The sequence below is a fragment of the Nocardia sp. NPDC004278 genome, assembly GCF_053602975.1.
Genome location: NZ_JBSGEQ010000050.1, coordinates 1 through 50,331, shown reverse-complemented (window position 1 = coordinate 50,331; position 50,331 = coordinate 1). Strand labels below are relative to the sequence as shown.

The window sequence follows — 50,331 nt, the reverse complement described above, 5'->3', positions numbered from 1 at the left end:
CACGCGAGCTCTCGCTCCATTCGAGATGCGGCAAGGGTTCCCGGAGCGAGATATGTGGGACACGTGGCGGATTCGGGATGGCGGAGAAGGAGCCGGGTTCTACGTCCGACCGGGTCATGAGGACGATCCTCGGCTGATTCACGACGGCCCCAACCAATTCGGCATCGTGCTGCCCCCCAAGCGAGGCGAGTGCGCGGGCGGCCCGAAGTCCTTGCTGAATGTCGCGGTGCACAACCTGTCATGGCCTGATGTACTCACCCTGGACGGTTGGTGGGTCGAGTCGAGCGGCCTTTGCCGACATAAGGATTGGGGCGAGACCACGTCCCGTGAGGACCAACGCGACTGCCCGATACTACCGGGCGGCATCGAAAACTACCTGGAGACACTGCCCGACGACACAGTGCTTGTTCGGGTCTGTTGCCACGGCTAGCAACACCCTCTCTTGCCGCCTATCGAGCGAGCCCGGCGGCCGTCAGGCTGCCGTGGCTGGGCTCTTTGCTGAACAACACCTGTAGTGATCTGCCAGATTCGCCGTGAAGGCCACTGAGCTGCGAATACTCTCCCCGAAATGCATTCCGCTGGCCGGAGGATCCCCAGAGAAGTGACGTTGCGCCAATGGGTGCCGTCAGGCCGCCCGATCCAAATGAATTGCAAACCCGACAAACCCGCCGCTAAACAGTTCATGCGGCCGAATATGAACGGTCGGCCACATTTTATCCACTCCGGCACCGTTTTCGACGACAATAGGATCGTTGCGAGTCGATTCCATGGCGTGTGCTCCGGTGGAGCCGTAAGGTTGCTCCAGAAGACCTATATCTGTTGGCCGTGTGTTCTGTCTGCTGCTACTCACTAGGGAGAACTGCGATGGATTATGATGATGCGCTTGGCTCGGTATGGTATGAGACCGAAGTGGACGGCTGGCAGGGCAAATGGACCCGCATAGCCGGTACAAACGAGTTCAACGCCGAATTCACCCATCCGTCGGGACAGCACATTGGAGGCCGACTGAGTATTAGAGTGGACGGCCGCACAGTTCGTATCCATCGGGAGAACCCTGGAACATGGGGGACTTGCGAGTATCTGGGGACTCTGTCGCCCGATCTCAAGACGGTCAGCGGCAATTACCACTGCACTGACCAAAACAACCAGCCGACCCCGACCTATGCCTGGAGTGCTCGTATCGAGTAGTGCCCTGCACCGTCGAGCGTGATGGTTGACGGAGAGATCCGCCGACGGGACAGCTGACGATCATCGCGTCATTCACCGTCAGGAGCGTTCGCTCCAAGGAATCCGGCGGTAAAGCACGAGTTGATGAATCGACCGAAGAGTGGAGGACGTCATGGCCATGCTGGAAATGCAACGCCGCAGACCTGCGGCACTCCGCACCCCAATACGAGGCAATACGACCATGGGTGTGTGCGGAACGAACTGCCCGGAGTGCGGATTACCGTGCCTAGCCATGGTGGCGCACCCACAAGGCCAGCACGCCTGCGCCAACGGACACTCCTGGTAGTACCAACGGTGTGAGAACGAGGCATCTCTGCACCGTCGTCGATTCGGGAGCGTCGGCGCTCAAGCGGGAGACCGCGCGTTGGCTGGGTCAGCTGTTCGGGCTGACCCAGCACAAGGGGCCTTCGTCTCCGGTGCCACCATGTCGAATTTCGTCGGATTGGCAACGACCCGTAGGTGGTTGGGCGAGCGCATGGGGATTTCAGCGGCGCAGGCCGGTGTCGGCGCGCTCGGGCCGACATACGTTTCCCGCGGCCCATCACCGCGGCGAACGCCTCACCACCAGCAGTCTCCCCTCGCACCAATCCGCCTCAACGTCGTCTGCTTCACCCTCACGCCCCACCACCGAACGCGTGCAAGCACTCACCCGCGCCATCACGGAAAGCGGCGAAACCTTCCTCACCCCAACCATTTACGACGGAAAACCCACATTACGCGCCGCCTTCAGCAACTAGCGCACCACCGACTGGTCCTCAACGCCTGGTCGGATATCGCGTCGCCTAGTTTTTCCTCGAGACCGGACCTGCGCAGTTCGTGGGCCAGCCGCGCGAGGAATGTGCTCTTACCGGTGGAATGTGTGCCGACCACCGCCACGGTGACCGGCCGCTCGATAGCGCTCACCGCAACCGCCTTTCGGTTCCGGTGTCGGCAGAAACTCCGGCAGGCCCGCCGCCTCGGCCACCGCGGGCCAGTCCAAGCCGCCGTCCTAGATCAGCGCGCACAACAATTGCCAGGCCGCCCATGTGTCGTACCCGGCGCGGTGGTAGCCCTGTCCGTCGCGTCGGTGTCGAACTGCCCCCGCTCGATGCCAGCACATAGGACTCCAAGGCGGCGTTGCGGATTCGCGGCTCGAGCGCTTCAAGGAGTGCCTTGCGCCTGACGCCCTCTGAGTAGGGTTCCGGCAGGCCGTGAGCGTGGTCAGCGGTGTTGCCGATGAAAGAAGAGTGAGACCATTTGCTCGAACGGCGTCAGCACTCGTACTCATGGCAGGTCATTTCGCGGATTCCTCTCGCCGGAATGAGCCGCGCATCCGCTGATACGTCCGCCTGATTCGCTCAGTAGCCCGTGATCGCCCGGCGCGGCGCGGCGGCTCGACGATGGTCAGACCGCGGCGCGAGCGCGGTGATCGGCCCGCCGAACCGACTGGTGCCAGTGCCTGTCCTGCAGTCCTGCTGGACCTCGGCGTCAATTCAGGTAGCGGATTCAGCCGATCGATCCGACTGGAACTACCGACCCCTATCGCCCCCTATCGGCAGTCATGTGCAACGGCTACAACTCGCGTGCAGCATCGTCCGGCGGGACTCGGCACGCATATCCTGATCTGCGTGATCGACCGATGGCCAACGGCGGCCAAGACTTTCGCATACATCGGGCAACCCGGCAGCGGCGGCCGACGGCCGAAATTCGGCCGTGCGATCGGTGGCAGGGTGATCGGGCATGAAGACGATCCTGATTACCGGAGCCACCTCGGGCATCGGTCTCGAGGCCGCGCAACAGCTTGCGGCAGGGGGCGATCGGCTGGTGTTGGTCGGCCGGAATCCGCAGAAGCTCGCTGACAGTGCGGAATTGGTGCGGGCCGCGGGGGCAGGGGCGGTCGACACCTTGGAATGCGATATCGCATCGCAGTCGTCGGTGCGCCAGCTCGCCAAGGCCATCGAGGCCGCCTACGACCGGATCGATGTGCTGGCCAATAATGCGGGCGGCTATCACCAGACGCGCAACGAAACCGCGGACGGTATCGAGGCGACCCTCGCAACCAACCATCTCGGCGGCTTTCTGCTCACCGAACTGCTCACCGATCTGCTGATCCGCAGCGCTCCGGCGCGCATTCTGTTCACCTCGTCGGTAATGCATTACGGCGCAACGCTCGACTTCGACGATCTCGGATTCCGCACGGGCTATTCGGGCGAAAAGGCCTACAGCCGATCCAAACTGGCCAATGTTCTCTATACCCGTGCGCTGGCACGCCGTTTCGACGGCACCGGGGTGACGGTTAATGCCTTTCACCCCGGTGCGGTGTCGACCGGCATCTGGAATTCACTACCGTGGTTCGGACAACCGGTGGTCTCACTCGCCAAACGCATGTTCTTCATCTCCGCGGCAGAGGGTGCCGCTGCGCTCACCTACCTGGCGACGGATCCGAGTGTCGCCGAGGTCACCGGAGCCTATTTCCGCAAGACCCGCGAGCGCGAACCGTCGCGCCTGGCCCGCGACGACCGGATCGGGCAGCGATTGTGCGCGGTGAGCGCGTCTTTGGTCGGGCTGCCCGGGTAGCAACCACGCAATCTACGACAGCGCCGTCGAACTCCTGGCAACACAAGGAAATACCCGCGACACAGAAAGCAGGGGTAATGCTGCGCACGCGTTTCGAGTCCATCGGCTCGTACACACCATCCACCGTCCGCTCCACCGAGGAGATCATCTCCGGACTGACCGTCCCCAGATCCCTTGACCTGGAACGGATTACCGGCATCAAGAATCGGCGGGTCTACGATTCCAGCGACGAGGGCTACGAATCCTCCTTCGATCTGGCCCTGCGCGCCATCGAAGACTGCCTGGCGCATTCCGATTACACGGCCGCGGATATCGACGTCGTCATCTCGGCCTCCATTACCCGTACCCGTGGCAAGGAAATCTTCTGCTACGCACCGTCATTCGCGGTCATGCTCGGCAAGGAGATCGGCACGGCCAATGCTCGCCATTTCGATGTCTCGAATGCCTGCGCGGGCATGATGACCGGCGTGCTGGTGCTGGATCGGATGATCAAGGCCGGTGTGGTGCGCAACGGGCTGGTGGTCAGCGGCGAACAGATCACCCCGATCGCCGAGACCGCGGCCCGCGAGATAAGCAAGCCCTACGATCCGCAATTCGCGGCGCTGACCGTCGGCGATGCCGCGGTCGCGGTGGTACTCGACGATCGCGGCGACGATGACGACGAGATCCACTACGTCGAGCTGATGACCTCCGCCGACGGCGCCGAACACTGCATCGGCATGCCGAGCGACCGATCCTCGGGAATCGCGCTCTACACCGATAACCGCGCCATGCAGAACGAGGGCCGCTACCTCCAGGGCATCAGCCGCATCGCCACTTTCCTGGAGGAGACCGGACGCAACTGGGCGGGCGAGAAATACGACTACTGGATCCACCACCAATTCAGCGCACCCGCCATCGAATACATCGCGCACCTGACCGAACGGCACTTCGGCACCCCCATGCCGCAATCGCTCAATGTGCTGCACGAATTCGGCAATACCGCGTCGACCTCGCATTTCGTCGTCCTACATGAATATCTCGCGCAACAGAAGATTCCCAAGGGGTCCAAGGTGCTGATGATTCCGGAGGCCTCCGGCATCGTCTCCGGACATCTCGCCGCGACCATCTCCCGTCTGGAGGCCTGAACCATGCCGACCACCATTCTCGCGGCCGCCATCAATGCCGATCTCGACACCGGCAGCTACTTCGAACTCGCGGCCCGCGCGGCCACCGCCTGCCTGGAACAGGCGGGCATCGGTGCCGACCAGGTCGGACTGCTGATCAACGCCGGGGTCTTCCGTGATCAGAACATCTCCGAACCCGCGGTATCGGCGCTCATCCAGAAGCGCGTCGGCATCGGCCTCGAATACGCCCCCGGTCGAGTGCCCGCCTTCTCCTTCGATCTGATGAACGGCGCGAGCGGACTGCTGCACGCGATCGCCACCGCTGACTGCTTCCTGACCACCGGCGAAGTCGAGTACGCGCTGCTCGTGGCCGGGGATACCCACCCGTCGACCGAACGTCATGTCGACGGATTCCCCTACAGCACCAGCGGTGCCGCGATTCTGCTCGGAAGCTCCGGCCCCGCAGGCGGATTCGGCGCGCTGCACGGCACCGACACCGCAGGCCCGGCCGCACCGACCGCTTGGGTGGCGATGAGCGAGGCGGGTGCGAGCGGTCGACGGGCCATGAGCACCCAGCGCGGTAATGATGACCCGGTCGAGTTGGCCGCCATCGTCGTGCGCGATTGCCTCACGGCCGAAGGGCTCGATGCCGCCGATATCGCCGCGGGGCGCACCATTCTGCTCGCACCCACCTGGACCCTCGCCTTCCGTACTCGGCTGGCCGACGCACTCGGCTTCACACCGAAGTCGATCGTCGGAGTCGATCCTTCCGTGGACAATCCGTATTCCGCGGCTCCGGTGCACGCGTATCTGTGCGCGCGCAATAGGGGCGTACTCGCCGGGGCACGCACGGTGCTGTTCGTGGCCGCCGACGACACCTCGGCCGCCTGCCTCGCCTACCACCAGCACGCTCTGACACTCGTCGGGAGTTGATGACACGAAAAGCATTGAAACAACTCATATTACGAAGCAATAACCCGTTGTAGTGACAGGATCGGACCGGCGAATTACCCTGGCTTCACCGGCTGGATCTTCGGGCGCGTCGCCGCGCCCTTCCCGCTGCGACGATGCCGCATCCTCAGCGCACCCGAGCTGCTCGTTTTCGATGGCGCTCTCCCACAGTCGGGCACACCACCTCGACGAAGGGCTCCGAGTATGCGTCAGCCTGTCCTACCGCACCGCGCACCCCTGGTGCAGCGCGAGCCTCTTTCCCATCGTGAGCACTGGGCCGATTTCGCCAAATCCCGGGTCGGTCAGGCCATGGCCGTGCTCGGGACCGCGAGCACGGTCGGCTTGGTCGCCGAACTGCTCGATGCCGATGCGGACGCGGTTGCGGCGGTGCTCCAGCAGCTCACCGACACCACGGGGGCGCGCTTCGAGCATCCAGGGTTCGGCGAGCGGATCCTGCGCAGCACCCCCGGGGAGGTCCGGCAGAAGTTGCACAGCCGGGCCGCGCAACTTCTGCACCACCGTGGTTTTCCGGCGTGCACCATTGCCGACCACCTGGTCGAGGCCGGTGCCGCCGGATACCCGTGGGCGGTCGAGGTACTGCTGGGCGCCGCCGAGGACGCGATGATCAATGATCAGATCGATCTGGCCGTCGATCGGCTGGAATTGGCCTATCGCGCCTCCCGCGACGCGGGCGAGCGTGCCTCGATCGCGATTCGGCTCGTCTGTCTCGAATGGCGGATCAACCCATCGACCCGCTCGCGCCAGTTCACCCGGTTGAAGGCGGCGCTGCGCGCGGGCCGGGTGCCACACCGCGAATTGCCCGCCGCCATCATGTATTTGCTCTGGCACGGGCAGGCGCAGCAGGCCGATCACGCACTCGGCCAGCTGCACAGCGACAATCCCGACGAGGCGGCCCCCGAGATCGACTTCCTGCGCGCCTGGCTGCGGTACTCCTATCCCCCACATGTGCCACGCCATCCGCGATTGTTCGCGGCTCCCGCGCGGCCGCCGCGGATGCGCACCGATCAGCACTCGCCGCATCGGCACGGCGCCGATCTGCTGTCCGGCCTGTTCACCCATCCAGTCGCCGAAATCGCCACGCTCGCACAGCGTTTGCTCACCAGCCACCGCCTCACCTCGACCACCATCGAGACCCTGGTCGCTGCGGTGCACTGCCTCATCTACAGCAATCGGCTCGACACCGCGGCGGCCTGGTGCGGATCACTGCTGGCCGAGGCCGAAGCCCGCCGCGCACCGACCTGGCAATCGATCTTCGCTGGCCTGCGCGCGGAAACCATGTTGCGCAAGGGCAATATTCGCGACGCGACCGCCGATGCTGCGCTCGCCCTCAATTACGTACCGGCCGAACACCTCGGCCTCTGGATCGGCACGCCGATCGCCGCGATGGTGCATGCGCTGACCGCATCCGGCCGCCATACCGAGGCCGCGGCACAGCTTAAAAGACCCTTGCCACGAACCATTTTCGACGCACGCTTCGGCCTGCCGTATCTGCACGCACAAGGCCATCATCACCTCGCCGTCGGACGGCCCGACGAGGCGCTGCGCAGTTTCCGCCGCTGCGGCTATCTCATGGACCGATGGAATATGGACTTCCCATGGCTGGTGCCGTGGCGCAATGACATTGCCGCCGCCCATCTCGCACTCGGCGAGCATCGTCAGGCGCGCGAGTTCGCGACCAGACATCTGGAGCTGCTCGGCGCCGCCGATCGGCACCGCTCCGGTGGTGTCTCGCTGCGGCTGCTCGCCGCCACCGCCGATCGCCATCAGGGCTTCCGATTACTTCGCGAGTCCGCCGCCATCGCCCGTACCGGCGGGGACGACCTCGAATTGGCCACGGTCCTCGGCGAACTCGGCCGGGCGCATCGCGCCGTCGGCGATCACGACCGATCCCGCGCGCTGCTGCGCGATGCCGCGCGCATTGCCGAAGCCTGCGGCGCCGAGGTGCTGCTGCGCGATCTGCTCGACGGCAAACCGCAAACGGCCACGCAACCGACCCAACCCATGCCCGCACTCGCCCCGATCCCGGGTGGGCTCGCGACCCTGAGCCCTGCCGAGCGCCGCGTCGCGGAGCTGGCCGCCCGCGGCAAGGCCAATCGCCAGATCGCCGCCAAACTCGCCATCACGACCAGCACCGTCGAACAACACCTCACCCGTGTCTACCGAAAACTCGGTGTCGCCCGACGCGGCGAGCTGTCCTTCGTCCTCCCGACCGGCCGCGCCGGATCGACCGACAACGTAGTTTCAGACACTGGCTAGCATTCCTATTCACAGCATCTAGGCCAGCGCATATGAGGATCTAGGCGCGGTTCACCGATTGATTGGCAATCTGCGAGCTACATTCATTTCGCTCATCCGAGTTCTGGACATACGCTGGACGAAGGGAGTGAGTGGGTCGCCATGGTAACCAACCAAGGATCGCCGACCAGTGGCGAAGCATTGGTCGAACTGGATGTCTTCCCGCCGGAACAACACCACCGCTGGACGGTACTGCTGCGGCTGCTGTTGGCCATACCGCAGCTGATCGCGTTGTGGGTGCTGAGCATCGCCGCATTCGTGGTGGTGGTCTGCGGATGGTTCGGTGCGTTGGCGCTCGGCCGGTTGCCGGACTGGTGCGGAGAGTTCCTGCGCGGGTATTTCGGCTACACCGTGCGGGTGTACGGCTACCTGATGCTGCTGGTCGACGACTATCCGCCCTTCGCATGGACCGCACCGGATTATCCGGTCCGCCTGCTCTTCCCGGCACCGACGCCGTTGAACCGAGCGGCGGTGTTCTTCCGGATCATCCTCGCCGTGCCGATTCTGGTGCTGTCGAACTGGTTCAGCACCGGCTGGGTCATCGTCTCGTTCATTCTGTGGCTGATCGTCCTGATCACCGGGCGGATGCCCGCTGCGGTCTTCGAGGCCACCTCGGCGGTGCTGCGCATCGAAATGCGGGTGTCGACCTATGTGTATCTGCTGACGCCCGCCTATCTGAAGGGCATATTCGGCGATAAGGCCGCGGCTCCGGCTGCCATACCCCCCGGTGCGCCACTGACCGAACCGACACCGCCGATGACCCAACCGGCACCGCCATCCCGGACCCGCCCGCTGCTGGTATCCGGCGGTGGCCGCACCTTGCTGATCGTCATGCTCATCCTCGGCATCTTCGGCAGCGGCTTCCAGACCAGGACGAACTGGGGCAACGAGGACAATGACACCGATTCGATCTCCAGCTCACAGCTCGCCGCCCAGGTCGCCATCGACTTCATCGACTACACCGGGCATGCGCCCAAGCACGTGAGCTGTCCCAATGCCGTGGACGCCGAGATCGGCGCGACCGAGGTCTGCGCGATCACCGATGACGGCGACCAGTACCGGGCCCGGGTCACCGTCGACGCGATCACCGACGGGGCCGCGCACTTCCGCACCGATATCGAGCAGCTGCACTGAAAAGCTGAGCCTGCCTGCGCGCCCGGGCCCGGCGCTTGCCCTCGTGCATGGCCTGGACCCGGGCCACCGGAATGGAGTGGCGCTCGGCGCAGCCAGCCGGGCCGGACTCGCAGCGAGTCTGTGATCACGTAGTAACCACGGCCGGCCGCCGGGGACCTGGTCCGGCTCGTCGGTGATCCGAAGGCTCGAATACTCGGGCCGCCCGATCCGGCTACTACCAGGCAACCCGCGCCGTGTACCCGACGCAAAGGCCCCGGTCAGCACCCACGATGCGACGTCCAATCGACAACGACGGTCGGGGGATCCCGTCGCGGGTGCGCTGGTCGGCGGTCAGCCCGATCTGGTCAACCAGGTGTCGAGCTTCAGATCGTAGTCGGGGGCAGCGCGCAGGCTCCGCCCCGTTGTCCGGGTCAGCCACCCGAGCTCGAGGAATCGGTCGGTGAGCGCCGCGGGCAGTGCCCCGGCCAGATGGGGTCGCCGCTGCGTCCAGTCCACGCAGATCCGCGCGAACACCCGCCGAGTGCTGTTCAATGCCCGCAGATCAATTCCCAACGTGCCAACCAGCCGCCGCCCGACCGGCGTGAGCTGGTGGTCTCGGTCATCGACCAACCGCAGGGCGTCAGCGGCCACCAAACGGTCGCGTAGCTCGACTCCGCGCCGACCGGCGAGATGGTCGTAGCAGGTTCTGGCCTCGGTGAGAGTCTTGGCAGCACGATCGGTGCGCAGCGAACGTACCGGTGTCGCCGGGGCCAACTGTGCCAGGGCTTCGATTACGGCGGCGACCTGCGGTCCGGCCAGCTCATGGTAACGGTGCCTGCCCTGCGTGCGCACCACCACCAGACCCCCCTCGACCAACCGTCGCAAATGAGCGGTCGCAGTCGCCGGCTGCACTCCGGCACGGCGAGCAAGCTCACCCGCCGGCAGTGCATGCCCCTCGGCCAGCGCGGCGAGAATGGCGACTCGGGTCTGATCGCCGATCAGCGCTGCCACCGGCGCGAGATCGCGATCGAGCATCCGCTGTTCGTCCGGTTCACTCGTCACGCCGCCACCGTGCCACAACCACGATTAGTTCCCGACCAAAATGTTGCCGACCTACCGTCGCACCGTCACAATCACCACCACAGAAGGGGCCGGATGGCCATGACCGAGTCGACGACGACCGACGAGCAGATCGAGCACATAGTCACCGCCTGGGATGAGGCGCTGGGCGCCAAGGACCTCGATGCCGCAATGGCGCTTTATCAGCCCGACGCGACGCTGGAAAGTCCATTGGTCCGCCATCTTCTGGGCACCGAGGAGGGGGTGGTTCGCGGCCGAGACAACCTGCGGCAATTCGTAGACAAGGTGTTCGCTCACCAACCCGCTGAACGACGCCGGTACCGCGTCGGCTTCCTGACCGACGGAGGCCGACTCACCTGGGAGTACCCCCGCGAGTCCCCGGACGGTGACCAAATGGACATCGTTGAGGTGATGGAGATCCAGGACGGACTCATCGCCCACCACCGCGTCTACTGGGGCTGGATGAGCGTCGGAATGCTCACCCAGGGACGACACTCGAAGTAGTCGGACATGAGCGGCGAGGTCGTGGGTGCCGAAGGCGAAATTCTGTGGCGCCCACGACCAGCATCCAACGCACCGGCGAGGCACGCACCACCGGACTCGTCCTCCACCTCGCTCCCCTGGACGCCACGAATGCCCGCTGACCCGACCACACCTCCCCAACAGCGGGTGGTCGCAGACACCTTCGCCGAAAGCGGCTGAAACTGTGGCGCCGTGACCCGCTGTGCCGCAATGGGTTCCATGGATCGGATGACGACGTTCAACGTGGAGTTCAGCTCCGCTACGCACCCGATGGCGATGGAACGACCGGGTCGTCGCTGAGCGTCACGATGGCCAGCGCGGCATCCCGGATGCCGAACATGCGGGCGGCAGCGTCGTCGACGTCGCGACCGGCGGAGGAAACGCGGGGCTAATCGCAGGTTGGCGAAGGCGGAGAGGCCGACGGCGGCGCACGACCGTCAACGCCACTAGGCCCGGATCGCAGAACGAATCACGCTGCTGGACAACGCCGGTGGGAAATCATGGAGCTGATGCTTGCGTGTCGATTGAACATGTGTTTAACATATTGAACATGCGTTTAACGGAGCAGCCGTACCGGAAGGATCCGCCCGCGGATCTGAGCACTCGGGCCCGTATCCGGGATGCCGCGATCGTCGTATTCGGCGAGGAGGGGTTCGGGGTCGGTGTTCGAGCGATCGCGAAGGCGGCGGGTGTGTCACCCGGGTTGGTGAATCATCACTTCGGGTCCAAGGATGGCCTTCGAGCGGTGTGCGACGAGCATGTTCGTTCGCTCATCCGGACAGCGAAGACAGAGTACGTGCAGGATCCTTCGCCGAATGCAACGCTGCGAGCGCTCACGGAGATCGAGGAGTACGCGCCGCTCATTGCCTACCTGATGCGGACCTTTCAGGCGGGCGGTGCCCTGCTGGTGACGTGGTTCGAGCAGATGGCGACCGACGTCGAGGCGTATCTGGCGGTCGGCATCGAGGCTGGGACCTTGCGCTCACCAACGGATCTCAAGGCGACGGCCCGCTATCTGGCGACCCAGAACGGCGGTGGGTTCTTCTTCTTCCTGCAGCTGTACGCGGCTAGGCACGACGGGGAGCTCGATTATCGAAAGGCGCTACGCGAGTACGCCGAGCAGATGATGCTGCCAGCGATCGAGATGAGCACGCACGGTCTGTTCACCGATTCGACGGTGCTCGATGCCCTGCTCGCCGAACGGTGATCCCAAATTCTCATAGGCAAATATTGATCCTCAATCTCTCAAGGAGATTCGATGTCATCGGCAATTGTCGTCCGCGACCTGCGCAAGCATTTCGGACAGGTACACGCTCTCGACGGTCTCGACCTCGAGGTCGTCGAGGGGGAAGTGCACGGCTTCCTTGGTCCCAACGGGGCGGGCAAGTCGACCACCATCCGTATTCTGCTGGGTATTCTGGCCCGCACCTCGGGCGAGGTGCATGTGCTCGGCCGTGATCCATGGGCCGACGCGGTTGGTCTGCACAGCGAGATCGCTTATGTTCCGGGTGATGTCACGCTGTGGCCGTCGCTGTCCGGCGGTGAGACGATCGATCTGCTGGCCCGCATGCGCGGCGGCCTGGATTCCGATCGGCGCGCGGAGTTGATCGAGCGGTTCGAGCTGGATCCGCGAAAGAAGGCCCGCACCTATTCCAAGGGCAACCGGCAGAAGGTCGCCCTGGTGTCGGCGTTTTCCTCGAATGCGAATCTGCTGATGCTCGACGAGCCCACCTCGGGGCTGGATCCGTTGATGGAAAAGGTTTTCGGGGAATGTGTCCAGGAGGCCACTGATCGCGGGGTGACGGTGCTGCTGTCCAGCCATATCCTGTCCGAAGTCGAGGCGCTGTGTGACCGCGTCACCATCATTCGCGCCGGCGCGACCGTGGAGAGCGGCACGCTCGCGGCGATGCGGCATCTGAGCCGCACCTCGATCACGGCCGAAATGATCGGTGATCCGGGCGATCTCGGCCGGATCCCGGGAGTCGAGGACATCAGCGTCGACGACCACACGCTGCACTGCCAGGTCGACAGCGAACATCTGGGTGAGTTGATCCGGGTCCTCGGTGATGCCGGTGTGCGCAGCCTGGTCAGCCAGCCGCCGACGCTGGAAGAGCTTTTCCTGCGCCACTATTCGCTCGACGGGCACGGCGCTGGCAGTAATGATTCGGGCCGCCACTACGTGGAGGCATCGAAATGACAACCGCGACTGCCGCGCGCCCGCACTACGGATTTGCCGAATCCGCTCGCGGCGCCTCAAATTTCACCGGAACCCTGCAACTGCTGCGGCTGTATCTGCGCCGCGACCGCATCGTGCTGCCGCTGTGGGTGCTGCTGCTGTCGGCCCCACTGGGCAGCGTCTACGTCAAGAGTATCGAGAAGCTGATCAACACCCCGGCCGATCTGGCCGACTTCGCGAACTCGATCCTGTCCAGCCCGGCGCAGTTGGCCATGTACGGGCCGATCTACAACACCACGCTCGGTGCGGCGGGAGTGTGGAAGGCCGGGCCATTTCACGCGCTCATCGCGATCGCCACGATTCTCACCGTTATCCGCCACACTCGCGCCGAGGAGGAGACCGGACGAGGGGAACTGCTCGCCTCGACCCAGGTCGGGCGGTTCGCGAGCCTTACTGCCGCGCTGACGGTCGCGTGCGGAGGTGCGCTTGCCGCCGGGCTGATCGGTGCTGCCAGCATCAAGGGCGCCGGGGTGCCCGGCAGTGGTGCCCTCGCGTTCGGGCTCGCCGAGGCCGGCTCGGGCATCGTGTTCGCCGCCGTCGCTGCGGTGGCCGCGCAGCTCAGCGCCGGTGCCAGGACCGCGCGCGGAATCGCCTTCGCCGTACTCGCGGGAACGTATACGCTGCGCGCGATCGGTGACGCCCGCGCCGGTGACGGCCCCACAAATGTGCTCACCTGGCTGTCACCGCAGGGCTGGTCGCTGCAGGTGCGGCCGTTCGCCGGCGATCACTGGTGGATTCTGCTGCTGCACGCGGCGACCACGGCAGTGCTGATCGTCGCAGCCTATCTGCTGTTGTCGCGGCGCGATCTCGGGGCGGGGCTGATCGCCGAGCGGTCCGGTGCACCCGCGGCGGGTCCCGCGCTGGCTGGACCGCTCGGGCTGGCCTGGCGGATGCAGCGTGGCACGCTGGCGGCTTGGTGCGTAGGGCTGAGTTTGTACGCGCTGATGTTCGGCAGCGTGATCAATGGCATCGGAGACGAGCTGGGTTCCAATCAGACCATGCGCGACATCATCGCCCGGATGGGCGGCTCGCAGGTGCTCGAGGATTCGATGGTCACCATGGCGTACACCATGCTCGGCCTCGCGGCGGCCGCGTACTCGATTTCGGCTACGCTGCGCTTGTATTCGGAAGAAACCGCCGATCGCGCCGAGGCCGTGCTCACCGGCGCGATCGGCCGGATCCGCTGGGCCGCTTCACATCTGGTATTCGCGCTCGGGGGACCGGTAGTGCTGCTGTTGGTTTCGGGTTGCGTCGGTGGCCTCGCCTACGGCTTGGCGGCCCACGATGTCGGCGGCAAGCTCCCGCGAGTGCTCGGGGCGGCGATGGTGCAGCTTCCGGCTATCTGGCTGTTCGCCGCAGCGACCGTGCTGCTGTTCGGGCTGCTGCCCCGGTGGACACCAGTGGCGTGGGGCGTCTTCACCGGCGGGCTCGCCCTGTTCCTGCTCGGATCCATCTCCGGTATCCCGCAATGGGTGCTGGACCTCGACCCGTACAGCCACCTGCCGAAGCTGCCCGCGGCATCATTCACCGCCACCCCGGTGGTGATCCTCGTGGCGATCGCGGCAGCGGCTATCACGGTGGGGCTTGTCGGCTTCCGTCGCCGCGACCTGCGCTGAGTTGTATCCCCGGGTGTGCCCTTGGCGGGTTGGTCTCCAGGGGCACACTCCACCGGAGACAAATGCCATCCCGATCGGATGGTCAGCGATGTGGTCATATGCGATGGAAGTTTGCGGAGGCCGCAGCACGGTATGCGGCTTCGCCCTCGATCAGCACAAGGCGCACTTGGCGGATCGAGCAGCTGCACTGAAAAGCTAAGTCTGCCTGCGCGCCCGGGCCCGGCGCTTGCCCTCGTGCATGGCCTGGACCCGGGCCACCGGAATGGTGTGGCCCTCGGCGATGAGATCGGCGGGCAAGGCCTGTGGCGCGGGCATCGCCCGTGTCCACGGGTCGTGCTCGCCCAGGAGTTTCGGTGCGGTACGCACGGTGAAATCGCCCGGGCTGATCTCGGCGAGCTGGGCCCATTCGACGGGGAATGACACCGGTACCCCGGGACGCACGCGTGGGCTGTAGGCGGCGACAACGGTCGCCCCGCCCGCACGCGTCGAATCCAGGAAGACCTTGCCCGCGCGGTCCTCGCGGATGAATGCGGTGGTAGCCAGGGCCGGGTCGATGCGTTCGGCCCTGGCCGCGATCGCCCGGGTGGCAGCGGCGACATCCTCGATCGGGATGCCGGATTCGATCGGTACGAAGACATGCACACCCTTGGCGCCACTGGTTTTCACCGCGCCCGCGAGTCCGTCGTTCGCCAGCGCCTGCCTGATCAGTTCGGCGGCCTGCACGACCTGCTGGAACGGTCCACCCTCTGGCGGATCGAGATCGAGGATCAGATGCGTCGGCCCATGGGCGTGATCGGCGAGCAATAGCGTCGGGTGATATTCGACCGCGCGCTGATTGCCGAACCACAGCAGCGTGCGCACGTCATCGCAGAGTGCGTAGGTCACTTCGCGTTTGGAGGTCTCGGCCCACACCGTCACCCGCCGCACCCAGTCCGGGGTGTATTTCGGCAGGTTCTTCTGCATGAACGGTTCCTGCCCCGGCCGGATGCGCACCACCGAGAGCGGGCGGTCCCGCAGCTGCCGAACCAGCCGATCACCGGCGAATTCGAGATAGTCGATCAGATCGCGCTTCGTCGCCTGCGCACCGTCGAACAGCGGTGCGTCGAGATTGGTCAGCTCGACACCCGCACGGACCTCTGCTGCACGTCCACCCGCCACCCGGCCACCACCCCTCATCGAATCGCTGTGCGATGCGGCACTCATCGGCCAACCATGCCCCGCGGCCCGGTGCACGGTCAACCATCGGAGTCCGAGCTGTCCATAGCCTGTAGCGCGGCGCGAAAGTTCGGATGGGCTCGGACGGGGACGAACCGTTCGTCGTCGATCGAACGGAACGTGACCGGTGTTGTTGCCCTCACCCACAGCCACACCGCTACTGCCAGCCCGATCGGAACCGAGCCGGGAAAGAACGCCCACACCAGCGGGAGGACGACTGCCAGTGGCGGTTTCAGCCCAGCCCAGCCCAGCGCGATCGCGATCACGAACATCGCCAGGTTCACAACCATCGCCCCCAGGAGCACGGTGGCCGCACGGCGATACCGGCGTGCGCGACGTTCACAACGGTCACAGACCGGCCAGTCGCCCACGAGGATCGTCGAGACCGGCCCTAAGTGCGTCCTCGCCCAGCCCGCACGACCCTGCCGCACCTGCGCACGGCACGCAAATCCGCACCGGCACAACAGAATCCCGCTGATCGGTCGACCGTGCCCCGCGGCCCGGGGCACGGTCGACCATCGACGGCCAGCGCCGGGCACGGCGAGGTCGGGCCGAATCGCGCTCGGAACCCGCGTCAGGATTCGGCTGCGCGGTAGTAGCCGAAGACGACGAAGGCGAGCGCGCAGGCCGCCGCGGAGGTCAGCAGCGCCCAGCCGATGCCCGGCGTGACGAGCCCGCCCATGACGGCGACGCCGAGCGTCGCACCGACTTGGCGGACGGCGTTCAGCAGACCACCGACCGCACCGGCCGTACCCGGTGGAGCCGCGTTGACAATGGCCGTGACCAATGCCGGAAGGGCAAAGGCCACACCGAATCCCGACAACAGCAGGCCCGACGCCAGCACCGGATAGGCGAGGTTGGCGAAGACCGCGGCGGCCAGCACCGCACCGCCCGCCGCGAGCAGGCCGAGTCCGGCCAGGATCGGACGGCGCGCGCCGACCCGGGCGACGATCCTGCCCGCCAGCGGTGGGATGACCGCGAACGGAACGGTCAGCGGCAGGAATGCCAGCCCGGTCTGCAATGGGCTCAGGTGGCGCTGCTGTTGCAGCAGCAGCGGCAGGACGAACAGTGCGCCGGTCAGCGCGAAGTTGACCGCCGCACCCGCGAACAGCCCGGCCCGCACCCGGCCGGCGCGCAGCAGTTCCCGATTCAACACCGGTGCGGCACTGCGTCGTTCGAGTCTTATGAAGACAACCGTCGCGAGCGCGGTGCCACCGAGCGACCACGCGGCATGCCGCAACGACTGCGCACCCGCCGCGATCAGCGCGTCGGTGCACAGCGCGAGGGCGACGGCCGCGATCAGCTGCGCCAGCCAGTCGATCCGGCGCTCGCCACGGGCGCAGTGCACGGCCGAACCCGCGCTCAGCGCCAGCACGACCATCGCGATCGGCACATTGACAATGAAGATCGAACGCCAACCGGCCAGCCCGACCAGTGCGCCGCCCGCGATCGGCCCCGCCGCGACCGCCGCGCCGCTGATCGCCGCCCAGGTCGAGATCGCGCTGGCGCGTCGCGCCGGATCCGGGTACAGCTGGCTGATCATCGCCATCGAAGCAGGCACACACGCCGCCGCGGCAACTCCGAGCAGCACCCGCAGCGCGACCAGCAGCCACAGGTTCGGCACGAACGCACTCAGCAGCGATACCAAACCGAAAGCAGCTGTGCCACAGCGGAATACCCAATGCGCACCATAGCGATCGGCGACCGCGCCCGCGGACAGCAGCAGCGCGGCGAAGGCCACGGTATAGCCGGTGGTCGCCCATTGCAGTCCGGCGACCGAGGTGTGCAGCGACGCCGCCAGATCCGGTTCGGCGACCGAGAGCACCGTCATATCCAGCAACACCATGAAGTACCCGAGGGATATTCCGAGCAGGGCACGGGTCCGCCCGCTCGACGCGGCGGACGTGTGTGCCCGCGATTGCAGAATGCTCATCTGATACAACAGCTCCCGATCAGATCGACTCGAATGGTGACGCGATCGACTCTGGTCGGGCGGGCACGCCCACTCCACCGGCTGCGGCGCACGGGGCATTCGGAATATCCGAATGCCCCGGCGCTGTTGGCCAGCCCATGGAGTTACGTCAGCTGCGGACCTTCGAGGCCGTGGTGCGCCATCGCACCGTCACCGATGCGGCGGTGGCACTCGACCTCGCGCCGTCATCGGTGTCGCAACAGATCCGCACGCTGGAGTCCGCACTCGGGGTCACCCTTTTCGTCCGTGATCCCAAGGGCATGCGGCTGACCCCCGCGGGCCAGCGCCTGACCGGGTGGGCACGACGACTCCTCGACCTGGCCCAACAGGCCACCCGCGATGTGCGCGCAGAACGGCCGCTACTGCGGCTCGGTGCATTGGAAACCCTCGCGGGCACCTACGTGCCGCAGGTGTTGGCGCGGCTGGCCGAGCGACGGCCGGATCTGGAGGTCGAGGTGCGCTCGGATCGAGCCCGCGACGGACTGCTCGCCGATGTGGTCGGCGGCGAACTCGATGCGGCACTGCTTCTGGATTCCGGTGGTGCCGTCGGGGATCTCGGATTCCCGGCACCGGCGGAACCGCTGGCCTTCCTGGACTTGGACCCGGTGCCGCTGGCCCTGGTCGCGGCGCCCACCCATCCGCTGACGGGTAGGTCGGCCCTGACGCCGGCCGATCTGATCGATGAGCGGCTGCTGGTCAATGTGCCCGAATGCTCGTTCTGGATGGCCGGGGAGCGGATTCTCGGCTCGGGTCCGCAGCGGGTCAGGGCCGGCGCGGTTCCGGTCATGCGGGCCTGGGCCGAGCACGGACTCGGCATATCCCTGCTACCGGAATTCGCGGTCGCCGACGGTCTCGTACACGGCACGCTGGTCCGATTGGACTTTCCGGTACCCGATCTCAGTCTGCGGCTGGTGTGGCGGGCGGATCAGGAATCCCTGCCCGGAATGCGCGAGATCCTCTACGCCGCCGCCCGGCCATGATGACGGCGTTCCCGGCAAACCGGCCGCAATGTCCGTGCGAGTGGTTAGGCTGACGAGAAAGCCCTGGTCCCGACGGCATAGGTCGACCGAGAGGAGTCAGTGATGAGCGTGCGGCAGCCAGCCTGGACGGCCTCAGCCCTGACCGGTGATCTGTCCGGCATTGTCGGAAAACACCTGATCTACGCCTATGACAACGGCTGGAAATACGAGATCTACGTGCGCGATTGGCACACCATCGATTCGCGCTGCCTGATGGGACCGATGTTCGGGCGCTGGTCCAAGAATCAGACCGTCAAGCTGGTCCAGCTCAGCGACGATATGTACAAACTCGCCTGGGTGGAGGAGACCGGCAGCACCACCGTGATCATCATCTGGCTCGGGGATCGCCGCGTGCACACCACGATCTCGTATCCGCAGTGGATGCTCGACTACCCCGAGAGCACGCTCACCCGCTACGAGCACAATCTCGACGCGATCATCGCCGACCGCGACAAGGGACCGACCTATCCACTGACGCTGGTCTCCGCAACCGGGCGCATCACCTTCCTGGAATCCCGGGGCATCGACGACGACACGGTGATCAACTGTCCACCGCACAAACTGCCGCCGGGATACGCGGTGCAATCCAACTGACCGTCAGGCGTCGAGGCAGACCGGGAGGGCGGCCAGGTCGGATCGGCACGGTCGACGCCCATCAACTCGCTGACGACCCGCATCGGCGGCGGATAGGCGAACTCCGTCTTCAGATCGATCCGGGCGGCCGTTCGCCTAGCGCCGTAGACGCTGAGCGATCGCGGTCCGCAGTACCGACAGCGTGCCCCGGACCATCAGGCCCGCGGCGACCAACGGTGCGAACATCAGCCACGGCGAGCCGTGGTGGTAGTCGCAGTAGAACCGCAAAGCGCTGCGATGGTGGCTGCGGATCTTGCGGAACGGCGCCGATCGCATGCTGCCGCCCTCGCGATGGCGGATCTCGACGGCCGGATCCAGTACGACCCGCCATCCGGCGCGGTGCATATCCAGCGCCATCTTGGTTTCCTCGAAGTACAGGAAGTACCGAACGTCGAACCCGCCGACCGCATCGAAGGCCTCGCGGCGGAACAGCATGCAGCAGCCGGAGATCCAGTCGACATCGCTGACCGTGGTCACCGGATCGCCGAAATAAGCGCGGGTCGCGGGATTGCCGGGCCACACACCACCGAGCAGGGCGTGTGCGATCCCCACTGCGAGCGACGGGAACCGACGGCCACTCGGGTAGGGCGTTCCGTCCAGCCGGGCTATCCGCGGTCCGATCATGCCGATCGTCGCGTCGGTCCGAGCGGTCTCGACAAGTGCCGCTATCGAACCCGGTGCGAGGTGGGTATCAGGGTTCGCGACCAGGATCCATTCGGCATTCGTCACGGCCGCGCCCTGGTTGATCGCGGCAGCCAGGCCGACGTTCTTGCGGTTGCGGATCACCGTCCCGCCGAATTCGTCGACCAGATCGGCGCTGTTATCGGTCGAGGTGTTGTCGACGCCGACCACCTCGAGCGTCAGCGGCTCGACGGCCGCGGGTAGCGATTTCAAGAAGGGCGGCAGGTCCTCGCCGCTCTGGTAGGTGACGAGGACGAGACCGACAGTCTTCTCATCGCGAGCGGGCATGCCCGCGAACCTAGCAGGACCCGAGCCGCACTGTGGTGCCGATCCCGAGATGCTTCGAACAGTTGGTACCCCAATGCCTCACCGATGCCGTGCGACAGTTCCGCGCCGCCGTCGAAAGCCGACATCCGTCGGCAGGGCGGTATGGGCTGGGGAGCTGGCGTTGAACTGATTCGCCCGCGACCGGATGGGTACCGCCGCGATGAGGAGGAACACACATGACGCGTCCAGTGCCACCGAATCCGAGCCCGATCCCGCCGGCGCCGATCCCCGACCCGGTTCCGCCGATGCCGATCCCGGATCCGGTCCCACCGAGTCCTGGCCCCGAGCCGGTTCCCGGCCCGGAGCCGGTCCCTGGCCCTGAGCCGTTCCCTCAGCCGGAACCTGCCCCCGGCACCGATCCCTTCCCAACTCCGGAGCCCGCACCCACCGCGATCCGGACTCAACACCACCGGAGCCCGGCACCAATCCGCACCCCGCACGATCCAGCGCCCAGCCTCGATCCGCAGCAGTCACCACCAACGCCCAGCCCCAATCCACAACAGTCACCACCAACGCTCAATCCCGATCCACAGCGCACACCACAGACGCCCGGTCCGCGAGGGCCCTACAGCACCCATGCACGGCCCCGATCGGCAGCCGTACCACCAAGGCCCGGCAACGATCCGCAGCCTGCACCACCGGAACCAGTTCCGACACCGACGCCGCCGATTCCCGACCCGGCACCACACCCGGATCCGAACCGACCGCCACCGATCCCGAATCCCGGCGGACCGATCGATCCGATGGATCCCGCACTGCCGGATCCGCGTTGATTCCGAACTCCCGAAAACAGTGCGATATCCCTTAGTAACGCACCACCGCCGTCTCCATCGCCGACTGCGCCCAGCCATGGCCGGAGACCACGCAGCAGTGTGGTCAGCGCCCGATCAATGCGGCGACCGCCTTCGGCGCGGCGAGCCATTCGCGAATATTGTTGCGCACCTTGGTTTTTCGCCTGCAGTCGCAGTGGGCAATGACGCCGTCGGCGTCGATGCCCGCCGCGCGACACAGGGCGACCGCGCGTGGCAGATGCTGATATTGGGTAACGATGATCGCGCGGTCGATACCGAATACGCTCTTGGCTCGCTCGCAGGTCGCGCGGGTCGACAATCCTTCGCCGTCGGAGCGCACCACCGCCGGATCGACGCCATGGTCGACGAGATACTTTGTCATTGCGGCGATTTCGTCTCCCGACGTGCCCGCGGCATCACCGGACACCAGGATCTGGTGCACCTTTGCGGCCCGCAGCAATTCGATCGCCACATCGAGTCGCCCACGCAGATACGCCATCGGCGCTCCATCCGGCCCCACCTTGGCCCCCGGCACGATCACGACCGGGACTTTCGGCGCGGACGCGGGTCCGGATCGATGTCCGGACGACACCAGCCACAACCGGGTGTTGGCCCCGGCGACGACCAATGCCGCGCCGGCGACCAGCCCGACTCCTGCCCACCGCACCCGCGCCAGCTCACCCTGCCCTACCACGCCGAACTCTTCCGGTCGGTTATGCACTGCACGTGCCCGACCATACTGGCGCGGCCTCAGGCGATGCGCACACCACTGTCGAGGTCGCCGTCGAGCAGCGCGATGCCGAGCGTCGTCGCCTGATGCCGCATCGCATTGCGGTGCCGCCAGCTCTCGATCAGCCCGGCCTCCCGCAGGATCGTTGCGTGTTCACTGGCCGTCGCGGGTGAAACACCAAGTCGGCGTGCGAGTTCGGTGGTCGAGCAGCCTTCGGCGATCACCTGCAGCGCGGCGGCCCGCGTCCGGCCGAGCAGCGCGGACAATGCCTCATTGGTCGCCCGCGGACCCCATGCCGAGGCGAAATCGGCGAATTCGCGCAGCACCGGAAACACCAGCGTCATCGGCGAATCCTTGTCGATGGTGGATTTCAGCAACAGCGGCCCCGGCCAGGCGAACAGCGACGGAACAATGATCAATCCACGGCCATCGAGGTGTTCGTCGTGGCAGCCGGTCATGGCCAGCACCTCCAACACCGGCGCACGCCACCGCGCGAGCGGTGCGAGCGCGGCGAAGAGCCGTTCCACGCCCTCGGTGGCAAGGGTGCGGGCCATCCGTTCGGCGGCCACCTCGAGGTAGGACTGCAGATGCGCCCAGCGACCGGCGAACGCCGCCGAATGAAACGCCTGGACCGCAGCGGCTACATCGCGCCGCGCCGTACTATCGCGGTCGGACAGGCCGCGCGTCCACGTAGGTAGCGGACGCTCGCTCCGCGCGCGGTTGCGATCGGTATGCTCCACCTCCCTGCGGAGTTCCTCGCGCGAGGCCAGATGCAGCGCCTCGATTCCGGCCGAAATCGACCGCGTGCCGCGGGTCGGCGTGATCAGGTCGACGAAGGGATCGACGCCGGGGAACAGATCGGCGAGCATACCGAAGTCCTCCGGCATCGCACGCCGCACCTGACTGCGCCACCCGTCGTACAGCCGCGCGTCGGTGCGTTGCACCACCCTGGTGGCCAGCACGGTTTCCCCAATCGCGCCGAGCGGGGGCCCGATCCTGATGCGCGTCAGATCCTCAGGTGTGCAGTAGATCCGCTTCATACGCTGCCCCGCATCGCCGTGCCCAGGTATCGCACCACGGTACCCGCGATCACCGCGGACCTCGCACCATCACGGCGAGTACCGGATCCAACCGCACCAATTGCTGATCGGCGGCCGACGGCAGCGAGAACGTCACCGCCCAGCGCAACCGCATCGGCCACAACCGCTTCCGCCCAACCACCATCGCGCTATCGGCCAGTCGACCGACCGCCACCGCGAACCCATCGCCCGGCCGCACCGCAACATCCTTCAACATCTCAGACTCCTGAATCGTCACTGTTCAGGAGCCTAGAAATCAGCAGCCCGGATCCTCACCATGTTTCGGCCGTGGCCTAAACACCGTCGAATCAGTGATCGTGATCGGCGAAGGCCGCCCGCGCCTGCTTCAGACCGTCGAGCAGCACCGCCTTGCCTGCCGCGAGATCCGCGCCACCGGGTGGGGTGAGGCCGAGGTCGAGCAGGTCCGCGGGCGTTTCGAGCACGTCGTCCGAGGAGGGCCGGTCGGCGTCTCGATCGTGCGGGAAGGTCAGCCGCAGGGCGGGGGTGACGGCGTCGATGCTGAAGGCGATGACACGCACGTCGACCTCGCGCCGGATGGTCCCGGCCTCCTGCATCACGCGCAGGAACTGGTGATTACCGAGTGATTTGCGCACGCGCTCGCAGAGGCATGGCGGCTCGAATTTTGGGAAGCCGGTCCGTATGAACAGCGCTCGAACCATCCCCGTGCGGTGGCGGCACCGGGTGGCGGTCGCGGTCGGCATGCTCGTCGTTGCCTGGGCGGCGGGGTGCGGCACGTCCGAGGAGGAGCAGGCGGCGCCGACGCCACCCGGCCCGGCCCCGATATCCGCGGTCACCATCACGATCGACAAGCAGACCTACAGCGCCACACCTCCGATCACGCCGGGCGCGGTCATCACGGTGATCAACCACGATGCGCTGAAACACAGCATCACCAGCAGAAGGCCCGGACTTTTCGACAACGAGATCGGTCCCGGTCAGACCATCACCTTCACCGCACCCGATGAAATCGGGTCACACCCCTTCTACTGCAGATATTTCGCGCTCATGGACGATTGGTTGAGCGTGCGTCATTGACGAAATCCGCAGCAGCGGTACCCGCCACATTCCCGGACACGCCGGAGCGGCTGCGACACTGCCACGGTAACTAGTGCTTTGCTGACTATCGCATCTGTCCCGAACGTGGAGGGAGTAGATCGTCGATGTCACGCATCATCAGCGCCGTTCTCGCCACTGTCTGCATGTCGTTCATCTGCGTTGCTCCCGCGGCGGCCACCACCGACAACGATGAAATCTCCGGTTCATCGGCCGGGTTCGCGTTCTCACTGGTCCGCGCGAGCACCAAGGTTCTGGCATTGACGGTTGTCCCCGCCCACCAGTTCGATTCGTTCGACAAGATCGTCACCCGCGAAAGCGGTTGGGACCCCTTCGCCACCAACCCGGTCTCCGGCGCCTATGGCATCGGACAGGCCCTGCCGCCGGAAAAGATGGCCACCCACGGCATGGACTGGCGCTTCAACCCGCTCACCCAGATCCGCTGGACCTACGACTACATGATCCAGCGCTACGGCAGCCCCGAACGCGCCTGGGCCTTTTGGCAAGCGCACCACTGGTACTGAGTCGCTCGTCGAGTACCCCGATAGTTCGGGGCACGTTTCTCCCGCTACCCCGGTAACACCGATCGCGATTCGTCCGATGTTCTGTCTGTGCACAAATCGGTTGCGGCACAGGGAAGTTCGCGTTTGCGATCAGCTCGAGGGGAAGCCATGGGTATCAGGTCAATTGGCGCCGCCACCGGCCGGTAGCGGCTGGGTCGTACAGGGCGGAAGCGGTGATCCGATTCAGGCGGGATGCTCGGATGTGCTGTCGTGGATGCAGGTGGAATGGCAGGGAATTCATCCCGGAAGCCACATTCTGTTCTTCACCAACGGCACCTACCTCGGCACCGCCACGTCAAAGCCGTACGGCTACACCGAAATTCTAGGCAAGACCAAGGACACCGTCTCGGTCCAGTACCGATGGGCCAAGCCCGACGATGCGCTGTGCTGCCCACAGGGTGGCCCCAGCGTGGTGACGTTCAGCCTGAACGGCACCACGGTCCAAGCGAACGGACAGTTCCCGCTGGACAACTGAGGCGGCTCGTCACACGCAGTACTGGCAGGTCCCGCTGGCGGGGAGTTGGATGAAGCATTGCGCGCATACCGCCGCGCGGGTCGGCTGCGGCTTGGCCTCCTGCACGGTCGCGCCCGCCGACTGACGGCGTCCCGCCACCTTGGGAATGAGCGGCGGGACGGCCAGATCGGCGGGCATGGTGGCCCCGTAGTGCTCGTAGCACTGCCACCGGGCGTAGGACGCATGCAACTCGAGGTCGTTCGGGATCGGTAGCCCCGCGAGTTCGAGCACGTACTTGTAGGTGTCGCCGACCGTGTGGTTGTCCTGCACGCACAATGAGGTCAGCGGCGGCTCGCCCGCATTGTGGCAGCGCCGCGCGACCTTGCGCAGAATGGCCGCCATCCAGGTCCGCGTCGGCGCCCCGGTCTGCACCCCCGACACGTCCTGCACCCGCTCGGCCAACTCCCCGACCGTAATGAAATGTCCGTACCCGGTGGCAATCTCGGCCAGCTCGGCGTGCGCGGCAATCGCCCACGCCACCGTGGCCTCCCGCAATGACACCGGGTCGCCGTCACCTACCCGCCAAGCCCCAGCCGTCGCGGATAAAGAACTCTCGATCACCCGATCAAGTTATCGCGCCACCCCCCGATCCACCGAATGACCCGCCGCCGATGTGGAGTGTTGCACCACCGCGGCAGCACGACCGTGTTCAAGACCACAAAGCTGTGCGACCGCATATCGAATGCGGCGTGGCGCCCTCTTGGGTTCGATAGCAGGCGCAACACCTCAGTAGAACCGGTTACTCCAGCCATGAAGCCTTTGACTGGGCATATAACTTGTTATACAACAAGTAAGTGTTAGGAGCTGGTAGACCCTACTGACCTGCAGCCGCGTCCTGCCTCTGTTGAGCGGCGCTCATCGCGCTGCCCGGCCACACCCGCGGCCACGCCGCGGTCGCCGTCGATGCCGGACATCGGTGCGGTGACGCCTTCTATCACCGCGGCACGGTCGACGGCCGATCCCACGTCCCATTCGTCCTGCGGGCAGTGAAAACTACCGCCGCATTCGACCGAAGGTGGTGCGCGAGAATCATGCGCGCCCCACCGAGCTCTACCACCGCGACCGACCCGATCTCCTGATGGTCTGCTCGCACGATCCGAGCATGTTCGAACTCGCCACGGCGATCGCATAGGCAAGAGGCCCGGGTCGAAATCGACACGGGCCCCGACATTTTCGGTTGGCGGCTCAGGCTTCGCCTTCGGTGGTGACATCGAAGGTATTGAGAAAATTGCACACGAGCTGGTAGAAGCCGACGGTGAGCACGAAATCGGCCAGCTGCGTCACACTGAAGAGTTCCAGGGCTTGCTTGCGTTCGGCCTCGCCGAGGGTGTGCTCGGCCAGCAGGTGATCGGTCCACCGCAGAATCGACGCCTCCTCGGTGGACAAACCCGCCCTGACACCGGTGGCCGCGGCGGCGATGGCATTCTCATTGAGACCGACCGCACGCGCGAACCTTTCGTGATGGTGCAGCTCGTAGGGCGATTCGTAGACATGTCCTACGCGCAGAATCGCCAACTCCCGCAATGGGAACGGCACCGAATTGGTTTGCAGCATCGCAGCGGCCATGTCCAGGAAGCTGAGACCCATGCCGTGCGAATGCGCCACCATCCGATAGATATTCGCAGTGTGGCTGGTCAGCGCCTCGCGCAGTTCGGCGGGCAGGGTGGCGGGATCGGGATATTCCATTGCGGTTCCTCGGAAGTCGTAGGGCGGGGTCAGAGCTCGCTGATATCGCCACGGATGGGATCGGTGCCGTCCCAGGTGGCCGCGACTTCCCGGATGTATTTGAAGACTTCCCCCTTGGGCCCGCTGATATCGGAGATCTCGATGATCGTGCCCTGGGTGTGCTCGGTGTCGAGATAGGCGAAGCGACCTTGCTCGCCGCCGATGGAACCTTCCTGCCCGACCACGTAGCCCAGCGACAGCGCCCTGTCGTAGAGGGTCTGGAAATCCGTGGTCCAGTAGGCGATGTGCTGCGCGCCCTCGCGACCGGAGTCGAGGAAATCCCGGTAGAGCGATGGAGCGTCGTTGCGCTGCTGGATCAATTCGAGCTGCACGTCACCGGAGTTGGCCAAGGCCACGCTCATCTCCAGCGGTGAGTCGACGCCGCGGTAGGTGAAGTAGTCGGTCTCCACCTTGTGGACGTAAAACCAAGGGCCGACGCCATTTTCGATGAAGTGGTCCATCGCGGCGCGGATATCGCGGACGACGTAACCGATCTGGGCGATCTGACCGAAGATTCGACTCATTACACGGGTTCTTTCTATTCGGGTGGCACCTCGTGCTCCGCAGGGCGGAGGCGAGTAAGAAATAGTTGTTCGACTTCGCGGCGGCAGGCGTCGAGATCGACCTCCGGGTCGAGCAGTTTTTGCAATGCGATGCCGCGCAGCATGCCGACGGCGGTGGTGGCGAGCCCTTGCGCATCGATATCGCGGGAGAACTCCCCTGCGGCCTGCCCCTGTGCGATGCGCTCGGCGAGTTCGCCGCGGAATTCGCGATCGGCGACGACGATGGCCGGACGCAGCTCCGATGGTGTGGCCACTGCATCGGCCCACAGCACCAGCCGGGCTCGATTCATCGGCGGAATATCGGACACGATGTCGAAGTAGGTGCGTACGAAACCGATCATCTGGTCCATCGGCGACGTGGATGCGGTCGAAATGGTGAGGTCATCCTGAAACCGTTCGCCGACGACGCCGACGAGCCGCGCCATCATCGCGCCCTTGGAGCCGAAGTGATGGGTGACCAATCCGCGGCTGTAGCCCGCGCGATCACCGATCGCGGCCAGCGTCACCTTCGAGGGGCCGATCTCGCCGACCAGTTCGGCGGCCGATTCCAGCAGCCGCCGCTCGGCCTCGGTGCGGCGTTCCTCCTGGGACCGACGCGATGTGGCGTCAGCTCGACTCATGACCATTCCTCCCGTGTGCCGTCATGACGGTATCTCGCAAGGTGGAGCGGGCGATGGCGGCGCGGCTCAGGCATCGTTCATGCGCTCCCCTTCGTACCGTCGCGGTGCGCTGGTGGGTAAAGGTCGGGGCGGTACCCGGATTCGTCCATCGACGACCCTCCTAGAAACTTCCTTGTTGACTAGCAAGTTACTTGCCGGAGTCGGCCAGGTCAAGGCTTGCCCGACCACCGTGACACTAGCTTGCTAGCATGCTAGTCTCGAGTGGTGGGCGACGAGGATGTGAAGCAGTTCAACGTGTACCTGCCGGTCGGACTGATCAAGCAGGTGAAGTTCCGTGCGATCGAGTCCGGCATGTCACTGTCGGCCTTGGTCGCCGAGGCACTGCGCGGCTACCTCGACGACACCCACGACCAGCAACCGTGATCGCAACAAGGAGATTCCATATGGCGACAGAAGGCATTCAGAGCGTCTTCGTCGAAACCCACAACTGGGGCAAGACGGCACGATTCTTCATGGCGCTCGGCTTCGAACCCGAATTCACCACCGACCACAACTCCGGCCTGTTCCGCAATGGCGACGGACCCTATGTCTTCATCGCCGAGATTCCGGCGAGCGAAACGCCGTCGACCCAACTCGTGCTGACGGTGACCGAACCCGATGCGTTCCGGCCCGGCAGCGATGTGGAGGTGGTCACACCGTTCGAGGAAACCCATTACGGGACAAAGGAAATGACGGTCCGCGACCCCGACGGACGGATCTGGAATCTGCAGGTCGGAAAGCTCGGCTGAAGGAGTACATGTGCAGCAGATCATTGGTCCCGAGAGCACCGCGGAGCGGGTCGCACTGTGGCGCGCTCTGCACATCGAACTCGATCAATCGCCGCATGTCCTCGAAGACGAGGTCGGTCTTCGGCTGGTCGACCCGGCCCCGGGGTGGCGCGACCGAGCGGATATGGATCCCGAGCGGACCGCGCTCTCCCGCGCCTGCGTCACGGCGCGCGCCCGCTTCGTCGAAGATCTGGTGATCGAACAGGCCGCCCAGGGTGTCGACCAGTACGTCATCCTCGGGGCCGGTCTCGACACCTTCGCCCAGCGCCGACCCGAAATCGCGGCCCGCCTCACGGTATTCGAGGTCGATCAAGCCGGACCACAGGCGTGGAAGCGCCAGCGGCTACTCGAACTCGGTTTCGGAATTCCGGCATGGCTGCGTCTGGTGCCGGTCGATTTCGAAACCGAATCCTGGTGGGACCGGCTCATTTCCGCAGGCTTCGATCCACAGCGGCGCGCGGTGGTGGTCTCGACGGGCGTCTCCATGTACCTCACCCGGGAGGCGAATATCCAGACGCTGCGTCATCTCGCGACGCTCGCCCCCGGTTCGACCTTCGTGACGACATTCCAGTTGCCCTTGGAACTGCTCGACGACGAGGAGCGCCCGATCCGTCAGGCGGTCGAGAATGCGGCGCGCGCAAGCGGAGTCCCGTTCCTCAGTATGTTCCGCCCCGACGAGCTGATCGGACTGGCCGAAGACGCGGGTTTCCCATCGGCGCAACATATTTCGACGTCGGCCATGACCCAGCTCTATTTCGCCGGGCGCACGGATGGGCTGCGACCCCCGAGCGCCGAGCAGATCCTGGTGGCGAAGACGTAGTCGAATTCAGCGCAAGAAAAGGCCCTATGTCCTTGCCGGACATAGGGCCGCGGTCTCAGATCACTGTGCGGGCGGCTGGCACCCGGGCGGCGGGCCCTGCTGATCACCCGGCGGCGGACCTTGGTGGTCACCGGGCGGCGGACCCTGGCGATCACCGGGAGGCGGGCCCGGGTGGTCACCGGGCGGCGGCGGACACTGCTGTCCGGAGTCCGGTCCCTGAGGCTGGTCGGCGCTCGCGATACCAGCGCCGACGCCGAGCGCGCCGAATACCACGACACCCGCCGCGGCAGCGGTCACCAGCTTCGACTTAACTCCCATACATTCCTCCTGAGGGTGCATCTCGATCCGAAACCGTCGGCCGATATCTCGTGCCGACGCGAGAATCGTTGCGCTCCAACCTCTGTCCGGAATGTGAGCAACATTTGCGCCAGCTGTGAGCGCCGGATCCGGGTTTCGGTCATGATCGATGTGGAACCGGTGAAGTGCCGCTGAAACTTCCTCGGGACGGCGATCTCGCAGAGTCACGGTCAATAGCCGGGACCGAGGATCCGACCGCGCCTTCCCGATCGAGTTTGCCCCGACAGCTCTCAGGTGAGCAGGAGGAGTCGATATGCCCGCAGCGAATGTGGAGGTATTGATCGTCGGCGGCGGACCGGTCGGGCTCACCGCCCGGGCGCTATTGGAGCGCTGGGGTGTGCGGGCAATGCTGGTCGAGAAGCGCCGCGAGCTATCACCCTTTCCCCGTTCCCGGCTGGTCAATGTGCGCTCGATGGAGATCTTTCGCCAGGTCGGGCTCGCCGCCCCGATCGCGGCCCGCGCATTTGCGCCCGAGTACGGCCGCATCCGCTTCCGCGACACCCTGCGGGACCGCGATTTCGCCACCGCGGCAATGGTCGGGATCAATGCGCCGATACCCGAAAGCCCGGTGATCGGTGTGGTCACCTCACAGGATCGGCTGGAACCCACCCTGCTCGCCGCGCCGGGGGCACCGATGCGGTTCGAGGTGGAACTCATCGACCTCGCCGAAGACACCGACGGCGTGACGGCCCTACTCGTCGACCAGCACAGCGGTGCCGAGACGCATGTCCGTGCCCGGTATGTGCTCGCGGCCGACGGCGCGAACTCCACCGTCCGGCAGGGGCTCGGAATCGACACCGCGGGCCCTGGCGCGATCGGGGACGTCACCACCGTCGTATTCGATGCCGACCTGCACCGCTGGTGCGCCAACCAGCCCGCGGGGGTCTACGTCACCGCGCACGGATCGTTCCTCCCGCTCTACCCCGAGGGCGGGTGGGCCTGGGTGGGGCCCACCCCCGAAAACGCCGCGCGCGTCGACTGGCGCGACCTCGTCTCGCGCGCCCTCGGCCCCGACCTCGACGGAAGAGTCGACGTGTTGCGGGTACAGCACTGGGTGGCCAACGCATTCGTCGCTGAACACTTCCGCCACGGACGGATCCTGCTGACCGGTGATGCCGCGCACGCGGTGCCCATCGTCGGTGGCCTCGGTATGAATACGGGCATCGCCGATGTGCACAACCTCTGCTGGAAACTGGCCGGTGTGCTGCACGGATGGGCCGGACCGAAACTGTTGGAAACCTATGAGACGGAACGACAACCGGTTGCCGACGAGACGCTCCGCCAAGCGGTGGCCAATACCCAGCTCCTGTCCCAAGCCCAAAATCGGCGCCGCGAACAGTTGCAAAACGGTGCGGCAGCGCAGGAACAGATCGAGCTGCCCTGGTCGGAGCGGTACTTCGCCCAGCTCGGTCTGGTGCTCGGGGTCACCTACCGCTCGGACGCCGTCCACACCGGGGACAACAACCCACCCGAATCATCCGACACCGGCACGGATTATGTGCCCACCACGGAGCCGGGCCGCCGTATGCCACACCAGTGGCTCACACCCGACCGCTCCACACTCGACGCCATCGGCGAATGGTTCACCCTGCTCACCCCGGACCCAGGCCACTGGAAGCAACAGGCCACGCCACCGTGGCCGCTCCACATTGAGCCCCTCACCAGCGAACACGCCGATCGCTTCGACATCGGTCCACATGGAGCACTGCTCATTCGGCCCGACGGCCACATCGGCGCCCGCTGGTCGGACCCACCACCCGGCGACACTGCCCTCCCCCGGACTCTCACCGCGATCACGCGCTGAGTCACCCCTGGCGGCCCACCGGATCGCCGGGCGAGCCGAGCGCATCACGAATCGTGTCGCGCAGCCAGCGCTGTGCCGGGTCGGCGTCGAGCCGTGCATGCCAGGCCAGCCGCACTTCGACTGCCGGCAGGGCCGCGGCGATGGGAAACCAGCGCAGGCCGAGGGCCCGGCCGTATTGTTCGGCGAGGCGCTGCGGGACGAGCCCGACGTACTGACTCGACGCGACCAGCAGCGCGGCGACGGCGAAGGTGGGGACGACGGCGGCGACGCGGCGTTGCAGGCCCGCGGCATCGAGTGCGTCGTCGAGTGGTCCGCGAGCGCGGCCACGGCGGGAGGCCGAGACGTGGGGATGCTGGCACAGTTGCGCCAGCGTCGGGCGGCGGTGCCGACCGAGCGGGCTGTCGGCGCGGACGATCCCGACTATTCGTTCGCGATACAGCACGGCCGTCCGGATGTCGGGCGCCGCTTCGCCTGTGCCGATATCCAGATCGACCGAGCCGTCACGAAGGGCATCGTTGCTTTCACTGCCCTCGGTGACGAAGCGCAGTGTCACGCCGGGGGCAAGCGCGGCCGTGGCTTCGACCGCCGCGGCCGCCAGGGTCGCGGCCACACCGTCATTGATGCGAATCGTGAAGGTGCGCTTCAGTTCCGCGACCGTGATCTCGCGGTCGGCGCTGATCAGTGCCGACAACTCGTCCAGCAGTGACCGCACCCGCGGCGCGGTGCGCAGCGCGAATGGTGTCGGGGCCAGCCCGCGACCGGCACGCACCAGAATCGGGTCACCCATCGCCCGCCGCAACCGGCCCAGTGCCCGGCTGGTCGCCGGGATGGACAGATGCAGGCGCTCGGCGGCGGCCGTGACGCTGCCGTCCTGGAGCAGCGCGTCGAATACGCGCAGCAGATTCAGATCGAGCTGCTCGGGCATAGTTGCATCGTACGCAAGGATCTATTGCCGAAGTTGCGTGGCGCGGAGACCGCCCTTGTCCATAGCGTCGCAGTCATGTCATACAACCTCTTGAACGCTCCGACCTCGCGAGACCCGTCGGCCCGTCCCGGCACGCAGCGCGGCCTGCTCGCGGCCATGTGTGCCTGCGTCGTGCTCGTCGTCGGGATGGTCGCCGCCATCAACCTCGCCGTCCCGATGCTGGCCGCCAGCACACTGCACCCCTCCGCATCGGCGCTGGTCTGGATCGTCGACACCTATGTGATCGTCTTCGCCTGTCTGGTGATTCCCGGCGGGGCCGCGGGAGATCGCTTCGGGCGCAAGGGGATCCTGCTCGTCGGCCTCGGGCTGTTCGCGGTCGGCGCGCTGCTGTCGGCGACGGCACCGAATGTGGCACTGCTGCTCACCGGCCGTGCGATCACGGGTGTCGGCGCCGCCGCCGTATTGCCCAATACGCTCGCCGTCCTGCTGCATGCGGTCCCCGTCGAACGCAAGAGCGCGACGATCGCCGTCTGGGCATCGATGACAGGTATCGGCGGAGTCGTCGGCAATGTCGGCGGCGGGGCGATCCTGTCGGGCGGATCATGGCGTTGGCTGTTCGCCGCCGCCGTGCCGATCTCGCTGATTCTCCTCGCGCTCGTGGGCCGGGTCGCGCCGATCTCACCGCACCACGACCGCCGCCTCGACCCGCTCGGCGCGGCATTGTTCGTCGGTGCGTCGGTCGCGCTACTGCTCGGCATCGTGCAGGGTCCGGAGGCGGGCTGGGGCAGCGCGATCGTCATCACCGGATTCATCTGTGCCGCTGTCCTTTTCGTCGTGTGGACGATCGTCGAACTGAGGGTCGAACACCCGCTGCTCGATCCCCGATTGTTCCGCCTTCCCGCGCTGCGCAGCGCCTGCCTCGGCATGACGGCGGTCTTCTTCGGCATGTTCGCGCTGTTCTACGTCAACGCGTCGTTCCTGCAGTACGGCAAGGGATTCGGCGTGCTGCAGACCGGTCTCGGAATCATCCCGCTGACCGTCCCGATGATCCTCGGCGCACGGTATGTCGGACGGCTGTCACAGCGCATCGGCCTCGACGCCACCATCGCTATCGCATTCGTCTTCGTCGGCGGTGGACTGCTCGGACTCTCCACGAGCGGCGCACAGACACCCTACCTCGCCTACGCCGCCTGGCTCCTCGTGACGGGAGTCGGTGTACTGCTTGCACTTCCGACACTCTCGGGAGCCATCGCAAGCTCGCTCCCAGCAGACCAGGCCGGGGTCGGAGCCGGGTTGCAGGCCACCACCCGCGAATTCGGCAGCGCCCTCGGCGTCGCCGTCGTCGGCACGGTGCTCACCGCCCGGTTCGTCGCCGCACTGCCGCTGGACATCCGCACCGACCACGATCCGCACACCGTGGCCCGGGCACTCGCGGCCACCACACCCGACCGCGCCAACGATGTGATCACCGCATTCGTCTCGGGCACGGACTTCGGACTGCGGGCGATCGGCGTGACCGTACTCGTCCTCGGCGCGCTCGTCGTATTGCAGTCGCTGCTGTCCCGACGTGGACAGGCACGCTCGGCGGCAGGGTAATCAGCCATCACATGAATCTGGACTGCCGACGCGCGGTGTTGGTGATCTTCGAGCGCTCGCACCGGCTGGTCACAGCCGATGTCGGATAGATCTTCGAGAAGTTCTGTGCCGTGGACGGTGGTGAGGGACCATGGAGTGCGGTGCGGTGCGGTGAGCGCCGCGCCGTCTTCTGAGTGTGTTCCGCGATCTACTTCCACCTACGCAGGAGGACGAAGATCCATGATGACTTTCCGGAACTACCGACGTCCTGCCCTTATCGCGACCGTCTTCGGCGTGCTGGGGCTGGCCGGAATATCGACCGCTGCTCCCGCTCTGGCCGCCAACAACATCGACGTCAGCGGCGTCGGTCCGGCCAATATCGGGGTCGACTACAGCTGCGATGCATCGGCAGGAGTGACCGCCATCAAGGCAATGGTGGGCGATCCCAACGCAGACAGTCCCTCGGCCACCGGCGCACAGAATGCCGTCACATGCGACGGAGCCCAGCATTCCGCCGTGATCATCCTCGCCGGAGCCGCCGGTCGGGATGCGCCATTGTCGGCGGGGCAGACGGTGCAAGTGCGGGTCGCGCTGGTCGATCGCGACGACACTGTCGTCTCCGGGCAGGCCAAGAAGGTCACGCTCGGGTAGGGCCGCCACCCGGCGGCCCGTCGGCGGCCGGTTCGACAGCCACTGGGCAGGTCGATGCGACCGCCGCTGGTGCACAAGGGTTTTGCGCTAGCTATTGCGGACCCGGTAGCGCAGGTGGGTGACGCGCTCGCCCTGCACGACGGTCGGATCGTCGAGCAGGTGTGGACCGGCACCGACGTGGTCGAAGAACGGGGTCCCGCCGCCGAGCACGACCGGGATCAGATCGATGTGGATCTCGTCGAGCAGCCCCGCCTCCAGGCATTGGCGGGCGATCGTTCCGGCGTTGACGGCGATGGCCTTGCCGCGGGCCACCTTCGATGCTTGCTCGAGCGCCGATTCGACGCCATCGGTGACGAAGGTGAACGGAGCGCCGGGGTGCTCGTCGATCCATTCGCGCGGAATGGTATGCGTGACAACGACTATCGGCCGATCGAGCGGGTGGATACCGCCCCAGCCATCGATGAGGTCGAACAGTCGCCTGCCGACGACGAAGACTCCCAGACTGTCGACGTGCTCGCGCAGGTGCTGATAGTCGACCTCGGTGAGCCGGAACGGGATCTCCGGGTGCGTGCTGGGGAATTCGTGATCGCCAGCGCTGTACCAAGCGAACAAATGCTCGAAGCCGCTCTCCTCGGGTCCGGCGATATAGCCGTCGACCGACATGCTGGCTCCTGTGATCACCTTGCTCATGGCGCACTCCTGGTTGTACGGATGGTTCGAAGTAGGTGACGGCCGTGGAACCCGAAATTCATCGGTAGTGCGGAGGGCCTACATGCCCGCTGCTGTGCCGCCGTGCCTGCGACAGCGATCTCGACCGCACGGCCTGATCCGCATGGCGGCGGTGCAGGGCGCATCTGAAGGTGTTCTCGACCGGATGGTGCTCCGGCAATCCGGGATCCGGCGTCACTGACATGGAGGTCGATGGTGCAGAAGCTGAACCCCGGCGAATCCCCCGCCAGCCACTGGGACCACACGGCGCAGGTGCAGAAGCAGCACTTCGCTTCCAGTGACCATGCTCACCATGGCGCTAGGGTCGAGGTCGACGTGGTGGCGATAGTCCTACTTGCGGCGTTGCAGGACGAGGAACGCCATCCACGCCGCACCGCCGAGCACGAGCACGCCGATTATCCCGATGCTCGTCAACAGAAAGTCCACGCCTCGATTCTAGATGTTCGCGAGTACCTTTGGTGGACTTACCGATTCGACGGCACCGGGCTCGCGGCCCGAAGATGTGCGACGTCCGGGACCACAGCCGAAGCCTGTCCTGCGGCGATCACGACCCCGCCGAATCTCGCACTCACAGCCGACAATTCGCGCCGCACTCGCCCCGAGCACGAACCGCGCGCCAAAGTTGTTCGGTGTCATCACCGGTGGTCGGCCGCGGTAGGAGGATTTCTCGTAGAGTTGGTAGCAGAGTGCAGTGACGGGCGAAGGGGCCGGATGTGTCCGCGACACTGGTGAAGGGCCAGAACGGCCCGTTGACGGTCACCGATGTGGTGGTCTCGGTGCAGGTTGCCGCGCCAGCGGAGGTGTCAGCGCTGCTGGTCACCGAGGCCGGGAAAGTTCGCTCTGATGCGGATTTCGTATTCTTCGATCAGCCGACCGGTCCTGGTGTTCGGTTGCAGTCGATGGAACCCGGTCGGCCGGCCGCGTTGGCCGTGTCACTGCATCGGGTGCCAGCGGATATCGCTCAGATCCGGGCGGTGATCACTCTTGATGATGCGAACAGTCGATTCGGTCGCATCGCCGCGCCATCGGTAGTCGTCTCCGATACTCGCGGTAATCGGTTGTACGAGTATCGGATCGAGGGTCTGAGCACCGAATCCGTCGTGATCGCCCTGGAACTGTACCGCCGCCAGGGCGGTTGGAAGGTCCGCGCGGTCGGACAGGGCTACGCGGGTGGATTCGCCGCCCTGGTCACCGACCACGGCGTGACCGTCGACGACCCACTCCGGCCGACCACCACACACACGCCAGCGCCGCCCATTGCTCCCAGCTACCCCGCACAACCCGCGCCGAGCTACCCGCCGCCAACCGCCGATCCGGTGAATTCCAATCGGAGCCCGCAATATCCGCCCGCAGCGTCCCACCCGCCCGCAACCGGCCATCGCCCCCAGAGTGGCTATCCTTCGACACCAACTCCCGGCTCTGCGGGCCCGGGCTACCGGCCATCGCCCGGTCGGCATGCGACACCATCGCCAGGCGAGGTCAGTCTCTCCAAAAACCGTCCGGTCAGCCTGGCAAAGGGGCAGCGCGTCACGCTCCGCAAGGACGGTGGTGTCGCGCTGACCTATATCCGGATGGGGCTGGGCTGGGACCCCGTCAAGAAGGGCGGCTTGTTCGGCGGTCGCACGATCGAGATCGATCTCGACGCCTGGGTGGCTCTGTTCGCCGAGGCGAATTTGGTTGATGTCGCCTACTACGGTCAACTCACCTCCAAGGACGGATCCATCCGCCACCAAGGCGACAACCTCACCGGCGAAGGCGAGGGCGACGACGAAGTGATCCTGGTCGACCTCACCCGGATCCCGGCCCACATCACCACCCTGCTGTTCGTCGTAACCTCCTACCAGGGCCAAACCTTCGAACAGGTCACCAATGCGTTCTGCCGCCTGGTCGACAGCACCACCGATGTCGAGCTCGCCCGATACTCACTGACCGGGGGCATGGCATTCACCGCAATCGCGATGGCCAAGGTCTTCCGCGCCGGCGGGGAGTGGAAACTGCAGGCACTAGGCGAAGGCTTCCAGGCCAAACACCCCGGTGAAGCGGTACCGCAACTGGGGCGGTTCATCACCGCCCGATGACCAGCCACCGGTAACAGCCCGCTGATTGCACCGAGATCTGATCGAACTGCCGCGGCGCATCGTCATCCAAGCGGTGATCGACCGTTTCAGTCCGCGAGTTCGGGCGGGAAGCCGCCCGTCGCAACAGGTCCCCAGCGTTCGATATCTATGCGCAACAGCGACTTGTTCTGCCGTGCCATGGCCGCGCGGTACTCGGCCCAGTCCGGATGTTCGCCGGAGATAGCGCGAAAGTACTCGACGAGACCGTCGAGGGCCTCCGGCATGTCCAGGACCTCGGCGCGGCCATCGACCTGTACATAGGGGCCGTTCCAGTCGTCGGACAGCACGCAGATCGACACGCGCGGGTCCCGTCGCGCGTTGCCGACCTTGGCGCGGGTCGGGTAGGTCGACACCACGATGCGGCCCTCGGGATCAATCCCGCAGGTCACCGGCGACAATTGCGGGCGGCCGTCGCCGCGGTTGGTGACCAGGACGCCGCGGTGGCGAGTACGCAGGAATTCCAACAGTTCGGCTCGTTCGACCCGGTCGGCGGCGGCAATACGTGGCATGGTCGGGCTCCTGTCGTGGCGATGCCAGGGACAAAACGCAGTCGCCGGTCATCGTGTCACATCGATAGACCACACCGCTCCGACCGCCGCGGGCACACTGGTCGCGCTGCAACCCTCGCCATCAAGAGTCTCACCTGTAGATCTTCGGGTCGGGAACCGGTTGTGGCGCAGCGCCGCCGGATCCGAATCCCGATCGCCTGGAGTCCCCGTCAATCTGGTCGCGACGTTCTGAACGTATCGCCGAGTTCACCCCGCACCTGGCCCGGCCAGTTATGGCCCGGGCAGGTGATTCTCGCCCACTGCAAGCGATCGGCCCATCAGTGATACTGTTGACAGCCGTTGTCTCCCAACATATTTGACACGCTAGAGCGGGATCGATCAGTGTAGTCGGCCGGGCGGCGGCCGAGAGAGGGAATCATGGGATTGCCAAGTGAATTCGGCAAGGCCGCCGGCGCGGGCATCGCGGCGCTCGCACTGCTCGCGCTGCTGCCCGGTACCGCGCAGGCGGCCATTGGCCGGGCCTCCTACGTCACTGCGGCGGGAAAGATCTTGTCGATCGAACGGCCGGACAGTGGCGCCTGTATCCAATTGCAGGATGCCACAGTGCGTTTCGAGAACGGCACCAGCGACCGGGCCTACCTGTTCGGCGATTCCGCGTGCGGTGCGGGATCCGAGATCGAGGGTGTCGATCTCATCTGGAATGCTCCGGCCGGGGTGCAGGCCCTGTCCGTGCGCTTCGAACCAACCGGGTAGCCCGCGGCATCGACGCCGGAGACCCGAAAACCGCCCTCCCGGAATGAGTCGTGTGCCGTTGAACTCGCGCTGGCGGTCCGGTGCATGTGTCGTCGAAACCTTTGGCGACAATCAACTTGGCGTCTGGACTGTCAAGCAGCCACATGAGCGCGGATTGGTATCTGTGACAGCACATTTCATGCAATTCGCGGCTGGAAACACGACACTGCCCTGTTCGATGTAGCGCTGAGCGGGCGGTCAGTTCATCAGCCATTCGGCGATGGCTTGCGCGCTCGCGTCGAGGATGGCTTCACCCTTCTGCGCGGTTGCGGCTCTGGCGTCTCCGGCGACGCCGGAGGGTGTGACATGTTTGAACGATCGCGGCGTGTAGACAATGCGGTCGGGCGCTGATTGCAAGACGATGTCCGGCCCCGTCGCGTTCGGGAGCTGAGTGAGATCGACCAGTTCAGGGGCGATGGCCATCATCATGGAGGTCTCTCCCTCACAGGCATGCATCAATGTGTCCTGCGTGTCGAGAACCTCTGCCGTGCGGGTCTGCGCTGCGGTGAAGTAGCTGGTGACGGCGATGGTGGCCGATAGTTCCTCGGACAGTTCGTTACTGAGCGCGTTGAGGGCTGTGACGTTTCCGCCGTGGCCGTTGACGACGAGGATCTTGGTGAATCCTGCTGTGAGTACCGACTGACACAGGTCCCGTAGCAGCAAGTGATATGTCGCCAGGGTGAGGGTGAAGGTTCCGCCGAATTCCATGTGATGTTGCGCCAGTCCGCACCACAGGGAAGGGGCGACGACCACCGGCCGGTTGTTCGCGACCATGATGGCTGCGGCGCGACGGCAAGCCTCGGCGCTGAGGAAGTCGTCGACACCGGTGGGTAGGTGCGGTCCGTGCTGCTCGGTCGAGCCGACCGGCAGCAGCACGGGAGCACCCTGAGCCGCGCGCTGGCGCAGAGTTGGCGCAGTCATACGGTTCCAATGAATTTCGGACATGGTGGTAACTCCTTGCCGTTCAGAGGGTTTCGGGTGTGCTCAGCGGCAACGCCGTGGAGCGAGCCGACACCTCGGGGCTGATTTGCGTGTTCGGGTCGGCGATCGTGTCCACGGAAAGGCCGGTGGTCTTGACGCCGAATGTCATGGCGAACGCGGCCGCGAACATGACAACGGCCACCAGGGTGAACACAGCGGCGGCGCCGTAGGAATCCAGGAGCGGGATCAGATAGAACGGTGCTGCCGCGGTGGACAGTCGGCTCAACGAGTACAGCCAACCGGTTGCGGTGGTCCGCACACCGGTCGGGTACTGCTCGAGCTGGTAGATGTGGCCGGCGTTGGACATCACGTTGGCGACCATGGTGAAACAGAAACCGGAAATGATGATCGCTGCCGTTGTCGTCGCGTTTCCGTATGCCATCCCGGTCAAAGCCATCGCAGTGAACGCGGCGCACAGGATCCATTTCCGCTCGTACTTGTCCATGACCAGGACAGACAGGAACGAGCCGAGTGGGTATCCGATGAAGGAGAAGGTCAGATAGGTCAGCGAGCTGCTGACGGTGAATCCTTTGGCGGCCAGGGCGAGTGTGGCGAGGCTGCTGAACCCGTAGTAGCCGACAGGCGCGAGGACCCACAGGATGGCCATCAGGATCGTGCGTCGGGTGAAGGGCTCCCGAAACAGGCCGATAATCGGCAGCTTTTGCACGGGAGCGGAAGCAGCGGCGGTGACGGGCTCCGGGGCAGGTGGTGTCCACCCTTCCTGCTGCGCGGCCGCCTCGAGACGCGCGGTGATCGCGTCTGCCTCCTTCGACCGGCCCACCGACTCGAGCCACCGCGGCGACTCGGGCAGGCCTCGTCGCGCCAGGAAGGTGAGCACTGCTCCCAAGGCGCCGAAGCCGAACATCCACCGCCAGCCAGCAATCCCGAGCGGAGTCGTGCCGACCAGCGTCATCCCGAGGTACCCGACAACGGGGACAGCGAGATAGGCGGCGGTGAACGCCCATGCGGCATAGCGGCCGCGGCGCTCGGGCGGCAGGATGTCGCCGAGGAAAGAGTCGGTCACCGGCAGTTCGCCACCGAGTCCGATTCCCGCGATGAAGCGGAACAGGACCAAAGTCCACACGTTGGGCGCAAAGGCGCAGGCGAGAGTGGCTGCCGAGTAGAGGCTGAGGGTGAGCATGTAGGCGCTGCGCCGACCGACTCGGTCCGCCATTCGCCCGATGACCACGGCTCCGATGAATGCGCCGACAAAAGCCGACGCGAGGACCAGTGACAGCTCGAGGCCGTGCAGTGTGAAGGTCTTCTGCAAGGTGGTCGCGAGGACTCCGGACAGGAACAGCTCGTAGATCTCGAAGAAGGTGCCCAGCGCCATGATCGCGGTGAAGCGCTTGTGCAGCGAAGTCATGGGCAGTCGGTCGAGCCGCGCGGCGACGGAGAGACCGCCGATTTGTTGTGGATGGTCCATGGGTTTGCCTTGGGTGCGAAAGGAGGCCTGTTCAGGGCCATGATTAGACTGGACTGTACAATCTAAGTAAGGTGCCCACAAGTGCTACAGGGCACAATTTAGATTGATCAGTCCAGTCCAGTTCCACATGGAGGTGTTCGACGGTGCCCCCCACCGCTTCCTCGCAGTCGCTGTCCGGCAACAATGCGGTGCGGGAACGCAGCCGCACCAAGATCCTCACGGCAGCGCGATCCTTGTTCCTGGACGACGGCTACGACGGTGTCAACCTCGACAGCATCGCAACCCGGGCGGGCGTCGCACGCCAGACGGTCTACAACCGCTTCGGCAGTAAGGAAGCCGTTTTTCGCGCAGTCATGCAGGAACATTGGGGCAACCTCGACCCCGACGCTCTGCCTGTACGTTTCGCGGCGAAAGTTGCCGGCGGAGATGATCCGGCGGAGTTTCTGCGCGACTTCTCCCAAGCACTCCTGGATTTCATCGACGAAACCGATCAGATCGCCTTCACCCGGCTGGTGATCTCCGAATCCCGACGCGCCCCATGGATTGCCGAGGAGTTCTACCGACTGGGCAAGCAGCCCTTGATGCAAGCCCTCGCTGCCTGCCTGCAGCAGATGAGCGAGGCGGGCACGATCGCATGCCCGTCACCGGAACTGGCCGCTCACCAATTCCTCGGGCTCATCCAAGAATTCATCGTCTGGCCCATGGTGATGGCAGTCCCCACGACCTCATCGAGCACTCCCCCGCGCGAGACAGTCATCAACGAAGCGATCGCCACCTTCCTCAGCCGTTATCGCTCGACCGCGCCCCGTGGCTGAGGCCGGGCGCCGATATCCGAAGCACCACACCGAAACTCGACACATCTGCCACATGGAGTTCCGCATGCCACAGCCCCTTCGACCGCCCGGCAGCGCTCCCAGTTGGAGCGTCGGCGATACGGTCATTCACCGTATCGACGAGGTGATCCTGCCTCCCGAAACCGGTCCATGGCTGCTGCCCGGGGCCACCGCCGACGTCGTGCAGCGCACGAACTGGCTTGCTCCCGACTTCGCCGACGAAGCCGGGACTCTGCACTTGGCCGTGCACAGCTTCGCCGTCGAGGCCGCAGGCTTGCGTGTACTCATCGACACCGGAATCGGCAACGGCAAGATCCGCCCGAACCCCGCTTGGCACAATCTGCACACCCCCTATCTCGAACGTCTGGCCGGGGTCGGCTTCGCACCCGAATCCGTCGACTTGGTCATCCTGACCCATCTGCACACCGACCACGTCGGATGGAACACATGCCCCGACGGTCACGACGGCTGGACACCGACGTTCCCGCACGCCCGCTACATCACCTCCCGCGTCGAATCCGACTACTGGGACAGCGCAGACATCGATGACAGCCGCAGGCGCATGCTCGCCGACTCCGTTCAACCGGTCCGCGACAGCGGCCAACTCGACCTCATCGACGTCTGCGCCGAGGGCACCGACATCGCTGCTGGACTGCGGCTTGTGCCAACTCCCGGTCACACCCCCGGCCAGGTAGCCGTGGCTGTGCACAGCGCCGGGCGCTCCGCCGTCGTTACCGGCGACTGCATCCATCACCCTGTCCAGCTGGCCGACCCGGCGTTGTGCAGCAGCGTCGACGTCGACCCGGATCGAGCCGCCCGCACCCGCCGCGACCTGCTCGCCGACCTCGCCGATACCGACACACTCCTACTGGGCAGCCACTTCGCCCCTCCCACCGCCGGACTGGTCCAGACCCACGGCGACACATATCGCCTCATACCCGTCCCCGGACGAGTGATCCACCCGCCCCAACGCTGATCGACTTCGACCACCAGCCGAATCGCAGTCGCCCCATGATCGGGATGGTTGCGCGTTCGGTGCTGTCCAGCCGATGGTCACAGCAGTCGGGGTCGGCGGCGGACGAATCCTATGAATCCGCCGTCCCGACCAGAACACATCTACAACCGCGTCTGCGACGAAGGCCTGACCGCAGCGGCCTCAGCCGTGTTCGACGGCACCAAAAAGACCATCTGAAACGCTCCGATACGAGGTTTCTCGCACCCGTTGACAAGATGGCTGAAAAACAAAAAGTCAGGACCGATATCAATATCGGCCCTGACCTGCGGAAATATTGTGGAGCTAAGGGGACTCGAACCCCTGACCCCCACACTGCCAGTGTGGTGCGCTACCAGCTGCGCCATAGCCCCGAGTGGGTTGCTTTCAGGTTTCCCTGACTGCCTGAACGAAGTTACACCACTGGCATGTCGGCAACCAAATCGCCTTGATTCGGGGGTGGCGGAAGGGATTGTTCGAACCTAGAATCGAACACATGTTCGATAGCGATGATCTCTCATCCATGGACTTCGGGGCCATGAGTGACGAGGGGCTGATCGAGGCCCTTCGGGCGGCGCACGGGCGGGCGGCAATGGCGCAGGCCGCCGAGGTGTTCGCGGTGCGGGAGTTATATCGGCGGCATCGGGCCGAGAGTGCGGAGCCGGGGCCCGGCGGGGTGCGGGCCGGGGAGTTCGCGGCCAGTGAAGCCGCCGTGGCTCTGCAGGTCGACGAGGGCACGGCGGGGGCGTTGATCGATATCGGTCTGGCACTGGAGGATTCATTGCCGCAGACGCGGGCGGCGTTTGCCGCGGGGCGGATCGATCTGGCGAAGGTGCGGGTGATCGTGGACAACACCCGGGCGGTGGCGAGGGAGGTGCTGGATGTTCTCGAGCCGCGGCTGCTGGATGCGGCAGGGCGGAACAATTCGATGCGACTGCGCCAGGCGGCGCGGCGGTGGGCAGCGCGGTTGGATCCGGGCGGGACGCAGCGACGGCGGGAGTTGCGCCAGGACGAGCGGGATGTGCGGCTGCGGGCAGTGCAGGACGGCATGGCAGTGTTCGACGGGTTGCTCCCCGCGCCGGGTGCGCAGACGGTTGCGATGCGGTTGCGGGAGATGGGTCTGCAGGTGTGCGCGTCGGATCCGCGGAGCATGCCGCAGCGGCGGGCCGATGCCCTGGTGGCGCTGGCGGATGGGTCGGGGCGGCTGCGATGCCATTGCGGGCGCGGTGCGCGGTGTCCGAAGTTCGGGGTGCCGATCGAGAAGCCGCGCAGGCCCTTGATCCAGATCGGGATTCCGGCGGACACCCTGCTCGGCATTCAGGAGGCACCGGCTTTTCTCGCCGGGTATGGGCCGATCGATGCGGCGCTGGCCCGGATTCTGGCCGAACACGCGCGCTTCCAAGTGATTCCCGAGCGCTCGGCCGCCGCCGACGACCCGCTCGCCGCCGACGAGGCGGTGCAATGGCGGCCATCGCCGCGACTGGAACGTGAGGTGCGCGCGATGGACGGTATGTGCCGCTTTCCGGGTTGCGTCATGCCCGCCGCGGAATCCGAACTGGACCACAATCACCCCAGCGACCGGCGGCCCGACCGCAGCGGACGAACCATACGGACCAACCTGGCCGTGCTGTGTACCCGCCACCATCGCCTGAAGACGTTGGCGGACAACGAAAGACTCCCCTGGCGCACCTGGCGCGCCGACCTCGACCGCCTGCAATGGACCGCACCGACCGGAGATATCCACACCACGGTCCGCGAAGGCGCCCGCTACCTCTTCCCACGCACCGACACCGACGCCCCCGCCCCGTACATCGGCCATCACCGATCCGAGTCGAACGAAGCACCCGCGACAATCCCCGGCCGCCTCGCCGATCGCCCAACCGCCGAAGACATCGCCTACCCCCTCGACGGCTACATCGTCGTCCACGGCCAACTACGCCGAATCCGTCCCGAAGACGAGATCCCCGACGACAAACCACAACCAGCCCGAGCCCCCAGCGACTGACACCCCCTGCCGGCCATCGCGGTCCGACGCAATCACCACCGCAGGGGTCACCACCGGTTCCATCAGACAATCGCCCCCCGAGTTCCGCCATTTGGGTCGCAGCTGGATCCTCCACAACCAGCTCCAACGCCTCGGCACCCACTGCTCGAGCACTGAGCGACTGACACCACCGCCATCGCGGTTCGACAGCCACCGCGGCAGCGGCTCCGTCACCCAGTACACCGGCCAGCACCGATCCGAACCGAACGAAGCGCATCTCTGACGATCCCGGTCCATCCCGCCGATCACCAGGTCCGCCGCAATCGCACCCCGCCCCGACTTCCGCCGCCTCGGGCGCGAATGAAATCCGCGACGACCACCCCCCAACGCCCACCCACAGCCCGCAATCCACCACCACCCAGCAGCCATCACCGACTCCACGCACCTCGCCCGACTCCGCCGTCTCACCCCGCAGATGCGACCGCCCCACCCCGTTGGACGAGCAATCACAATGCGCTGAGGCAGGTAAACGTCGAGAGCACCTTGCACCAGTGCATTCTCGGCTGACTATCGGACCGGGGGTGGCTTCGTGGTCCCGTTGTTTTCCTGGCGGCGACGGGGGCACCTTGCGACGACCGGACTAGTGGTGGCGTCCCTACTGGGTGCGGCCGTGGCTCGGATGGAGCTGCTACCTGCGTCGGCTGGATGCTCCCATCGACCAGCGCTCCCGCCGTGGCGGACCCTCGATGTGGCGGCAGGCCAACGCACATCCGCGCTTGAACTCGGACAACATCCGCTAGATCATCGCCGCCGGGCTGTTGTGGGTCGTGCCCCTCGTCGCGCTGGTGCGCCGCAAAGGCTGACGATCACCTTTGCCGGGCCGCAGCCATCGTGTCGACTCGCGCCGCACGTGGTTCCCAACCGCGCAGGTCAGGGACCACATCCACGGTTGCCCGTCACAGGCCTCCTCACCCACCCGCACCATGCACTCCGCTCCCCCAGCCCCTCCCATCACCGACCAGCCCCAACAAGCCCACTGGACGAACGATCACCATGCGCTCAGCAGGTAAACGCCAAGAACACCCCTGCACCAGCGCATTCTCGGCGACGGGCACGTCACGACCGCACACGGCCGGTCCCCCAACCATGCGCAGCAGGTCGCAACCGGAGCACGGCTGGTCCCCGCCATCCGTGCGGCTGCCCTGGTACGGCGTACGGCTGGTCAGGGCCGCCCAGGCGGTGCCACACCTCGCATCGTTGTTCGTGACAACGCACGCTCGATTGCGCGTCAGAGCCATGCGCGGTCGTGTTCGCCCGGCCTTGTCGGGCATCCGGGCGCTAGAAGCCCCGCTAAGAGCCCGATTCCTGTATCGCGGTCCACGATCCACGGCGCCTTCGCGCGGGGTTATGACGTGACGCTTGGACGGCAGGGGTGTCGTGGACTGCGAGATCGCCGCGCACTGGCAGGCTGCTTGCTGGCCCGCGGGGATGGCGGAATCGACAGCGCGCTGCCGCTTCTGTCGGGCGGCGCCAAAACAATCTCCACACCGGATTACTCGATTCGATCGGACTCGTGAATCGGCGTGTGTTGGATTCACAATTACCCCGGCAGATGACTGCTGCACCATGTGTAACAGCGGGGGGTCATCTGAAGCCGCTGCCGAATCGGACATTCATCCCAGGAATCGCCGCGAAAACGCGATGCAGGTCACTATTTCACAGTGATCCCGAACACATAACGTAACTATCACGACTAACCACGGATATACATTTTTACCCATTCGAACTGCGGGAATATCAAAAACCCTGGCTCTGCGCTTCAGGCAATTTGGACGTTATCTCTACGTGATCTGCGGCGAATTCTTCGCTACCGTCGTCGACAGCCCTGATCAACGAGACGGGCTCGAACGCGAACCGCCGAACGCCGGTAACCCTGCCCCGCGGTTCCGAGGATCCCCGACATCGCTGGGGGCAGGGACACGGCGGTAAGTCCGCCGGGCCGAGCGGGCGCAGCCAGGAAAACACATGACTCAGAACCGCAAGTTCACCCGCGCCCTCGGTATCGCCGCCGTCGCCGGTGCCATCGCCGCAGTTCCGTTCGGTCTGTCCACCGCCACCGCGTCGGCCGCCGGCCACAACTGGGACGCCGTTGCCCAGTGCGAGAGCAGCGGCAACTGGGGTACCGACACCGGTAACGGCTTCTCCGGCGGCCTGCAGTTCACGCAGAGCACCTGGGCCGCCAACGGCGGTTCGGGCAGCCCGAGCGGCGCCAGCCGTGACGAGCAGATCCGCGTCGCCGAGAATGTGCTCGCCACCCAGGGCCCGGGTGCGTGGCCCGTGTGCGGCGCTTACCTGTAAGCCCAGATCTCCCCAACGGGGTCCGTGCCAGCGGCACGGACCCCGTTGTCGTCGGCCCGCACACCGGACTCCGCACCACCGAAATCGATAGCACCGGAACTATTTCCAGCAATCATCCGGACACCGCGCAACTATTTCCAGCGATACCCGTTGACCACCCGCGGCACATCGAATTCGAACATCCCTCCGTGATAGTGGAATTCGCGATTCCCGCGCGCGCTCGCACAGTCAACTACCAGTCCCGCTCACCGGTACCGCCCATTTCAGTTGCGCAATCAATCGGTCTCATGGCCCGAAACACCTGCGGTCAGTGATCCATATCACTACCCTGTTTCCACCCGGCAACTCGTCCTGACCCGCGGACGGTTCAGGTTCCTTACGAAATGCCGTGGCTAGAAAGGCATCTCGACCATGAGCTCGACCCGGACCGCTGAGCCGCCGACCCTACTGACGGGGCTGTGGCAGCGCAAGCTACCGCACTATCCCGATACTCCCGCCCGCTCCTGGTATCTGGCCCTGGTGGTCATCACATCAGTGGCGCTGTACTACCAGTTGTTCGTCACCGGAGCGGTGGGCAATGAGCTGATCGCCTACTTCCACCTATCCTTCCGGTACTTCGTCGGGATCTTCATCGCGGGTGCCGCATTCGGCGCGGCCGCCTCGGTGCTCGCCGGTCTGCTCGACCGCTGGGGACGAGCCAATATCGTCGCCTACGGCGTGGTGATCTGCTCCCTGCTCACCCTGTTCGCTGTGCCCGCGACCACCAGCAAGGAGGCCTATCTCGTCGTTTACTGCGTGGTGAGCATTGTCGAGGGCGCGGTACTGGTCGCCACACCGGCATTGATTCGTGACTTCTCCCCACAGCTGGGCCGGGCCTCGGCCATGGGCTTCTGGACGCTCGGGCCGGTGCTCGGCGCCTTGATCACCACCGAGATCTCCACGCACACCCTCGATGCTCATCCCGATTGGCAGTACCACTATCGGCTCTGCGGTGTGATCAGCATGGTCATCGCGGTATTCGCGGTGATCGGATTGCGTGAACTGAGTCCGGCGCTGCGCGACCAGATCATGGTGTCCCTGCGCGACCGCGCGCTGATCGAAGCGCGGGCGCGCGGGCTGGACGTCAGCACGCTGGAACAGGGGCAATGGCGGCAGATGCTGCGCGTCAATATCGTCGGATCGGCGCTGGCGATCAGCCTGTTCCTCGCCTACTTCTACACGATCGTGTCATTCCTACCCGTTTATATGGCAACCATTTTCGGGTTCAGTTCGGCCAAGGCCAATGCCCTCGGAAATTGGTATTGGATCGCCAATGCGATCGCGCTCGTGCTGGCGGGCATCATTTCGGACTACCTCAAGGTGCGCAAGCCGTTCATGATCATCGGCGCGCTCATCAGCATTGTCGGATTGTTCGTATTCCTCGGCTACACGGAGAAGCCCGATACCGGGTACTACACGTTCGCATTGTGGCTCAGTGTCATCGCGGTCGGCGCGGGCATCGCCTACGCCACCTGGATGGCCAGCTTCACCGAGACCGTGGAGAACCGGAATCCGGCCGCGACCGCGGTGGGTCTCGCGGTCTGGGGCGGCACGCTGCGCGGCGTCGTCACCATTGTGCTGTTCGGCTTGCTGATCGTGATCAATACCGCTGGCACGCTGGTCAACTACGGTCCTCGCCTCGCCGAGATCCAGCACAACTACGGTCCACAGCTCGCAACCATTCAGACGGTCGGCCCGGACACCCTCGCGGCACTGCAGAAGAACCCCAATGATCCGGCCGCACAGGTCGCGGCGCTCACCAAGCTGACCGGCGCGTCACCCGCCGATATCCAGACGACCATCGGCCTCAATACCCGCTATCCGCAGGAGCTGGCGACACTACAGGCGATCGACCCGGCCACCTTGGCGACGCTGTCCACCAATCCCGCCGATGCCACGGCCGGGCTCGCGGCGGTCGGCCAGGTCGCGAAGAAATTCGGTATCCCGGTGGACCAGGCCATCGCACGCCTGCAGGCGACCCAGCAGCTCCCGGCCGCCGATCTCGCCATCGCCGCCAAGGTGGGCCCCAAGCTCACCCAGGCGACGGCGCAGTTGCAGTCGGTCGGCACCATCCCCGTCGATGACCAGGCCTATCTGGCCGCCCACGCCACCGAGGTGCAGCAGGCGGCCAAGGATTCGCCCGGACAGTGGAAGCGCTGGTGGTGGATCTGCCTGATCGCGCAGGTCGTATTCCTGCCGTTCGTATTCCTGATGTCCGGACATTGGAGCCCGAAGCAGGCCGGCGCGGAGGCGAAGGCGCACGACGAGCGCGTCGAGCGCGAACTCGCCGCGATCAAGGACGAACCGGAACCGGAACCAGCCGAATAGCAAGTCGTGGGGGGGGGGGGGGCGAACGCGCCCGCGCCCCCCACCCACCAACTGAG

48 protein-coding genes, 1 tRNA gene and 1 pseudogene are annotated in these 50,331 nt (G+C 65.6%); 30 read left to right on the top strand and 20 right to left on the bottom strand.

What is annotated here, in order from left to right; all coding sequences use genetic code 11:
• The 7 genes from ACWEO2_RS40340 to ACWEO2_RS40310 all read left to right on the top strand — a co-directional run.
• On the top strand, window positions 1–430 hold a 430-nt coding region (locus ACWEO2_RS40340), incomplete at its 5' end, for a hypothetical protein (RefSeq protein WP_452410194.1).
• A gap of 434 nt (window positions 431–864) precedes the next feature.
• Window positions 865–1,188 carry a hypothetical protein gene (locus ACWEO2_RS40335; RefSeq protein WP_452410193.1) on the top strand — a complete coding sequence of 108 codons (324 nt, stop codon included), beginning with the start codon at window positions 865–867 and terminating at the stop codon, window positions 1,186–1,188.
• A gap of 1,758 nt (window positions 1,189–2,946) precedes the next feature.
• Window positions 2,947–3,783: an SDR family oxidoreductase gene (locus ACWEO2_RS40330; protein WP_452410192.1), complete on the top strand. Its 837-nt coding sequence runs from the start codon at window positions 2,947–2,949 to the stop codon at window positions 3,781–3,783.
• Window positions 3,784–3,860: 77 nt separating this feature from the next.
• Window positions 3,861–4,910, top strand: a complete 1,050-nt coding sequence (locus ACWEO2_RS40325; protein WP_452410191.1) for a 3-oxoacyl-ACP synthase III family protein — start codon at window positions 3,861–3,863, stop codon at window positions 4,908–4,910.
• 3 nt (window positions 4,911–4,913) lie between these two features.
• Window positions 4,914–5,822, top strand: a complete 909-nt coding sequence (locus ACWEO2_RS40320; RefSeq protein WP_452410190.1) for a hypothetical protein — start codon at window positions 4,914–4,916, stop codon at window positions 5,820–5,822.
• Window positions 5,823–6,044: 222 nt separating this feature from the next.
• Complete coding sequence (locus tag ACWEO2_RS40315; RefSeq protein WP_452410189.1) at window positions 6,045–8,117, top strand: LuxR C-terminal-related transcriptional regulator; 2,073 nt, start codon at window positions 6,045–6,047, stop codon at window positions 8,115–8,117.
• 141 nt (window positions 8,118–8,258) lie between these two features.
• A complete protein-coding gene (locus ACWEO2_RS40310; protein WP_452410188.1) occupies window positions 8,259–9,290 on the top strand; it encodes a DUF4389 domain-containing protein in 1,032 nt (343 codons plus the stop codon).
• Window positions 9,291–9,620: 330 nt separating this feature from the next.
• Here ACWEO2_RS40310 and ACWEO2_RS40305 read toward each other — a convergent pair whose 3' ends face one another.
• Entirely contained in the window at window positions 9,621–10,331 is a 711-nt protein-coding gene (locus ACWEO2_RS40305; RefSeq protein ID WP_452410187.1) for an ArsR/SmtB family transcription factor, read from the bottom strand.
• A 99-nt stretch (window positions 10,332–10,430) separates the two neighbouring features.
• Here ACWEO2_RS40305 and ACWEO2_RS40300 point away from each other — a divergent pair, with 99 nt between their 5' ends.
• The 4 genes from ACWEO2_RS40300 to ACWEO2_RS40285 all read left to right on the top strand — a co-directional run bounded on the left by ACWEO2_RS40300 (window position 10,431) and on the right by ACWEO2_RS40285 (window position 14,723).
• Window positions 10,431–10,853, top strand: a complete 423-nt coding sequence (locus ACWEO2_RS40300) for a nuclear transport factor 2 family protein (protein ID WP_452410186.1) — start codon at window positions 10,431–10,433, stop codon at window positions 10,851–10,853.
• 568 nt (window positions 10,854–11,421) lie between these two features.
• On the top strand, window positions 11,422–12,078 hold the full coding sequence (locus tag ACWEO2_RS40295; protein WP_452410185.1) for a TetR family transcriptional regulator: 657 nt from the start codon (window positions 11,422–11,424) through the stop codon (window positions 12,076–12,078).
• A 51-nt stretch (window positions 12,079–12,129) separates the two neighbouring features.
• Entirely contained in the window at window positions 12,130–13,068 is a 939-nt protein-coding gene (locus ACWEO2_RS40290) for an ABC transporter ATP-binding protein (RefSeq protein ID WP_452410184.1), read from the top strand.
• Entirely contained in the window at window positions 13,065–14,723 is a 1,659-nt protein-coding gene (locus ACWEO2_RS40285; RefSeq protein ID WP_452410183.1) for an ABC transporter permease, read from the top strand. Before ACWEO2_RS40290 ends, ACWEO2_RS40285 begins: the two co-directional genes overlap by 4 nt.
• Before the next feature lie 195 nt (window positions 14,724–14,918).
• Here the strand turns inward: ACWEO2_RS40285 and ACWEO2_RS40280 are convergent, their stop codons facing one another.
• From ACWEO2_RS40280 to ACWEO2_RS40270, 3 genes are all read right to left on the bottom strand, one after another.
• On the bottom strand, window positions 14,919–15,899 hold the full coding sequence (locus tag ACWEO2_RS40280; protein ID WP_452410196.1) for a DNA polymerase domain-containing protein: 981 nt from the start codon (window positions 15,897–15,899) through the stop codon (window positions 14,919–14,921).
• Between the two features lie 59 nt (window positions 15,900–15,958).
• Entirely contained in the window at window positions 15,959–16,228 is a 270-nt protein-coding gene (locus tag ACWEO2_RS40275) for a hypothetical protein (protein WP_452410182.1), read from the bottom strand.
• Window positions 16,229–16,512: 284 nt separating this feature from the next.
• Window positions 16,513–17,871: an MFS transporter gene (locus tag ACWEO2_RS40270; RefSeq protein WP_452410181.1), complete on the bottom strand. Its 1,359-nt coding sequence runs from the start codon at window positions 17,869–17,871 to the stop codon at window positions 16,513–16,515.
• 137 nt (window positions 17,872–18,008) lie between these two features.
• Between ACWEO2_RS40270 and ACWEO2_RS40265 the strand changes: the two genes are divergently transcribed.
• A complete protein-coding gene (locus ACWEO2_RS40265) occupies window positions 18,009–18,890 on the top strand; it encodes a LysR family transcriptional regulator (RefSeq protein ID WP_452410180.1) in 882 nt (293 codons plus the stop codon).
• 102 nt (window positions 18,891–18,992) lie between these two features.
• A complete protein-coding gene (locus ACWEO2_RS40260) occupies window positions 18,993–19,523 on the top strand; it encodes a phenolic acid decarboxylase (RefSeq protein ID WP_354955631.1) in 531 nt (176 codons plus the stop codon).
• Window positions 19,524–19,658: 135 nt separating this feature from the next.
• On the opposite strand, the gene ACWEO2_RS40255 is transcribed toward ACWEO2_RS40260, so the two are convergent.
• The 5 genes from ACWEO2_RS40255 to ACWEO2_RS40235 form a co-directional block, all read right to left on the bottom strand.
• The gene (locus ACWEO2_RS40255; RefSeq protein ID WP_452410179.1) at window positions 19,659–20,531 is read right to left on the bottom strand and encodes a glycosyltransferase family 2 protein; all 873 of its coding nucleotides are present in this window, start codon (window positions 20,529–20,531) and stop codon (window positions 19,659–19,661) included.
• A 915-nt stretch (window positions 20,532–21,446) separates the two neighbouring features.
• Window positions 21,447–22,082, bottom strand: coding sequence for a SanA/YdcF family protein (locus ACWEO2_RS40250; protein ID WP_452410178.1), 636 nt, complete (start codon window positions 22,080–22,082; stop codon window positions 21,447–21,449).
• 29 nt (window positions 22,083–22,111) lie between these two features.
• A complete protein-coding gene (locus ACWEO2_RS40245; RefSeq protein WP_452410177.1) occupies window positions 22,112–23,131 on the bottom strand; it encodes an ArsR/SmtB family transcription factor in 1,020 nt (339 codons plus the stop codon).
• A gap of 49 nt (window positions 23,132–23,180) precedes the next feature.
• Complete coding sequence (locus ACWEO2_RS40240) at window positions 23,181–23,387, bottom strand: hypothetical protein (RefSeq protein ID WP_452410176.1); 207 nt, start codon at window positions 23,385–23,387, stop codon at window positions 23,181–23,183.
• 91 nt (window positions 23,388–23,478) lie between these two features.
• Entirely contained in the window at window positions 23,479–23,784 is a 306-nt protein-coding gene (locus ACWEO2_RS40235; RefSeq protein ID WP_452410175.1) for a hypothetical protein, read from the bottom strand.
• Window positions 23,785–23,830: 46 nt separating this feature from the next.
• Between ACWEO2_RS40235 and ACWEO2_RS40230 the strand changes: the two genes are divergently transcribed.
• The 3 genes from ACWEO2_RS40230 (at window position 23,831) to ACWEO2_RS40220 (ending at window position 25,282) form a co-directional block, all read left to right on the top strand.
• The gene (locus ACWEO2_RS40230) at window positions 23,831–24,226 is read left to right on the top strand and encodes a hypothetical protein (protein WP_452410174.1); all 396 of its coding nucleotides are present in this window, start codon (window positions 23,831–23,833) and stop codon (window positions 24,224–24,226) included.
• Window positions 24,227–24,351: 125 nt separating this feature from the next.
• Window positions 24,352–24,768 (top strand): aggregation-promoting factor C-terminal-like domain-containing protein, encoded by a 417-nt coding sequence (locus ACWEO2_RS40225; protein WP_354955617.1) that lies wholly within the window; start codon window positions 24,352–24,354, stop codon window positions 24,766–24,768.
• A gap of 163 nt (window positions 24,769–24,931) precedes the next feature.
• Window positions 24,932–25,282, top strand: a complete 351-nt coding sequence (locus tag ACWEO2_RS40220) for an LppP/LprE family lipoprotein (RefSeq protein ID WP_452410173.1) — start codon at window positions 24,932–24,934, stop codon at window positions 25,280–25,282.
• Window positions 25,283–25,291: 9 nt separating this feature from the next.
• On the opposite strand, the gene ACWEO2_RS40215 is transcribed toward ACWEO2_RS40220, so the two are convergent.
• The gene (locus ACWEO2_RS40215) at window positions 25,292–25,882 is read right to left on the bottom strand and encodes a hypothetical protein (protein ID WP_452410172.1); all 591 of its coding nucleotides are present in this window, start codon (window positions 25,880–25,882) and stop codon (window positions 25,292–25,294) included.
• Between the two features lie 293 nt (window positions 25,883–26,175).
• Between ACWEO2_RS40215 and ACWEO2_RS40210 the strand changes: the two are divergent.
• Window positions 26,176–26,453 (top strand): annotated as a pseudogene (locus ACWEO2_RS40210) (MBL fold metallo-hydrolase); the annotation flags it as partial.
• Between the two features lie 53 nt (window positions 26,454–26,506).
• On the opposite strand, the gene ACWEO2_RS40205 reads toward ACWEO2_RS40210, so the two are convergent.
• Genes ACWEO2_RS40205 through ACWEO2_RS40195 form a run of 3 tightly spaced genes read right to left on the bottom strand, consistent with a single transcriptional unit; the run spans window position 26,507 to window position 28,229 of the window.
• On the bottom strand, window positions 26,507–27,007 hold the full coding sequence (locus ACWEO2_RS40205; RefSeq protein WP_452410171.1) for a carboxymuconolactone decarboxylase family protein: 501 nt from the start codon (window positions 27,005–27,007) through the stop codon (window positions 26,507–26,509).
• 29 nt (window positions 27,008–27,036) lie between these two features.
• Window positions 27,037–27,570: a VOC family protein gene (locus tag ACWEO2_RS40200; RefSeq protein ID WP_452410170.1), complete on the bottom strand. Its 534-nt coding sequence runs from the start codon at window positions 27,568–27,570 to the stop codon at window positions 27,037–27,039.
• 14 nt (window positions 27,571–27,584) lie between these two features.
• Window positions 27,585–28,229: a TetR/AcrR family transcriptional regulator gene (locus ACWEO2_RS40195; RefSeq protein WP_452410169.1), complete on the bottom strand. Its 645-nt coding sequence runs from the start codon at window positions 28,227–28,229 to the stop codon at window positions 27,585–27,587.
• A 264-nt stretch (window positions 28,230–28,493) separates the two neighbouring features.
• Here ACWEO2_RS40195 and ACWEO2_RS40190 point away from each other — a divergent pair, with 264 nt between their 5' ends.
• Genes ACWEO2_RS40190 through ACWEO2_RS40180 form a run of 3 tightly spaced genes read left to right on the top strand, consistent with a single transcriptional unit; the run spans window position 28,494 to window position 29,876 of the window.
• Entirely contained in the window at window positions 28,494–28,652 is a 159-nt protein-coding gene (locus tag ACWEO2_RS40190; RefSeq protein WP_062985155.1) for a ribbon-helix-helix protein, CopG family, read from the top strand.
• Between the two features lie 20 nt (window positions 28,653–28,672).
• Window positions 28,673–29,017, top strand: coding sequence for a VOC family protein (locus tag ACWEO2_RS40185; RefSeq protein WP_452410168.1), 345 nt, complete (start codon window positions 28,673–28,675; stop codon window positions 29,015–29,017).
• 19 nt (window positions 29,018–29,036) lie between these two features.
• Window positions 29,037–29,876, top strand: coding sequence for a class I SAM-dependent methyltransferase (locus ACWEO2_RS40180; RefSeq protein ID WP_452410195.1), 840 nt, complete (start codon window positions 29,037–29,039; stop codon window positions 29,874–29,876).
• Window positions 29,877–29,936: 60 nt separating this feature from the next.
• Here the strand turns inward: ACWEO2_RS40180 and ACWEO2_RS40175 are convergent, their stop codons facing one another.
• A complete protein-coding gene (locus tag ACWEO2_RS40175; protein ID WP_452410167.1) occupies window positions 29,937–30,194 on the bottom strand; it encodes a hypothetical protein in 258 nt (85 codons plus the stop codon).
• Window positions 30,195–30,486: 292 nt separating this feature from the next.
• Between ACWEO2_RS40175 and ACWEO2_RS40170 the strand changes: the two genes are divergently transcribed.
• Complete coding sequence (locus ACWEO2_RS40170; protein ID WP_452410166.1) at window positions 30,487–32,037, top strand: FAD-dependent monooxygenase; 1,551 nt, start codon at window positions 30,487–30,489, stop codon at window positions 32,035–32,037.
• A gap of 1 nt (window position 32,038) precedes the next feature.
• On the opposite strand, the gene ACWEO2_RS40165 is transcribed toward ACWEO2_RS40170, so the two are convergent.
• Window positions 32,039–32,962, bottom strand: a complete 924-nt coding sequence (locus ACWEO2_RS40165) for a LysR family transcriptional regulator (protein WP_452410165.1) — start codon at window positions 32,960–32,962, stop codon at window positions 32,039–32,041.
• Window positions 32,963–33,037: 75 nt separating this feature from the next.
• On the opposite strand from ACWEO2_RS40165, the gene ACWEO2_RS40160 reads away from it, so the two are divergent.
• On the top strand, window positions 33,038–34,558 hold the full coding sequence (locus tag ACWEO2_RS40160) for an MFS transporter (RefSeq protein ID WP_452410164.1): 1,521 nt from the start codon (window positions 33,038–33,040) through the stop codon (window positions 34,556–34,558).
• Window positions 34,559–34,777: 219 nt separating this feature from the next.
• On the top strand, window positions 34,778–35,188 hold the full coding sequence (locus ACWEO2_RS40155; protein WP_354955599.1) for a hypothetical protein: 411 nt from the start codon (window positions 34,778–34,780) through the stop codon (window positions 35,186–35,188).
• Window positions 35,189–35,275: 87 nt separating this feature from the next.
• Here the strand turns inward: ACWEO2_RS40155 and ACWEO2_RS40150 are convergent, their stop codons facing one another.
• A complete protein-coding gene (locus tag ACWEO2_RS40150; RefSeq protein WP_452410163.1) occupies window positions 35,276–35,878 on the bottom strand; it encodes a dihydrofolate reductase family protein in 603 nt (200 codons plus the stop codon).
• Between the two features lie 752 nt (window positions 35,879–36,630).
• On the opposite strand from ACWEO2_RS40150, the gene ACWEO2_RS40145 reads away from it, so the two are divergent.
• Window positions 36,631–37,995, top strand: a complete 1,365-nt coding sequence (locus ACWEO2_RS40145; protein ID WP_452410162.1) for a TerD family protein — start codon at window positions 36,631–36,633, stop codon at window positions 37,993–37,995.
• Between the two features lie 86 nt (window positions 37,996–38,081).
• Here the strand turns inward: ACWEO2_RS40145 and ACWEO2_RS40140 are convergent, their stop codons facing one another.
• Window positions 38,082–38,543 (bottom strand): PPOX class F420-dependent oxidoreductase, encoded by a 462-nt coding sequence (locus ACWEO2_RS40140; RefSeq protein ID WP_452410161.1) that lies wholly within the window; start codon window positions 38,541–38,543, stop codon window positions 38,082–38,084.
• 417 nt (window positions 38,544–38,960) lie between these two features.
• On the opposite strand from ACWEO2_RS40140, the gene ACWEO2_RS40135 reads away from it, so the two are divergent.
• Complete coding sequence (locus ACWEO2_RS40135) at window positions 38,961–39,296, top strand: hypothetical protein (RefSeq protein ID WP_355188318.1); 336 nt, start codon at window positions 38,961–38,963, stop codon at window positions 39,294–39,296.
• Window positions 39,297–39,533: 237 nt separating this feature from the next.
• On the opposite strand, the gene ACWEO2_RS40130 is transcribed toward ACWEO2_RS40135, so the two are convergent.
• Window positions 39,534–40,280: a creatininase family protein gene (locus ACWEO2_RS40130; RefSeq protein ID WP_452410160.1), complete on the bottom strand. Its 747-nt coding sequence runs from the start codon at window positions 40,278–40,280 to the stop codon at window positions 39,534–39,536.
• Between the two features lie 19 nt (window positions 40,281–40,299).
• Window positions 40,300–41,742: an MFS transporter gene (locus ACWEO2_RS40125; RefSeq protein ID WP_452410159.1), complete on the bottom strand. Its 1,443-nt coding sequence runs from the start codon at window positions 41,740–41,742 to the stop codon at window positions 40,300–40,302.
• A 188-nt stretch (window positions 41,743–41,930) separates the two neighbouring features.
• On the opposite strand from ACWEO2_RS40125, the gene ACWEO2_RS40120 reads away from it, so the two are divergent.
• Both ACWEO2_RS40120 and ACWEO2_RS40115 read left to right on the top strand, forming a co-directional pair.
• Window positions 41,931–42,557: a TetR/AcrR family transcriptional regulator gene (locus ACWEO2_RS40120; RefSeq protein WP_452410158.1), complete on the top strand. Its 627-nt coding sequence runs from the start codon at window positions 41,931–41,933 to the stop codon at window positions 42,555–42,557.
• A gap of 64 nt (window positions 42,558–42,621) precedes the next feature.
• Window positions 42,622–43,551 carry an MBL fold metallo-hydrolase gene (locus ACWEO2_RS40115; RefSeq protein WP_452410157.1) on the top strand — a complete coding sequence of 310 codons (930 nt, stop codon included), beginning with the start codon at window positions 42,622–42,624 and terminating at the stop codon, window positions 43,549–43,551.
• Window positions 43,552–43,867: 316 nt separating this feature from the next.
• On the opposite strand, the gene ACWEO2_RS40110 is transcribed toward ACWEO2_RS40115, so the two are convergent.
• A tRNA-Ala gene (locus tag ACWEO2_RS40110) sits at window positions 43,868–43,940 on the bottom strand.
• 122 nt (window positions 43,941–44,062) lie between these two features.
• Here ACWEO2_RS40110 and ACWEO2_RS40105 point away from each other — a divergent pair.
• The 3 genes from ACWEO2_RS40105 (at window position 44,063) to ACWEO2_RS40095 (ending at window position 50,275) form a co-directional block, all read left to right on the top strand.
• Entirely contained in the window at window positions 44,063–45,571 is a 1,509-nt protein-coding gene (locus ACWEO2_RS40105) for a DUF222 domain-containing protein (RefSeq protein ID WP_452410156.1), read from the top strand.
• A gap of 2,004 nt (window positions 45,572–47,575) precedes the next feature.
• Window positions 47,576–47,908, top strand: coding sequence for a transglycosylase family protein (locus ACWEO2_RS40100; RefSeq protein WP_452410155.1), 333 nt, complete (start codon window positions 47,576–47,578; stop codon window positions 47,906–47,908).
• 411 nt (window positions 47,909–48,319) lie between these two features.
• On the top strand, window positions 48,320–50,275 hold the full coding sequence (locus ACWEO2_RS40095; RefSeq protein ID WP_452410154.1) for an MFS transporter: 1,956 nt from the start codon (window positions 48,320–48,322) through the stop codon (window positions 50,273–50,275).
• Window positions 50,276–50,331: the final 56 nt, after the last annotated feature.

Bases quoted from the DNA above. Each gene is read 5' to 3' on its own strand.
- ACWEO2_RS40165 (WP_452410165.1), bottom strand. From the start codon at position 32,962: ATGCCCGAGCAGCTCGATCTGAATCTGCTGCGCGTATTCGACGCGCTG.
- ACWEO2_RS40330 (WP_452410192.1), top strand. From the start codon at position 2,947: ATGAAGACGATCCTGATTACCGGAGCCACCTCGGGCATCGGTCTCGAG.
- ACWEO2_RS40130 (WP_452410160.1), bottom strand. From the start codon at position 40,280: ATGTCCGAAATTCATTGGAACCGTATGACTGCGCCAACTCTGCGCCAG.
- ACWEO2_RS40205 (WP_452410171.1), bottom strand. From the start codon at position 27,007: ATGGAATATCCCGATCCCGCCACCCTGCCCGCCGAACTGCGCGAGGCG.
- ACWEO2_RS40125 (WP_452410159.1), bottom strand. From the start codon at position 41,742: ATGGACCATCCACAACAAATCGGCGGTCTCTCCGTCGCCGCGCGGCTC.
- ACWEO2_RS40100 (WP_452410155.1), top strand. From the start codon at position 47,576: ATGACTCAGAACCGCAAGTTCACCCGCGCCCTCGGTATCGCCGCCGTC.
- ACWEO2_RS40195 (WP_452410169.1), bottom strand. From the start codon at position 28,229: ATGAGTCGAGCTGACGCCACATCGCGTCGGTCCCAGGAGGAACGCCGC.
- ACWEO2_RS40320 (WP_452410190.1), top strand. From the start codon at position 4,914: ATGCCGACCACCATTCTCGCGGCCGCCATCAATGCCGATCTCGACACC.
- ACWEO2_RS40270 (WP_452410181.1), bottom strand. From the start codon at position 17,871: ATGAGCATTCTGCAATCGCGGGCACACACGTCCGCCGCGTCGAGCGGG.
- ACWEO2_RS40135 (WP_355188318.1), top strand. From the start codon at position 38,961: ATGGGATTGCCAAGTGAATTCGGCAAGGCCGCCGGCGCGGGCATCGCG.
- ACWEO2_RS40325 (WP_452410191.1), top strand. From the start codon at position 3,861: ATGCTGCGCACGCGTTTCGAGTCCATCGGCTCGTACACACCATCCACC.
- ACWEO2_RS40300 (WP_452410186.1), top strand. From the start codon at position 10,431: ATGACCGAGTCGACGACGACCGACGAGCAGATCGAGCACATAGTCACC.
- ACWEO2_RS40285 (WP_452410183.1), top strand. From the start codon at position 13,065: ATGACAACCGCGACTGCCGCGCGCCCGCACTACGGATTTGCCGAATCC.
- ACWEO2_RS40310 (WP_452410188.1), top strand. From the start codon at position 8,259: ATGGTAACCAACCAAGGATCGCCGACCAGTGGCGAAGCATTGGTCGAA.
- ACWEO2_RS40160 (WP_452410164.1), top strand. From the start codon at position 33,038: ATGTCATACAACCTCTTGAACGCTCCGACCTCGCGAGACCCGTCGGCC.
- ACWEO2_RS40140 (WP_452410161.1), bottom strand. From the start codon at position 38,543: ATGCCACGTATTGCCGCCGCCGACCGGGTCGAACGAGCCGAACTGTTG.
- ACWEO2_RS40225 (WP_354955617.1), top strand. From the start codon at position 24,352: ATGTCACGCATCATCAGCGCCGTTCTCGCCACTGTCTGCATGTCGTTC.
- ACWEO2_RS40295 (WP_452410185.1), top strand. From the start codon at position 11,422: ATGCGTTTAACGGAGCAGCCGTACCGGAAGGATCCGCCCGCGGATCTG.
- ACWEO2_RS40175 (WP_452410167.1), bottom strand. From the start codon at position 30,194: ATGGGAGTTAAGTCGAAGCTGGTGACCGCTGCCGCGGCGGGTGTCGTG.
- ACWEO2_RS40275 (WP_452410182.1), bottom strand. From the start codon at position 16,228: ATGGTTGTGAACCTGGCGATGTTCGTGATCGCGATCGCGCTGGGCTGG.
- ACWEO2_RS40255 (WP_452410179.1), bottom strand. From the start codon at position 20,531: ATGCCCGCTCGCGATGAGAAGACTGTCGGTCTCGTCCTCGTCACCTAC.
- ACWEO2_RS40150 (WP_452410163.1), bottom strand. From the start codon at position 35,878: ATGAGCAAGGTGATCACAGGAGCCAGCATGTCGGTCGACGGCTATATC.
- ACWEO2_RS40115 (WP_452410157.1), top strand. From the start codon at position 42,622: ATGCCACAGCCCCTTCGACCGCCCGGCAGCGCTCCCAGTTGGAGCGTC.
- ACWEO2_RS40170 (WP_452410166.1), top strand. From the start codon at position 30,487: ATGCCCGCAGCGAATGTGGAGGTATTGATCGTCGGCGGCGGACCGGTC.
- ACWEO2_RS40230 (WP_452410174.1), top strand. From the start codon at position 23,831: ATGAACAGCGCTCGAACCATCCCCGTGCGGTGGCGGCACCGGGTGGCG.
- ACWEO2_RS40240 (WP_452410176.1), bottom strand. From the start codon at position 23,387: ATGTTGAAGGATGTTGCGGTGCGGCCGGGCGATGGGTTCGCGGTGGCG.
- ACWEO2_RS40265 (WP_452410180.1), top strand. From the start codon at position 18,009: ATGGAGTTACGTCAGCTGCGGACCTTCGAGGCCGTGGTGCGCCATCGC.
- ACWEO2_RS40260 (WP_354955631.1), top strand. From the start codon at position 18,993: ATGAGCGTGCGGCAGCCAGCCTGGACGGCCTCAGCCCTGACCGGTGAT.
- ACWEO2_RS40280 (WP_452410196.1), bottom strand. From the start codon at position 15,899: ATGAGGGGTGGTGGCCGGGTGGCGGGTGGACGTGCAGCAGAGGTCCGT.
- ACWEO2_RS40200 (WP_452410170.1), bottom strand. From the start codon at position 27,570: ATGAGTCGAATCTTCGGTCAGATCGCCCAGATCGGTTACGTCGTCCGC.
- ACWEO2_RS40185 (WP_452410168.1), top strand. From the start codon at position 28,673: ATGGCGACAGAAGGCATTCAGAGCGTCTTCGTCGAAACCCACAACTGG.
- ACWEO2_RS40290 (WP_452410184.1), top strand. From the start codon at position 12,130: ATGTCATCGGCAATTGTCGTCCGCGACCTGCGCAAGCATTTCGGACAG.
- ACWEO2_RS40315 (WP_452410189.1), top strand. From the start codon at position 6,045: ATGCGTCAGCCTGTCCTACCGCACCGCGCACCCCTGGTGCAGCGCGAG.
- ACWEO2_RS40105 (WP_452410156.1), top strand. From the start codon at position 44,063: ATGTTCGATAGCGATGATCTCTCATCCATGGACTTCGGGGCCATGAGT.
- ACWEO2_RS40095 (WP_452410154.1), top strand. From the start codon at position 48,320: ATGAGCTCGACCCGGACCGCTGAGCCGCCGACCCTACTGACGGGGCTG.
- ACWEO2_RS40335 (WP_452410193.1), top strand. From the start codon at position 865: ATGGATTATGATGATGCGCTTGGCTCGGTATGGTATGAGACCGAAGTG.
- ACWEO2_RS40155 (WP_354955599.1), top strand. From the start codon at position 34,778: ATGATGACTTTCCGGAACTACCGACGTCCTGCCCTTATCGCGACCGTC.
- ACWEO2_RS40245 (WP_452410177.1), bottom strand. From the start codon at position 23,131: ATGAAGCGGATCTACTGCACACCTGAGGATCTGACGCGCATCAGGATC.